At 63.2% G+C, this 57,671-nt stretch carries 45 protein-coding genes and 1 pseudogene (1 of these 46 running past the window's edge); 28 read left to right on the top strand and 18 right to left on the bottom strand.

All coding sequences use genetic code 11. The annotated features are described in order from the left end of the window. Positions 1-111: pseudogene (locus ACQ4WN_RS20565) on the top strand (IS1595 family transposase); the annotation flags it as partial. 332 nt (positions 112-443) lie between these two features. After that, the gene (locus ACQ4WN_RS20570; RefSeq protein ID WP_436553182.1) at positions 444-2,705 is read left to right on the top strand and encodes a putative bifunctional diguanylate cyclase/phosphodiesterase; all 2,262 of its coding nucleotides are present in this window, start codon (positions 444-446) and stop codon (positions 2,703-2,705) included. Between the two features lie 69 nt (positions 2,706-2,774). Here ACQ4WN_RS20570 and ACQ4WN_RS20575 read toward each other — a convergent pair whose 3' ends face one another. Beyond that, a complete protein-coding gene (locus tag ACQ4WN_RS20575) occupies positions 2,775-3,221 on the bottom strand; it encodes a CBS domain-containing protein (protein WP_436553183.1) in 447 nt (148 codons plus the stop codon). A 128-nt stretch (positions 3,222-3,349) separates the two neighbouring features. Then, positions 3,350-3,973: a 2OG-Fe(II) oxygenase gene (locus ACQ4WN_RS20580; RefSeq protein ID WP_436553184.1), complete on the bottom strand. Its 624-nt coding sequence runs from the start codon at positions 3,971-3,973 to the stop codon at positions 3,350-3,352. 281 nt (positions 3,974-4,254) lie between these two features. Between ACQ4WN_RS20580 and ACQ4WN_RS20585 the strand changes: the two genes are divergently transcribed. Genes ACQ4WN_RS20585 through ACQ4WN_RS20600 form a run of 4 tightly spaced genes read left to right on the top strand, consistent with a single transcriptional unit; the run spans position 4,255 to position 9,832 of the window. After that, a complete protein-coding gene (locus tag ACQ4WN_RS20585; protein WP_436553185.1) occupies positions 4,255-5,565 on the top strand; it encodes an O-acetylhomoserine aminocarboxypropyltransferase in 1,311 nt (436 codons plus the stop codon). Position 5,566: 1 nt separating this feature from the next. Then, positions 5,567-6,379: an alpha/beta fold hydrolase gene (locus ACQ4WN_RS20590; protein ID WP_436553186.1), complete on the top strand. Its 813-nt coding sequence runs from the start codon at positions 5,567-5,569 to the stop codon at positions 6,377-6,379. A gap of 34 nt (positions 6,380-6,413) precedes the next feature. Then, complete coding sequence (locus ACQ4WN_RS20595) at positions 6,414-7,808, top strand: PoNe immunity protein domain-containing protein (protein ID WP_436553187.1); 1,395 nt, start codon at positions 6,414-6,416, stop codon at positions 7,806-7,808. Between the two features lie 29 nt (positions 7,809-7,837). After that, entirely contained in the window at positions 7,838-9,832 is a 1,995-nt protein-coding gene (locus ACQ4WN_RS20600; protein ID WP_436553188.1) for a WG repeat-containing protein, read from the top strand. A gap of 11 nt (positions 9,833-9,843) precedes the next feature. Here ACQ4WN_RS20600 and ACQ4WN_RS20605 read toward each other — a convergent pair whose 3' ends face one another. The 3 genes from ACQ4WN_RS20605 to ACQ4WN_RS20615 form a co-directional block, all read right to left on the bottom strand. Further along, on the bottom strand, positions 9,844-11,052 hold the full coding sequence (locus ACQ4WN_RS20605; RefSeq protein ID WP_436553189.1) for a hypothetical protein: 1,209 nt from the start codon (positions 11,050-11,052) through the stop codon (positions 9,844-9,846). A 34-nt stretch (positions 11,053-11,086) separates the two neighbouring features. Then, entirely contained in the window at positions 11,087-13,828 is a 2,742-nt protein-coding gene (locus ACQ4WN_RS20610) for a DUF3857 domain-containing transglutaminase family protein (protein WP_436553190.1), read from the bottom strand. Positions 13,829-14,005: 177 nt separating this feature from the next. Further along, positions 14,006-15,328, bottom strand: coding sequence for a YihY family inner membrane protein (locus ACQ4WN_RS20615; protein WP_436553191.1), 1,323 nt, complete (start codon positions 15,326-15,328; stop codon positions 14,006-14,008). A 121-nt stretch (positions 15,329-15,449) separates the two neighbouring features. Here ACQ4WN_RS20615 and wrbA point away from each other — a divergent pair, with 121 nt between their 5' ends. Genes wrbA through ACQ4WN_RS20660 form a run of 9 tightly spaced genes read left to right on the top strand, consistent with a single transcriptional unit; the run spans position 15,450 to position 25,651 of the window. Further along, complete coding sequence (gene wrbA, locus ACQ4WN_RS20620) at positions 15,450-16,058, top strand: NAD(P)H:quinone oxidoreductase (RefSeq protein WP_436553255.1); 609 nt, start codon at positions 15,450-15,452, stop codon at positions 16,056-16,058. Then, a complete protein-coding gene (locus tag ACQ4WN_RS20625; RefSeq protein ID WP_436553256.1) occupies positions 16,058-16,468 on the top strand; it encodes a DUF2069 domain-containing protein in 411 nt (136 codons plus the stop codon). Before wrbA ends, ACQ4WN_RS20625 begins: the two co-directional genes overlap by 1 nt. After that, on the top strand, positions 16,465-17,880 hold the full coding sequence (locus ACQ4WN_RS20630) for an FAD-binding oxidoreductase (protein WP_436553192.1): 1,416 nt from the start codon (positions 16,465-16,467) through the stop codon (positions 17,878-17,880). The genes ACQ4WN_RS20625 and ACQ4WN_RS20630 overlap by 4 nt, the downstream gene beginning before the upstream one ends. Then, complete coding sequence (locus ACQ4WN_RS20635; RefSeq protein ID WP_436553193.1) at positions 17,877-18,305, top strand: DUF4124 domain-containing protein; 429 nt, start codon at positions 17,877-17,879, stop codon at positions 18,303-18,305. The genes ACQ4WN_RS20630 and ACQ4WN_RS20635 overlap by 4 nt, the downstream gene beginning before the upstream one ends. Then, entirely contained in the window at positions 18,293-20,884 is a 2,592-nt protein-coding gene (locus ACQ4WN_RS20640) for an FtsX-like permease family protein (RefSeq protein ID WP_436553194.1), read from the top strand. Before ACQ4WN_RS20635 ends, ACQ4WN_RS20640 begins: the two co-directional genes overlap by 13 nt. Then, a complete protein-coding gene (locus tag ACQ4WN_RS20645; protein ID WP_436553195.1) occupies positions 20,884-21,960 on the top strand; it encodes a lipocalin-like domain-containing protein in 1,077 nt (358 codons plus the stop codon). The genes ACQ4WN_RS20640 and ACQ4WN_RS20645 overlap by 1 nt, the downstream gene beginning before the upstream one ends. Before the next feature lie 39 nt (positions 21,961-21,999). Then, entirely contained in the window at positions 22,000-23,862 is a 1,863-nt protein-coding gene (locus ACQ4WN_RS20650; RefSeq protein ID WP_436553196.1) for an ABC transporter transmembrane domain-containing protein, read from the top strand. Positions 23,863-23,864: 2 nt separating this feature from the next. Beyond that, on the top strand, positions 23,865-24,539 hold the full coding sequence (leuE, locus tag ACQ4WN_RS20655; RefSeq protein ID WP_436553197.1) for a leucine efflux protein LeuE: 675 nt from the start codon (positions 23,865-23,867) through the stop codon (positions 24,537-24,539). 20 nt (positions 24,540-24,559) lie between these two features. Continuing rightward, positions 24,560-25,651, top strand: coding sequence for a threonine aldolase family protein (locus tag ACQ4WN_RS20660; protein ID WP_436553257.1), 1,092 nt, complete (start codon positions 24,560-24,562; stop codon positions 25,649-25,651). Between the two features lie 163 nt (positions 25,652-25,814). Here the strand turns inward: ACQ4WN_RS20660 and ACQ4WN_RS20665 are convergent, their stop codons facing one another. Continuing rightward, a complete protein-coding gene (locus tag ACQ4WN_RS20665) occupies positions 25,815-27,254 on the bottom strand; it encodes an OmpP1/FadL family transporter (protein ID WP_436553198.1) in 1,440 nt (479 codons plus the stop codon). Positions 27,255-27,411: 157 nt separating this feature from the next. Beyond that, entirely contained in the window at positions 27,412-30,153 is a 2,742-nt protein-coding gene (locus tag ACQ4WN_RS20670) for a bifunctional diguanylate cyclase/phosphodiesterase (protein WP_436553199.1), read from the bottom strand. 205 nt (positions 30,154-30,358) lie between these two features. Between ACQ4WN_RS20670 and ACQ4WN_RS20675 the strand changes: the two genes are divergently transcribed. Both ACQ4WN_RS20675 and ACQ4WN_RS20680 read left to right on the top strand, forming a co-directional pair. Next, positions 30,359-31,333, top strand: coding sequence for a thymidylate synthase (locus ACQ4WN_RS20675; protein WP_436553200.1), 975 nt, complete (start codon positions 30,359-30,361; stop codon positions 31,331-31,333). Continuing rightward, positions 31,333-32,373, top strand: coding sequence for an SMI1/KNR4 family protein (locus ACQ4WN_RS20680; RefSeq protein WP_436553201.1), 1,041 nt, complete (start codon positions 31,333-31,335; stop codon positions 32,371-32,373). The genes ACQ4WN_RS20675 and ACQ4WN_RS20680 overlap by 1 nt, the downstream gene beginning before the upstream one ends. Here the strand turns inward: ACQ4WN_RS20680 and ACQ4WN_RS20685 are convergent. The 4 genes from ACQ4WN_RS20685 to ACQ4WN_RS20700 form a co-directional block, all read right to left on the bottom strand. Beyond that, entirely contained in the window at positions 32,370-34,652 is a 2,283-nt protein-coding gene (locus ACQ4WN_RS20685) for a TonB-dependent receptor domain-containing protein (RefSeq protein WP_436553202.1), read from the bottom strand. The two genes, ACQ4WN_RS20680 and ACQ4WN_RS20685, sit on opposite strands and share 4 nt — an antisense overlap. A 185-nt stretch (positions 34,653-34,837) precedes the next feature. Further along, a complete protein-coding gene (locus ACQ4WN_RS20690; protein WP_436553203.1) occupies positions 34,838-36,181 on the bottom strand; it encodes a VWA domain-containing protein in 1,344 nt (447 codons plus the stop codon). Between the two features lie 9 nt (positions 36,182-36,190). Continuing rightward, positions 36,191-37,444, bottom strand: coding sequence for a TerD family protein (locus ACQ4WN_RS20695; RefSeq protein WP_436553204.1), 1,254 nt, complete (start codon positions 37,442-37,444; stop codon positions 36,191-36,193). A gap of 98 nt (positions 37,445-37,542) precedes the next feature. Then, on the bottom strand, positions 37,543-38,118 hold the full coding sequence (locus ACQ4WN_RS20700; protein WP_436553205.1) for a TerD family protein: 576 nt from the start codon (positions 38,116-38,118) through the stop codon (positions 37,543-37,545). Between the two features lie 220 nt (positions 38,119-38,338). On the opposite strand from ACQ4WN_RS20700, the gene ACQ4WN_RS20705 reads away from it, so the two are divergent. The 5 genes from ACQ4WN_RS20705 (at position 38,339) to ACQ4WN_RS20725 (ending at position 45,680) form a co-directional block, all read left to right on the top strand. After that, positions 38,339-39,097, top strand: a complete 759-nt coding sequence (locus tag ACQ4WN_RS20705; RefSeq protein WP_436553206.1) for an alpha/beta fold hydrolase — start codon at positions 38,339-38,341, stop codon at positions 39,095-39,097. 8 nt (positions 39,098-39,105) lie between these two features. After that, positions 39,106-39,591, top strand: a complete 486-nt coding sequence (locus ACQ4WN_RS20710) for a dihydrofolate reductase (protein WP_436553207.1) — start codon at positions 39,106-39,108, stop codon at positions 39,589-39,591. Positions 39,592-39,827: 236 nt separating this feature from the next. Continuing rightward, positions 39,828-42,092 (top strand): Orn/Lys/Arg family decarboxylase, encoded by a 2,265-nt coding sequence (locus ACQ4WN_RS20715; RefSeq protein ID WP_436553208.1) that lies wholly within the window; start codon positions 39,828-39,830, stop codon positions 42,090-42,092. A 419-nt stretch (positions 42,093-42,511) separates the two neighbouring features. Continuing rightward, a complete protein-coding gene (locus ACQ4WN_RS20720) occupies positions 42,512-44,230 on the top strand; it encodes a DUF1800 domain-containing protein (protein ID WP_436553209.1) in 1,719 nt (572 codons plus the stop codon). 10 nt (positions 44,231-44,240) lie between these two features. After that, the gene (locus tag ACQ4WN_RS20725; RefSeq protein ID WP_436553210.1) at positions 44,241-45,680 is read left to right on the top strand and encodes a DUF1501 domain-containing protein; all 1,440 of its coding nucleotides are present in this window, start codon (positions 44,241-44,243) and stop codon (positions 45,678-45,680) included. On the opposite strand, the gene ACQ4WN_RS20730 is transcribed toward ACQ4WN_RS20725, so the two are convergent. Then, positions 45,677-45,949 carry a peptidase associated/transthyretin-like domain-containing protein gene (locus tag ACQ4WN_RS20730; RefSeq protein ID WP_436553211.1) on the bottom strand — a complete coding sequence of 91 codons (273 nt, stop codon included), beginning with the start codon at positions 45,947-45,949 and terminating at the stop codon, positions 45,677-45,679. The two genes, ACQ4WN_RS20725 and ACQ4WN_RS20730, sit on opposite strands and share 4 nt — an antisense overlap. A 239-nt stretch (positions 45,950-46,188) precedes the next feature. Here ACQ4WN_RS20730 and ACQ4WN_RS20735 point away from each other — a divergent pair, with 239 nt between their 5' ends. After that, complete coding sequence (locus tag ACQ4WN_RS20735; RefSeq protein WP_436553212.1) at positions 46,189-46,878, top strand: response regulator transcription factor; 690 nt, start codon at positions 46,189-46,191, stop codon at positions 46,876-46,878. Positions 46,879-46,880: 2 nt separating this feature from the next. After that, a complete protein-coding gene (locus tag ACQ4WN_RS20740; RefSeq protein WP_436553213.1) occupies positions 46,881-48,368 on the top strand; it encodes a sensor histidine kinase in 1,488 nt (495 codons plus the stop codon). 29 nt (positions 48,369-48,397) lie between these two features. On the opposite strand, the gene ACQ4WN_RS20745 is transcribed toward ACQ4WN_RS20740, so the two are convergent. Continuing rightward, positions 48,398-48,739: a FlxA-like family protein gene (locus tag ACQ4WN_RS20745; protein ID WP_436553214.1), complete on the bottom strand. Its 342-nt coding sequence runs from the start codon at positions 48,737-48,739 to the stop codon at positions 48,398-48,400. 317 nt (positions 48,740-49,056) lie between these two features. Between ACQ4WN_RS20745 and ACQ4WN_RS20750 the strand changes: the two genes are divergently transcribed. Beyond that, complete coding sequence (locus ACQ4WN_RS20750; RefSeq protein WP_436553215.1) at positions 49,057-49,221, top strand: hypothetical protein; 165 nt, start codon at positions 49,057-49,059, stop codon at positions 49,219-49,221. A 34-nt stretch (positions 49,222-49,255) separates the two neighbouring features. Here ACQ4WN_RS20750 and dcd read toward each other — a convergent pair whose 3' ends face one another. The 4 genes from dcd to ACQ4WN_RS20770 all read right to left on the bottom strand — a co-directional run bounded on the left by dcd (position 49,256) and on the right by ACQ4WN_RS20770 (position 52,308). Beyond that, on the bottom strand, positions 49,256-49,825 hold the full coding sequence (dcd, locus tag ACQ4WN_RS20755) for a dCTP deaminase (RefSeq protein WP_035819543.1): 570 nt from the start codon (positions 49,823-49,825) through the stop codon (positions 49,256-49,258). A 134-nt stretch (positions 49,826-49,959) separates the two neighbouring features. Continuing rightward, positions 49,960-50,760, bottom strand: a complete 801-nt coding sequence (locus tag ACQ4WN_RS20760; protein ID WP_436553216.1) for an alpha/beta fold hydrolase — start codon at positions 50,758-50,760, stop codon at positions 49,960-49,962. 58 nt (positions 50,761-50,818) lie between these two features. Continuing rightward, entirely contained in the window at positions 50,819-51,526 is a 708-nt protein-coding gene (locus ACQ4WN_RS20765) for an HAD family hydrolase (protein WP_436553217.1), read from the bottom strand. Positions 51,527-51,546: 20 nt separating this feature from the next. Next, entirely contained in the window at positions 51,547-52,308 is a 762-nt protein-coding gene (locus ACQ4WN_RS20770; protein WP_436553218.1) for a sulfite exporter TauE/SafE family protein, read from the bottom strand. A gap of 150 nt (positions 52,309-52,458) precedes the next feature. Between ACQ4WN_RS20770 and ACQ4WN_RS20775 the strand changes: the two genes are divergently transcribed. Then, complete coding sequence (locus ACQ4WN_RS20775; RefSeq protein WP_436553219.1) at positions 52,459-53,382, top strand: LysR family transcriptional regulator; 924 nt, start codon at positions 52,459-52,461, stop codon at positions 53,380-53,382. A gap of 115 nt (positions 53,383-53,497) precedes the next feature. On the opposite strand, the gene ACQ4WN_RS20780 is transcribed toward ACQ4WN_RS20775, so the two are convergent. Then, on the bottom strand, positions 53,498-55,921 hold the full coding sequence (locus ACQ4WN_RS20780; protein WP_436553220.1) for a DNA internalization-related competence protein ComEC/Rec2: 2,424 nt from the start codon (positions 55,919-55,921) through the stop codon (positions 53,498-53,500). 139 nt (positions 55,922-56,060) lie between these two features. Here ACQ4WN_RS20780 and ACQ4WN_RS20785 point away from each other — a divergent pair, with 139 nt between their 5' ends. Both ACQ4WN_RS20785 and ACQ4WN_RS20790 read left to right on the top strand, forming a co-directional pair. Next, positions 56,061-56,651 (top strand): methyltransferase domain-containing protein, encoded by a 591-nt coding sequence (locus ACQ4WN_RS20785; protein ID WP_436553221.1) that lies wholly within the window; start codon positions 56,061-56,063, stop codon positions 56,649-56,651. Positions 56,652-56,684: 33 nt separating this feature from the next. Next, positions 56,685-57,671 carry the beginning of a helicase-related protein gene (locus tag ACQ4WN_RS20790; protein ID WP_436553222.1) on the top strand. Its footprint extends 999 nt past the window's final position, so only the first 987 of its 1,986 coding nucleotides appear in the window; it begins with the start codon at positions 56,685-56,687; the stop codon falls past the right edge of the window.

A 57,671-nucleotide genomic window follows, 5' to 3' on the forward strand; every position in this document is an offset into this window, starting at 1 on the left:
CTGCCGAATTATCTGGGGTGGCGCTGGATACTCGACGCCGGACGCATCCGCTCCCCAGAAACATTGTTGAAGGCAACCATGGGAGAGTTCCCACACCTTACGGTGACATAGCCTTTTAAGATACCGTGTATTTTTTCACATAAAGAATACCAAAGATGAGTTGAAATCATGCAATACAAGAAATATTGCTTCACAGAATAGACTTAAAAAAACATTTTGCTTATTAAATAGCTATATACTTGGATGATGGACCATTAGAAAATGTGCGAACCTCGGCAGCACCTGAGTGCTACATTTTCGATGCGCCCTGAGTGCATCAGAAATGGCCAAGGCTAGGCGCGGCGCCGAAGACAGTACGCAAGTACGGCGAGGCGCTGCAACAACGCCATGGACATTTCTGATGTGCTCACATTTCGTTCCGAGTCATCCTGGAGAAGCTATACATGCCCGCACCGATCATCCCCCTTGACGCCAACAAGGACGATCACGACGACCTGGTATTCCTCGATGAGCAACCAGTGCCGCCGCTGGCCGCCGCACCGCGCAGCGTCTGGCGGGTGATGATCATCGACGACGATGAAGACGTCCACTCCACCACCTCTTTTGCCCTGGGCAACCTGGAAATGCAGCACCGCCCACTGGAATTTGTGCATGCGTATTCGGCCGGCCAGGCGCGCGAACTGCTCAAGCATGAAGACGACATCGCCGTCATTTTGCTCGACGTGGTGATGGAACAGGACGACGCGGGCCTGCACCTGGTGCGCTACATCCGCGAAACCTTGAAGATGACGGATGTGCGCATCATCCTGCGCACGGGCCAGCCCGGCTATGCGCCGGAAATCGACGCCATCCGCGATTTCGACATCAACGATTACAAGACCAAGTCCGAACTGACGCGCATCAAGCTGTTTACCACGGTGACGGCAGCCATCCGCTCGTACGAACAGATACGTTCGATCAGCAACAGCCGGCGTGGCCTGGACCGTATCGTCCACGCCAGCACGCAGTTGATGGCGCTGCACGGCGTGCAAAACTTCTCGGCCGGCGTGCTGGCGCAGATCGCCGACCTGCTGGACATCCGCGCCGACGGCGTGCTGTGCGTACAAGAGATGCTGGACAGCGGCGCCAGGGAGCTGATCGTCTCGGCCTGCACGGGCAGCTTTTCCAGCCTTCCGCACAGCGCCCTGTGCGGCCTGCAAAACCCCCGCGTTATGGCGGCCATCGAGCACACGCTGGCGCAGCGGCGCAATGTGTACGCGCACGACTACGCCACCCTGTACTTCGCGGGCAAGGCCAGCCGCGACGCGGCCGCCTATCTGGTGCTGCCGCGGCCCCTCTCGGCCATCGATGAAAGCCTGCTGGAAGTATTTTGCAGCAACGTCGCCGTGGGCCTGGACAATGTCGAGCTGGTATCGCACCTGCACAATGCCGCCTTCTACGACCAGTTGTCGAAGCTGCCGAACCGCACGCGCCTGGTGGAAATCCTCGACGCTGCCCTGGCCGGCCCGGCGCGCGACGACGCCACCGTGGCGCTGGTCGACCTCGATCACTTTGCCGAGACCAACGACGCGCTGGGGCACCAGTTCGGCGACACCCTGCTGGTCGCCGTGGCGGGCCGCTTGCAAACCCAACTGGGGCCGCAGCTGACGGTGGCGCGCCTGGGCGGCGACATCTTTTGCGTGCTGGGCGACTCGTCGCAAGTCAATCCGGCCAACATCCTGGCCCTGTTCCAGGCGCCGTTCTGCATCGATGGCCAGGATGTGCAACTGTCCGCCACCCTGGGCCTGGTGCGACTGGGCGAACATGCGGGCACGGGCGCCGATGCGTTGAAGGATGCCGATATCGCCTTGAAACGGGCGAAAAGCCAGCAGCGTGCGGGCCACTTCTATTTCTCGCGCAGCATGGGCATTGAAATCCGCGAACGGGTGCGCATGATGCACGCGCTGCGCACGGCCTTCAGCCAGGACCAGCTGTTTGTCGTCTACCAGCCGCAGATTGACCTGACCACGCGCCGCCCCGTGGGTGCCGAAGCGCTGCTGCGCTGGCAAACGCCGGACGGCAAGTTCATCTCGCCCGACCGCTTCATCCCGATCGCCGAGTATTCGGGCATCATCATCGACCTGGGCGAATGGGTGCTGCGCACGGCTTGCCGCGAACTGGTACTGCTGCGCGAGCAGGGCCACCGCAACTTCGTCATGTCCGTCAACGTGTCGCAAGTGCAGTTCCGCCACCCGCTGTTTTTGGAAATGCTGCGCGCGGCACTGGAAGAGACGCAGGCGCCGCCCGAGTTCATCGAACTGGAAATCACGGAATCGATGGCCATGGAAGAACCGGACATGCTGATCAAGATGCTATGGCAGATCAAGCAGACGGGCGTCAGCATCGCCATCGACGACTTCGGCACGGGCTTCTCCTCGCTATCGTACCTGCAGCGCCTGCAGGTCGACCGCCTGAAAATCGACCGTGCCTTCGTCACCGAGATCACGGGCTCCGCGCGCGGCAGCAGCATCGCTGAAATGGTCATCCAGCTGGGCCGCAACCTGGGCCTGGCCGTGATCGCCGAAGGCGTGGAAGACGAGCGGCAAGCACAAATTTTGCAGGCGCTGGGCTGCCCGATGGCGCAAGGCTTCCTGTTTGCCCGCCCCATGACGGCCACGGCGCTGGGCACCTGGCTGAACAACGAGGCGCTGCAGGGCGCGGCATAGGCGCCACTCGCGCCTTCAATGCAAAACGCCGGCAGTTGCCGGCGTTACTTTTTATTGCATGAGTGAAGTTTAGTCGGTAGTTTCCGCCGGCCAATCGCGAATATACGCCTTGAGCATCTGGTTTTCAAAGCTTTGCGCTTCGAGCACGGCGCGTGCCACGTCGTAGAAAGAGATAACGCCCAGCAAGGTCTTGGCGTTCATGACGGGCAGGTAGCGCGCATGTTTTTCCAGCATGATGCGGCGCACCTCATTGACTTCCGTATCCGGGGTGACGGTGATCGGGTGGTCGTCCATGTGCTTGCGCACGGTGCCGGCGCCGATCTGGCCCGCGTTTTCATGCAGCGCGTTCAACACTTCGCGGAAGGTCAGCATGCCAACCAGGTCGCCAAATTCCATGACCACCAGCGAACCGATGTCTTTTTCAGCCATGGTATTGGCCGCGTCAAGCAGGGGCTGGTCAGGCGTGACCGTGTAGAGGATGTTGCCCTTGACTTGGAGAATTTCAGATACTTTCATATTGGCCGTCCTGTCCGCGTGATTGGTATTTTAATTATTCTAGCCCTTACTGCGACTGTAGCCTATGCCTGCGGAAAAATCCAGCCTTGCGCGCAATCAAATCGAGGAGGATTGCGCGCAACTTTTCATCACGCGCGGCGGCGGAACCAGCCTGCGATGGAAATGCGTTCACGCGCCGTCGGCAGCACCTCGTGCAACATCTCGCCCGAGAGGAACATGGCCATGCGCCCTGCTTCGGGCGCGATATCCACGCTGGGGCCGCCATCGGGGTGCAAACGCAGTGCGCCGCCGTGTTCGGGTAGCCAGTCGTCGTTCAGGTACAGCACGACGGACACGGTGCGCTTGTCGTCGTCGCGAAAACGGTCCAGATGGGCCCGGTAAAAGGCGCCCGGCGCGTACAGGGCGAAATGGCTTTCGTACTCGTCCAGCCCCAGGAACAGCTCACGGTTGAGTACCTGGCGCAAGGCTTCCATGTGTTCCAGATAGCGGTCGCAGACCTCTGAACGGCCCGCTTCCAGCCATGCGATATGGTCGCCGCGGATATCGGGCTGCAGCAGGGGCGCATGGCCGCTACCCAAGCCGGCGCCTTTCATCTTGCCGCAGAGCATGGATTGCACGCATTCGGCGGCCAGCTGGCGGCTGAGTTCAAGAGAGATGAAATGCTCTTGCATGAGCCAGCCTGCGCGGCACAGGCCGTCGACGATAGAGGGTCCGGGTACGGCAAGGGAGCCGTCGAACGATATTGCGGGCATAGAATCTTTCCTGGTGGACATGCATGAGAGTGCGCCTGAAGCCCAGGATTTCGTTCGTTTGCAGCTGCTTCCTGGCGGTGCGGCGCACGCGCGAAGGTCGAACAGCCCGAATATCGCTGACACGCCATCCTACCACCGCCATGCGGAGCCGGTCACTTTTTTCGACTTCAAGTGACACGCGCCGCCGGCCAGCACGGCGCCATGCGCCCTGCACGCGCGCCCTTTTACTCAGCGGCAAATCAGGTTACGATCTTGCCACTATAAAACTTGGCGGAGACACCATGAGCGGCCCGAAATACCCCGGTTTCGATACTTTATCCCTGCATGCGGGCGCGGCACCCGACCCGGCTACGGGCGCGCGCGCCACGCCCATCCATTTCACGTCCTCGTTTGCCTTCAAGAGTTCAGAGCATGCGGCCTCGCTGTTCAACATGGAACGGGCCGGCCACGTATATTCGCGCATCTCGAATCCCACCAACGCCGTGCTGGAAGAGCGCATCGCGGCGCTGGAAGGTGGCGTGGCAGGCATCGCCACGGCCAGCGGCCAGGCCGCCATGCACCTTGGTTTATGTACCATCGCCGGCGCGGGCTCGCACATCGTCGCTTCGCGCGCCCTGTATGGCGGCTCGCACAACCTGCTGGCCTACACATTAAAACGCTTCGGTATCGAGACGACGTTTGTCGACCCGCGCGACGTGGATGCCTGGCGCAGTGCGATACGCCCAAATACGAAAGTGCTGTTTGCCGAAACCCTGGGCAATCCCGGCCTCGACGTGCTCGATATCCCGACGATTTCCGCCCTGGCGCACGAACACCAGCTGCCGCTGATGCTCGATTCAACGTTTACCACGCCGTATTTGCTGCGCCCCTTCGAGCACGGCGCCGACCTGGTGTTCCACTCGGCCACCAAGTTCCTGTGCGGGCACGGCACGGCCATCGGCGGCTTGCTGGTCGATGGCGGCACCTTCGACTGGCAAGCGGCGTACGACAAAACGGGCCGTTTCGCCGAACTGTGCGAGCCGTATGACGGCTTTCACGGCATGGTCTTTGCCGAGGAATCGACGGTGGCGCCGTTCGCCCTGCGCGCGCGGCGCGAAGGCTTGCGCGATTTCGGCGCTGTCATGAGCCCGCACAACGCTTTCGCCATCCTGCAGGGCATCGAAACCCTGGGCCTGCGCATGGACCGCCACGTGGCCAACACACGTAAGGTGATCGACTTCCTGCTGGCCAATCCGGCAGTCGAATCGGTGTCCTACCCTGAACTGCCGTCGCACCCCGATTACGCACTGGCGAAAACCCTGCTGCCGAAAGGCGCGGGCGGCGTGTTCACATTTCGCCTGCGCGGCGACCGCACGGCGGGCCAGCGCTTTGTCGACAGCCTCAAGATATTCTCGCACCTGGCCAATGTGGGCGACGCCAAGTCGCTCGTCATCCACCCCGCCTCCACCACGCACTTCCGCGTGCCCGACGAGCAACTGGCGCAGGCGGGCATCACGCAGGGCACCATGCGCCTGTCGGTGGGCCTGGAAGATGCGGACGACTTGATCGAAGACCTGGCCCGTGGCCTGAAACTGTCGCAGAAAGGCGCCTGAGATGTTATTCACTATCGAGCACACCACGGCCTACTGCTACACGGGCGGCAAGCCATACCACCCGGATCAGCCCACGGCCGTCTTCATCCACGGTGCGCAGAACGACCATTCCGTGTGGGCCCTGCAAACGCGCTATTTCGCCCACCACGGCTGGAACGTGCTGGCCGTCGACTTGCCCGGCCACGGGCGCAGCCTGGGCGCGGCGAAAACCAGCGTGGAAGAGCTGGCGCGCTGGATACTGGCCGTGCTGGACGCAGCTGGCGCGACCAGGGCCATGCTGATCGGCCACAGCATGGGTTCATTGATCGCGCTGGAAGCGGCGCACCTGGCGCCCGGGAGAATCAGTCACCTGGCCATGCTGGGCTCGACCTACCCGATGAAGGTCTCGCCCGCGCTGCTGGAAATGTCGCTCAACGATGAACAGGCGGCCATCGACATGGTCAATATATGGTCGCATTCGTCGATCGCGCAAAAGCCGTCGTTTCCCGGCCCGGGCTTCTACGCCATGGGCGGCGCGCGACGCTTGAAGCAGCGCATCGCATCCCTCAATCCCGATCACGTGTTTCACACGGATTTTTTCGCCTGCAACGCCTACGCGAACGGCGAAATCGCCGCCGCTTCGGTACACTGCCCCACTTTATTCATTTTCGGCGCGCGCGACATGATGACCCCGCCCAAATCGACCCGGCTGCTGACAGCGGCCATAGGGCATGGCACCGTGGTGCAGGTCGACAGCGGGCACGAATTGATGGCTGAGCAGCCCGACGCCGTGCTCGACGCGCTGTTTGCATTTGCGCAAAGCACGCCGGCATGACGCCATGCCACGCACACTTTTTTAGGATAGATAGATGATGTTGTTGAATACCCTGCTCGATGAATTGACTGGCCGCGGCAGCGGCACGGAAGCGGAGCGGCACGAACGCTACAACTGGCTGGAGCAGCTGCGCTGCACCAATCCCCAGGCGGACGAAAATGGCCCCATGGCCGGCATACCCAGCTACCACTGGTTCCGGCTGCCGCAGGCGCTGCAGGTGGCGGGACAGGAGTCCGACCTGCTGGCCGGCACCATGAACGCCCAGTACCTGGTCTTCGAGGGCCGCCACGCGGCGGCGTTTGCAGCCGAACTGGGGCTGCAATACGACGCCAACAACCGCATCGACCGCCCCGGCGGCATCGACGAGCTGCTCGACGCCTATGAAGAGCAGGACGACGGCAGCTGGACCACCTTGCCGAATGAAGCACCTGCCCCACCGCTGGCCGGCTGGGACGACGTGTATTTCCGCGTGCGTGACCTGAGCGACGGCAAGGCCATCCAGAGCGTGACCACCATCGCCTACGAAAGCAGCCGTTTCCCCGGCTACACCCTGCTGGGCACGACCCTGGTGGGCGCGGGCGCCATCGCCCACGACGACGAAACGGCGCAATATTTGCAACAAATCTTCGCCGACTGGGCCATCCAGCGCGATTGCGCGAACGCCTGCCTGCCAGCGCAGGAACCGTGGCCCCATGCGCCGCGCCAGACGCCGCCCGCACCGTTCGATTTCGCCCGCAACCTGACTTACCTGGACGCGCTGCTCGCTGCCTACGGACGCGCGCAGGCACAGGCGGAAATCGATGGCGGCGATGATGCCTACTGGGCGTGCGCCGCCGCCAGCACGGCTTACCAGGTATTCTCGCTGCGCTACACGGCTGGCTTGCCCTTGCTTGACGTGGAAACGGCGCTGGAAACGGCGATTGCCGCCTGCGAAACGGCGCGCGCGGCCCTGGCCGCCGCCTACGATGATGATGCCCTGCCCGCTTTTGATTTCGAACAATTGACGGACTATGCGCGCACCCTGCAGCTGCTGGGCGCCGCCCTGCTGTTCGGCCGCCACGACCTCGCTGCCCGTCTGGCCGCCCTGCAAACGGCCTTCGATGACGAAGACGGCGTGTATGAGGCACTGCTGTCGACCGTCGATCCGCAGCGCCCCGCCGTCGACGAATGGTATTTCGCCGAGCCTTACTCGGCCCTGTTCGAGTGCCTGGACGCGGACGATCCCGCACAGCAGCTGGAACACTTGCGCCAGTATCTGGCCAGCTGGCATGGCGCGCTGGTGCACGAAGACTGGTTCAACGGCCATTTGCGCGCGCAAGGCCTGGGCGGCTACTACGGCCTGTGGGCCTTCGAGGCGGCCGCCGTGGCAAAGCAGTTAGGACTCGATCGCAGCGCGCTGGCGCACTGGGTCATGCCGCCAGCGCCCTGACTACCCTGTTCACTTTTAGATAAATATCCATGATCAATACCGCAGCCCTGTTCAGCACCACCTTCCTGCCTGGCCAAGCCGGCTTCGATACCGACGCCATCACGGGCCTGGCCGAATGGCGGCTGGACACGCCCATGCTGTTCAAGCTGCTCATCGGCGCCGATGCGCAAGCCGTCGCCTGGCCCATCTACGGCGATGGTGAAGACTGCCCCTGCGTGCTGGCCGCGCCGATGGCGCATGCGCAGGCCAGCTGGCAAGCCTTGTCCTCGCTCATGGACAAGCCGCGCGACGCGGCCGCCATTGTCGCGCGCAGCGCCATCAGCGCCCTGTTGGCCGGTGGCCAGGCGTGGCTGATCCTCGATTGCGTACAGCTGATCCCGCACGATATCGACACGCCGGAAACCGCCGCCGCGCTCGAGGCCCTGCGCGCCGAAGCGCAAGCCTTGCACGCTGCCCTGCAGCGCGGCGACCGGGAAGCGCTGGCGCCCCTGCTGGCCGCCGGCGCCGCGTCGCCCGCCACCGGCTACTGGTCTGCCACGGCCGACGCGCAGCTGGCCGATGTCGAGGAACTCGGCGCTGACGAACTGCCTTTCCTGCAAGACCTGGAAGTAGTGAGATGGGAGGAAGACGCGCTGTGCTATGAGGTGCGCACCGCCGGCGAACCGGCCGTCACCGGCCTGGTCACGCCCTACGGCCGCTGGATCGTGCCGCTGTCGCAGCGCTATGTCTACCTGTGTGCACACGATGCGGAAAATGGCTGGATTACCTTTGCCACGGCGGACGCCCCCGATGCGCACGGCGTGCTGGACCTCAACGGCACGGTGGTGCTGCCGCCTGCCCCCGGCGCCCTGTACGTGATCAGCCCCCACCTGGTGCAGCAGATCGATACAGACGGCGCCAGCCGCTTGTTGCGCCTGCCCGATGGCGCGCTGCTCATCGACAGGGTCGACAGAACGTGCGAGCGTAACGATGGCTTGATCGACATCGAGCTCCAGACGTTCAATGACGACGAGCGCAACGTGCACGGCGTGATCGACAAGATGGGCAAGGTCGTGGTGCCGCCGGCCTACAGCTCCGTGCATGATTTCGGCACGAAGAGAAAAATCGCCATCGTCAGCCAGCGCATCGGCGACCGCTTCCTGTTTGGCCTGATCAATAGCCAGGCCGAACTGCTGGCGCCATGCCAGTACGAAGCCATCGATTGCGCCACCACCTCGTCGCCGCCCAAAGTGCGCAAGAACCTGATCTTTGCCATCGATGCGCAGGGGCTGGCCTGCATGCTGACGCTCGATGGAAAACAGGCGTTCACGCCCCTGTATCCGCCCGCCCACCATTTGCGCGGCGTGGCCGTGCAAAGCGACTTTTTATATGTGGTCAAGGATGGCATGGCCTGGAGCATGGATTTCACGGGCCAGTTGCTGGAGCAGTTCGACACCGTGGAAAACTTCAAGGCGGCCGTCACGGCCCAGTTGAGCGAGGCCATGGGGCTGAGCAAGAAAAAACCCGTCAGGCGCCGCAGCTTTACGCCGCCGCAGATCCTGGCGCGGGCCGACCGCGAACAGTTGCGCTCAATGGCAGCCCTGCTCTTGCTGGGCGATGTAGAACTGGCCGCGCGCTGCGTGGACATCACGCTGGAAGAGCTGGCGGAGGACGACCCGGAAGAAGAATACAAAGGCGACACGCCCGAAGCGGCGTGCTTCTTCCTGCTCTGGTCCACGGCCGCCGATGTGCTGGGCCACGGCGCCACCCTGGACTGGAAATCGGTCGATGAAGTGCCGTGCATCGGCCAGCATATCGAACTGCCCGCGCTGCGGGACTTCCGCTGGGCGGAACGCGACGACGGCGACGCCTTGGCCGAGGGCCTGGCCGCCATCGCCGCCCACCTGGCGCCGCATCAGCTGCGCCTGGTGAACATGCACGGTGGCGAAGACACGTATTACCTGGGCGTAGTGCGCATGCAGGATGAGGAGGCGTTCAGCAAGTTGGCGCTGCAGGCGGCCTTGCGGCCGGTACTCATCGAATAGCCTAGCCTAGCCTAGCCTCCCAGCTTCTTCAGGCTGCGCTGCGCGGTTTGCTGTGCCTCGTCGACCAGCGCGCTCTCTTCCTCGCTCGCCTTTTTCAGCTGGGCTATCAGCGACAGGTACATTGCCTGGTCGGCCTCGTCGCGGAATGCCAGGGACTCGCCGCGCAGTTCGATGGCACCCAGGCGCGACTCGGCAAACTGCAGCACGCGGGTAAACAGGTCCATCAGGCTGCGCTGGTTTTCACCGAAACGCAGCATGAAATCGTAGCGTGCAGCCATGCCCGCCTCGATGATCTGCCTGGCATTGCTACCCGACTTGCTGGCCTGCAGGCGCCCCAAGGCACTCTGCTGCAGACGGTCGATCTGCGCCAGATACGCCTCGATCCGGTCGCCGGCCTTGGCTATCGTCGCCTTCGATGTGGCGATGCCTTGCGCGCTGACCAGCCGCTCGGGAGCGAGCACCCGGTCCAGCTGGTAGCTGTCAATGTCCGCGGCATAGGTGAGGTTGGCAGTAGTCGTGGCCAGCGTCACATCGCCAACGACAAGCAGCACTTCGTCGAGACTGGCCAAGCCGGTCGGTTGCAGCGCCAGCTTGGGAGCCGCCTGGCCCGGCTGCAGGTCCAGCGCCGCAGTGATGTAGGCGCGCACCGCCTGCATGGCCTGGGCCAGCAGCCGGTCGTGATACTCGCGGCTCCACTGCAGGTACATCGCCCTGCTGGCGCCCTGTATCTGTGCCTGGCTGCCATCCTTGCCGAACGCTGCTGGCATGGCCGTGAGACGTTGCGCTTCCTCCCGTTCGCTGGCCGTAAAATGCGGATCGGTATCTCCCTGCGTGATGCGGGCGCGCGCCAGCGTGGCAGCGACGTCGCGCTGCGCCAGGCTGCTGCGGAAATTGCGCGCCACCTGCCTGGCGTCTTCTCCCGAAATGTACGGTACATACACAGGCGCCAGCCGCGCAAGAATTTCCTCATCGCTCACATGCAGGGCCATGTGCCGCATCACCTCACCCTGCTGGTCATCCATCTCGCCCATCAGCTGGAACAGATGACGCATCATCCGCTGCAGCTGCATCGCCTCGATCATCTCGCGCACGGCGGCAACGTGAGCGGCATCGGATGCGCGGGGCGCGGCCAGCGGCACGGGCATGGCGGCATCGGACGCGTGGACGGCGCCGGTGGTGGAAAACAGGGCCAGCAACGCGGCCAGAAGGACAGGATTCAATCGTTTCATGGAGTGTAAATCAGCAAAAGGTGTATCAGAGCCGTTCCAGCTCGAGGCGGGACAGCGTGTGGAAGGGACTGTGCAGGACACCCTTGTCGAGCGCGCGCTGGAAATACACGCGGGCGCGAATTTTGTCGTCTTGCAGCAGATAATATTTGCCGGCATAGAAATACACCTCCGCGAGGCGCGGCGCCTGGCCATTGCCGCCGTCGCGGCTGGCCACGCGCAGCATCATCTCGGGACCGGTCTGTTGCTGGAACATCTTCAATGCCTCGCCCAGCCACTGCTCCGTCAGCAGCTCCGGCGGCCCGCCGGCGTCCATGGCCGCCGGCACCGCGCCCACGATGGCTTGCCATATCTGCCCACGCACGTGCGCCAGCGGATCGTCAAGCTTGCTGCCGGCCCGCGCCAGATCGGCGATCATCTCGCGCTGGTTGCCCAGATAGATATTCGCCAGGGCCTTGCGCTGGTAGGTCTCGCCATCGTTGTTGCCCAATGCGACGGCGCGCGCAAAGCTGGCGGCGCTTTCCTTGAACTTGCCAGCGGCAAAACTGATATCGGCCTGGCAGGACAGATAATCGGCCGACTGGGGCTGCTGCTGTACTGCCTGCGCGGCATCCTTGAGCGCCGCCGCGTGCTGCCCCAGCCAGCTGTAGGTGCGCGCCCGTTCGCAGAGGATGGCGCCGGTGTCCTGCCCGGTCAGCGTCGCATCGGCCAGCAGCTGGTCGCTGGCCTTCAGGCTGGCCTCCAGGCGCGCCTTGAGAGCCTGCTTGTAGTCGGGCGCTGCCGCCACCTTCAACATTCTTATCGGCAGTAACATGCTGCCTTGCAACATTTCGTTTACCTTTCGGCTGGCCTCGACAAACGCCGGCACCCCGTCCGCAGGCACGCGGTCGGCCGTCACGTCCAGGCGCAGGCTGGCCTGCGCCACGCGGCCCGTAAAGGCCAGCGCCTCGGTCAGCCTGAAGGCGCTGTTGTCGACACTGTTCTGCGCCGGCTGGTAGCGGGCATCCACCTGTTCCGGCAGCACAACCTCAAAATCATAGGTGGAGATCGACGGATACATGGGCACCATCAGCGGATGGCTGCGCTTGACGATATCCGGCACATAGAACTGCTCCGTCAGATTGACGGGTTTGTAGCGCATCAACCAGCCTTTGTCAGTCTTTTCCATGAACTTGCCGATGCGGTAGCGTAAATCGACCGTCATGCGGTTGTTCACGCGGTCATCGCTGACGAGCGGCTCGGCCAGCATGCTGAAGTCCGCGTAGCGGCGCCCCATCGAGCCTTCATAGGCCTGGCGCAACTGCTGCGCGCTCAGGCCTGCCAGCTGCACGCGCATGCGTTCGGCGCCCGTGCCCGCCATGGAAATGCGCACCTGCATGTCGGCAGGCTGATCGAAGGCGCCGACCGTCACGCGCTCGCTGCGCTTGTCCGTTATCAATGCCGGACTCGTCTGCGGCGCAATCGTGTCCAGCGCCTTGCCAGTGGCATTGACCACCAGCACTTGCGCGCCGCCATGCACCTGGCCCATGTTATCGAGCAAACCGTGCTGTCCCATGCGGGTGGGATCGAGGAAGTATGTCTTGCCATCGACGTGCACGCGCACGATGGCGTGGTCGAACAGCAAGGGACTGGGCAGCATGCGGTCCAGGCCCTTGCGCAATTCGGTCGACACCAGCACAGGCTCGGCAACGATGCCCAGTTCCCGCAGCATGGCCACCATCAGCAGCGACTTGTCCTTGCAATCGCCATAGCGGCGCTGCAGCACCTGGGCAGGTGGAAACGGCCGGTGCGAACTCTCGCCCATCGACAGCGACAGATAGCGGATCTCGTTCTGCACAAACTCCAGCACCTTGACCACCTGCTGCGAGGGCGCGCCCGTGGCACCCGCGGCGCGTAGTGCGTCCTTCACTGCGGCGCCGCCCGCTGGCGTATCGAACAGTCCCTGCGCCCACTGATTGACTTCCTTCCAGCTGCCCAGTTCGGAAAACTGGATCCAGCGGTAAGTCGACACATCGGCCGGCACATACGGCTCGGCCACCACCGCCGGCAGGTCGCGTGCCTCGAAGCGCAGGATGCGGCGGCCATTGCGTCGCTGTTCTTTGGGTGCAATGGCGAGGTTGCCACCCTGCATGCGGTAGGCGATGCCGCGCTGCTCGGGCATGTCAAGCGTGATGCGCCGCAAGCCCACGGGCACAGGACTGTCCCACGCGGCGGCGTCGAAGAACTTGCCGTCAAACACAGGATTCTGGCCCAGCACCGTGTACGCCACTTCCAATGTATCGCCCACGCGCACGTCATCGGTGACGATGGCGGCCGTGATCGCACCCGAATACACGCCTTGCGACAACCCCATTTCGCGCTGCAGGAAACGGATATCGGCCGACGCCAGCTTGTCGATCACCTGATCACCACGCACGATGCGCAGACGGTGCAGCTGCACACGCTGATAATCGGGCTGGAACGCGATTTCGTACTGACCCAGCGCCGATACGCTGGACGCCTCATTGGCGATCAATGCCCGGTGGATATAGTAGGCGCTCTGTTCGCCCACATGAAACTGCACATCGGACAGGCGGATTGCCAGCGGACTGCCCTTGGCGGCCGGGGGCAACTGGCCGATGCCGTCCACCCAGGCGGGCAGGCTGTCGCCACGCGTAAAGGCGGCCTCGGCCAGTTGCACACTGCGCATGCCGGCAACCGGCGTGAAGGGAGCCTCGGTGGCGGCGGAAGCGAAGGAAAGCGCGCCATGCGAGACAAGAATAGACAGCAACAGGACTGGCCATGCACGCGGCGTCAGCCGTGACAAATGTAAAGCACGCATTAACGATATCAATAAGGAAATTATCAATTATAGATTAATTAACTTCATTGTGTTGCCTGCGGGCAAAATTTCTTGACTAGCAAGGCATTGCGCCAAAAACTGACGTATCGGCGCCGGGCCAATCCGTCAGGCGCAGCGCACTTCGCCGAAATGCTGCGCCAAAGTCAGGCCCAGTCCCTGCTCCACGGCGTTTTCCACCTGCGCCGCCAGCGCGGCGGCTTCTTCGGCCGCCTTGATGTCGCGCTCGTTGGTGGAACCTGCCGGATAGCCGGAGTTCACGCGCATGCCGCCGAAGACGAATAAACGGTAGACATCGGCCAGGCTGATACGGTTGACATTGCCCAGCAAGACCCAGTGGTCTGAACTGTCGGCGACGCGCTTGCCCCACTGCACCCGCACGGCGCCATCCACGTTGACCCTGCCCACCCAGCCCTGCTGCACCATCTTGTCGAGCAGGGTTTCCATCTCTTCGAAACCCAGGCGCGTACTACGGCGTATCTCGGCCGCGCCCACCAGGGCCGAATCGGCGCAGTGGCAGGCCTGATGCAGCACTTTCAAGATGGCGACGGCATCGACGAATTCGCTGCCCGGCGCCGCCTCGTACCACCAGCGCTCGTATTTCACGACGGGCAAGGCGGCCACCAGCAAGGCGCCCACCAGGGTGATCATCCAGCTCAGGTAAATCCACACAAGGAACAGCGGCAGGGCGGCCAGCGCGCCGTAGATGCGCGAATACGTGGGAAATTCCTGGATGAATTCGCCGAAACCGCGCTTGGCCACCTCGAAGGCCAGCGCGGCCAGCAAGCCGCCCCAGGCCGCGTCGCGCCAGTCCACGTCGCGGTTCGGCACGGCGATGTACAGCAAGGTAAACGCCAGCATGGTCAGGCCGATCGACACCAGGGTATAAAACACGGTGCCGAGGAAGGGCACGGCCCCCACCACGCCGCTGGTGGCCATGAAGAGGCGCGACGTCACCGTCAGCGACACGCCCACCAGCAGCGGACCCAGTGTGACGATGGCCCAGTAGACGAGCAGGCGCTTGGTCCAGCGCCGTTCCTGGCGCACGCGCCAGATGCGGTTGAAGACGCGTTCGATCAAGCCCATCATGCCCACCGAGGTGACGATCAGGGCGCCCGCGCCGATGGCCGACAGGCGCGTGGCCTTCGAGGCAAACGTCGTCAGGTAGTCGAGGATGGTGTTCGAAATCCCCTTGGGCATCACGCTTTGCACGAAATAGTCTTCCAGCGCGTGGCGGAAGGTATTAAACAGGGGGAAAGTGGTGAAGATGGCCAGGGCCAGCGTGAGCAGCGGCACCAGCGCAAACACGGTGGCGAAGGTCAGGCTGCCGGCCACTTGCGGCAGGCTTTCCTCGCGCACGCGGCGGCGCGCGAACTGCAGCAGGTCGCGCGTTTCGGACCAGGTCAGGCCGCGCACGACGGCCAGTCCCATGCTCAGGGCGCGCCTCAGATATTGAAAGATCGGGAGTATATATTTTGAAAACATGTGCAAAATCAGAACGGCGCCATGACAGCAGTCGTATCAGGCTGTAAAGCGCCCTATAATACCAATGATGAAGCCAACCAATCTGATTATTCTCGTATTGTTTTATTCACGCCATGGCGCCACGCGCCAGTTGGCCGAGCTGATAGCCCAGGGAGTGGAAAGCGTGCCTGGCTGCGATGCGCGCCTGCGCACCGTGCCCTCCGTCTCCACCGTGGCCGAGGCCACGGCGCCGGAAGTCCCGCCCGATGGTGCGCCCTACGTGGAACTGGAAGACTTGCAGGAATGTGCGGGCCTGGCCCTGGGTTCGCCCACGCGCTTCGGCAACATGGCCGCCGCCATGAAGTACTTCTGGGATGGCACGGCCAGCGACTGGCTGGCCGGCAGCCTGTCCGGCAAGCCCGCCTGCGTATTCACGTCCACTGGCAGCCTGCACGGCGGCCAGGAATCGACGCTGCTGTCGATGATGATCCCCCTCTTCCACCATGGCATGCTGGTCATGGGCCTGCCCTACACGCATCCCGAGCTGATGACGACGTCCACGGGCGGCTCGCCGTATGGCGCCACGCACTGGTCGGGCATCGATGGCGACAAGGCGCTCAGCGACGATGAAAAGCGCCTGGCCATCGCCCTGGGCCGGCGCCTGGCGGAAAGCGCCGCGAAACTGGCAGGCGCATGATGCACGGCGCACTGCACAAGTATTTTCACTGGGGCGCCATCGCCAGTCTCGTCACCCTGATCATCTGGTGTCTGCTGTGGGAAACCGTCGTCGCGCCGCTGCAGCCGGGCGGCTCCTGGGTCGTGCTGAAGGCGGCGCCCCTGCTCATTCCACTGTATGGCGTCATCAAGCGCGACGTCTACACTCTGCAATGGTCATCGATGGTGATCCTGCTGTATTTTACAGAGGGCGTGGTGCGCGGCTACAGCGACACGAATCGCGTCTCCGCCATGATGGCCTGGGGCGAGGCGGCCATCGTCTGCATTTACTTCTTCTGCGCCGTGCTGTACCTGCGCCCGTATAAAAAGGCCGCCAAGCGCATGGCCAGGGAACTGCTGGAAAAAGTGAATAAAGTGAGCATCAAGAAATGACTGACCGAACCGATTTCCTCGCCGCCTGCCGCGACCTGCTGGGCGCAGCGTATGTACTGACGGACCACGCCGACACGGCGCCCTTCCTCACCGACTGGCGCGACCGGTTTACGGGCAAGGCCCTGGCCGTGCTGCGGCCCGCCACGGTAGAACAGGTCGCTGGCGTGCTGCGCGCCTGCGCGCAATGGCAAGTTCCCGTCGTGCCGCAAGGCGGCAATACGGGCGTGGTATTGGGCAGCATCCCGGACGATGCCGGCACAGCCATCGTGCTGTCGCTGGCGCGCCTGAACAGCATCCGCGCGCTCGACCCCGTCAACCGCACCATCACGGTGGACGCGGGCTGCATCCTGCAAACCATCCAGGAAGCGGCCAGCGCCGCCGGCTGTCTGTTCCCCCTGTCGCTGGCGGCCGAGGGCAGTTGCACCATCGGGGGGAATTTGGCCACCAACGCGGGCGGCACGGCCGTGCTGCGCTACGGCAATACGCGCGAGCTGTGCCTGGGCCTGGAAGTGGTCACGCCGCAAGGCGAAATCTGGAGCGGCTTGCGCGGTTTGCGCAAGGACAATACGGGCTATGATTTGCGCGACCTGTACATCGGCGCCGAAGGCACTTTGGGCGTGATCACGGGCGCGGTGATGAAACTGTATCCTCAGCCGAAAGCCTGCATCACGGCGCTGGCCGCCATGCCCTCGCCCGCCCACGCCCTGCGTTTATTAAGCCTGATGCAGGACCATTGCGGCGCCAGCCTGACGGGTTTTGAATTCATGTCGCAGTATTGCTTGCAACTGGTGGCGCAGCAGTTCCCCCAGCTGCCGCGCCCATTTACCGCCCCGCATGGCCAGTACGTGCTGCTCGAATTGTCCAGCAGCCAGTCCGAAGCGCACGCCGTGGAATTACTGGAAGCGAGCATCGGCGCGGCGCTGGAAGACGCGTTGATCGAGGATGCCGTCGTCGCCAGTTCCGTGGCGCAGTCCGAAGGCCTGTGGCAGCTGCGCGAACACATTCCGCTGGCGCAGGCGCAGGCGGGCAAGAACATCAAGCACGATATCTCGCTACCCATTTCCTGCATCGCCGATTTCATTGCCGTCACGGACGTGGCCCTGGAAACGGCCTTCCCAGGCTGTCAGCTCGTGTGCTTCGGCCATTTGGGCGATGGCAACCTGCATTACAACGTGGCGCCGCCACCGGGCATGTCGGACACGGTTTTCCTGTCCAACCAGGATGCCATCAACCGCATCGTACACGACCAGGTTCACGGCTTTGGCGGCTCGATTTCGGCCGAACACGGCATCGGCGCCCTCAAAAAGGACGACCTGGCGCGCTACAAATCGCCGCTGGAATTGCAACTGATGCGCGCCGTGAAACAGGCGCTGGACCCGCAAAACATCATGAATCCGGGAAAAATCCTGTGAAATCGCCGTCCCTACTGCTCTTCGCCATGGCCTTGCTGGCAGGTTCCGCCAGTGCGCAGGATGTCTACAAATGCGTGCAGGATGGCCAGACCAGCTATAGCGCCACGCCATGCACGGGCGGCCAGTTGCAGATCCTGGAAATCCCCTCACCCCCGCCTGCCGTAGACAAGGGAGCGGCCACGCGCCAGGAGCGGGTGGCCAGCCAGATGGAAGCGGCACGCAAGAAGCAGGAAAATCTGGCAGACCAGGCACGCGAACGGGCCGCCAAGCAGAAGGAAACGCATGACAAGCATTGCGCCCAGCTGCGCCTGGAGCAAAAATGGGCGGCGCAGGACGCCGTCGGCGCAGGCGACAGGAACCGTGACGCGGCGCAACTGAAAGCGCGGCGCGCCGGCGAACGCCTGGCCGTCGGATGTCTCAATTGAGTGCGCCGCAGGCCAGCCCGGCGACGACGCGCCTGCTGTCGCGCTGGCTGCTGCTGGGCGAATGGCGCGCGCATCCCGTGCGCGCCCTCGTCGCCATCCTCGCCATCGCCATCGGCGTGTCGCTGGGTTTTGCCATCCACCTGATCAACGCGGCCGCCTTCAATGAATTTTCCACGGCCGTCAAAAGCCTGTCCGGCCAGGCCGACGTGCAGGTGGCCGGGCGCGAAGCGTTGTTCGACGAAGCCATCTATCCATGGCTGGCGCAGCGCGACGGCGTGGCCATGGCCTCGCCCGTACTGGAATTGCAGGCCGCGGTGGCCGGCAAGACTGACGGCGGCCCGCTGCACATCCTGGCACTCGACGTCTTCCGCGCCGGCTTCATCTCGCCCGACCTGATCGGCGCGCCAGCCGAAGGCCAGCCTTTCGACACCCTGGCCGACGACGCCCTCTTTTTATCGCCGGCCGCCTTGCGCTGGCTGAACGTGGCGCAAGGCGACAAGCTTGCCCTGCAATCGGGCACGGGCACGGTATCGCTGCGCGTGGCCGGCTCGCTGCAGCGCGCACGCGCTGGCCAGCGCATCGCCGTCATGGATATCGGCGCAGCGCAGTGGCGCTTCAACAAGGTGGGCAAGCTGTCGCGCATCGACTTGAAACTGCGCCAGGGCGTCAACCGCGACACTTTCCAGGCGGGTCTCGCGCGCGCGCTGGAAGCGCAGTATCCCGGGCGTTTTCAGGTGGGCCAGCCCAATGACGAGAACCAGAATAGCCGCAACAATAACCTCAGCCGCGCCTACCGGGTCAACCTGACGGTGCTGGCCCTGGTCGCCCTGTTTACGGGCGCCTTCCTGGTATTTTCCACGCAGGCGCTGTCCGTCATCCGCCGCCGCGGGCAGTTCGCGCTGCTGCGCGTGCTGGGCATGGAACGGGGCCAGTTGCTGCGCCAGGTGCTGCTCGAAGGCGCCAGTCTGGGCGTGGTCGGTGCCGCGCTGGGCATCGCCGGAGGCTACGCCATGGCGGCCGTCGCCCTGCGTTTCTTCGGCGGCGACCTGGGCGCCGGCTATTTCGCGGGCGTGCAGCCGCAAGTGCAATTCACGCCCGTCGCTGCCTTCGTGTATTTTGCCCTTGGCCTCGGCGTGGCCTTGCTGGGCTGTGCCGCGCCCGCGCTGGAAGCGGCGCGCGCCGCCCCCGCGATCGCGCTGAAATCGGGCAGCGAAGAAGTCGTGACGACGCGCCTGGCGAAAACCTGGCCCGCGCTGGCTTGCTTGCTGCTGGCCGGCGCCCTGACGTTCTTGCCGCCCGTGTTCGAACTGCCCCTGTTCGGCTATCTGTCCATCGCCCTGCTGCTGATCGGCGCCATCGCCCTGATGCCGCAACTGGCGGCCGTGGTCTTCCGTTTCCTGCAGCGCACCTGGCTGCGCACGGAGACGAGCAAGCACGCGCCTGTGCGCAGCCTGACTTTGGCCCGCCTGGCGAATGCCTCGGGCCAGGCCGGCATCGCGCTCGGCGGCGTGCTGTCAAGCTTTAGCCTGATGGTGGCGATGGCCATCATGGTGTCGAGCTTCCGCGTCTCCGTCGATGACTGGCTGCTGCAGATTTTGCCGGCCGACCTGTATGCGCGCACGGCCGCCAGCGGTGGCACGGCGGGCCTGAATCCGCGCGAACAGGCGAGCATCACCGCCCTGCCCGGCGTGGCCAGGGTGGATTTCCAGCGCCTGCGCTCGCTGTCGCTGGCGCCCGACCGCCCGAATGTGGTGCTGCTGGCGCGCCCCGTCAACCTGGCCGATCCGGAAAAAAGCATGGTGCTGGTGGGTGATACGCTGCCCGTGCCAGATGGCGCGAAACCCGTGTGGCTGTCCGAGGCGGCGGCCGACCTGTACAACCACAAGCCGGGTGACAGCATCAAGCTGCCGCTGGCGGGCGGCCTGCACCAGTTCTTCATCGCCGGCATCTGGCGCGACTATGCGCGCTCTTCCGGCGCCATCCAGATGCCGCTGGCCGACTACCGCGCGCTGACGGGCGACCTCGATGTCAGCGATGCGGCCCTGTGGCTGGCCAAGGACGCCACGGGCGAGCAGGTGCAGCAGCGCCTGAAAGCCCTGCCGTTTGGCGCCAGCCTGGAAGTATCGAATCCATCGGCCATCCGCGCCCTGAGCCTGCAGATTTTCGACCGCAGCTTTGCCGTCACGTATCTGCTGGAAGCCATCGCCATCGTCATTGGCCTGTTCGGGGTGGCCGCCACGTTTTCCGCGCAAACCCTGGCGCGCGCGCGCGAATTTGGCATGCTGCGCCACGTGGGCGTGACGCGCGGGCAGATTTTAGCCATCCTGGCGCTGGAAGGCGGCGCGCTGACGGCGCTGGGCATCGCCACCGGCTTTGTTCTGGGTCTGTTGATCAGCTTTGTACTGGTCTTCATCGTCAATCCCCAGTCATTCCACTGGACCATGCAACTGCACTTGCCGTGGCCCTTGATCGCCACCGTGGCCGCCGCCCTGCTGACGGCAGCCGCCGCCACGGCGCTGATCGCGGGCCGCCAGGCGCTGTCCGCTGGCCCCATCCGCGCCGTCAGGGAGGACTGGTAATGCGCCGTTTGACTTATCTACTGTTGTTCTGCAGCGCCGCCGCCATCGCCGCGCCGCCAGTTTTCGCCCCCGTCACGCCGCTGCCGGCCGGGCAAAGCCTGCGCCTGCCGCACGATTTCGGCGCCCATCCCGCGTACAAGACGGAATGGTGGTACGCCACGGGCTGGGTCAAAACCGCCGGCGGCGAGCAGTTGGGCTACCAGGTGACCTTCTTTCGCAGCGCCACGGCCGCCGATGCGGACAACCCCAGCGCCTTCGCGCCGAAACAGCTGATCATCGGCCACGCGGCCCTGTCCGACCCAAAGCTGGGCAAGCTGCTGCACGACGAGAAAAGCGCGCGCGAAGGTTTCGGCCTGGCCTACGCCAAGGTGGGCAACACGGATGTCAGGCTGGACGACTGGCGCATGCAGCGGCAAGCCGACGGCAGCTACCAGGTCAGCCTGGCCGCGCGCGACTTTAGCCTGCAACTGACCCTGGCCCCCACGCAGCGTGTGCTGCTGCAGGGCGAAGGCGGCTACTCGCGCAAGGGCGCGCGGCCCGCGCAATCGAGCTACTACTACAGCGAGCCGCAGCTGCGCACCACGGGCACCATCGCCCGCGCGGGCGGCAAGGCGGAAGCGGTGACCGGCACCACCTGGCTTGATCACGAGTGGTCCAGCCAGGTGCTCGACGCGGACGCCAGCGGCTGGAACTGGATCGGCGCCAACCTCGATGATGGCGGCGCGCTGATGGCCTTCCAGATCCGCAGCAAGACAGGTGCTAAACTATGGGCGCACGCGACATGGCGCGATGCGTCCGGTAAGATGACGCAGTTCGCCCCCGGTGAAGTCGATTTCACGCCTACGCAGCTGTGGCGTTCGCCCCGCACGCAGGCCGAGTACCCTGTCGCCACCGAAATCCGCACGGGTCCCACGCGCTGGCAGATCAAGCCATTGCAGCCCGACCAGGAACTCGATTCGCGCCGCTCGACGGGCGCCGTGTACTGGGAAGGCGCCGTGACGGTCGAGCGCGATGGCCAGCCGGTAGGCCGCGCCTACCTGGAAATGACCGGCTACGTACAGCCGATGAAGTTATAAACAGTACCGCAAGCAAAAAGTAAATCAAAGCGAAAAACAATGACAACCAGCACAGAAACAGGCACCACGAGTACCACCGCAACCACACCAACTCTTGATACCGGCACCAGCCGCGAACTGAAAAAAGGCAGCCTGGCCGCCTTCAAGGGCTTGATGCCCTTTTTGACGCCGTACCGCAAGCAGTTCTTCCTGGCCGGTATCGCGCTGGTGGTCGCCGCCGCCTCCACCCTGGCCATCCCCGCCGCGTTCAAGCAGATGATCGACCTGGGTTTCGGCGGCGCGGCCGGCTCGAAAAGCATCCAGCATGTCGACCTGGTCTTCCTCGCCCTGTTCGGCGTGGCGTCCATCCTGGCGCTGGCCACGGCGGCGCGTTTTTACACAGTGTCGTGGCTGGGCGAGCGCGTCACGGCCGACATCCGCAGCGCCGTGTACCGCCACGTCGTCACGCAAAGCCCCGAATTCTTTGAAACTACGCAGACGGGCGAAGTCCTGTCGCGCATCACCACCGACACGACTTTGATACAGGCCGTGGTTGGCACCAGCATCTCCATGGCGCTGCGAAATGTGCTGCTGTTCCTGGGCGGCCTGGTAATGCTGTTCGTCACCAGCGCCAAGCTGGCCGGCATCATCATCGGCCTATTGATACTCGTCGTCGTGCCGATCATCGTGTTTGGCCGCCGCGTGCGCAAGCTGTCGCGCGATTCGCAGGACCGCATTGCCGACGCCTCGGCCATGGCTGGCGAAATCCTCAACGCCATGCCCACCGTGCAAGCGTTCACGCACGAGAAAATCGAATCGAAACGCTTTGGCGACTCCGTCGAAGGCGCTTTCATGACGGCCATGCGCCGCATCCGCGCCCGCGCCCTGCTCACCATGATCGCCATCCTGCTGGTCTTTGGCACCATCGTCTTCGTGCTGTGGCTGGGAGCGCGCGCCGTGCTGGAAGGTTCGATGACGGGCGGCGATCTGGGCCAGTTCATCCTGTACGCGTCCATCGTGGCCGGCGCCATCGGCGCTTTGTCTGAAGTCATGGGCGAAGCGCAGCGCGCCGCCGGTGCCACCGAGCGCCTGCTGGAATTGATGGCTGTCAAATCGGAAATCGAGTCCCCGGCCACGCCCCTGCCGCTGCCGGCGCGCGCCGCAAACGGCGCCTCACTGTCGCTGGACGATGTCATGTTCTCGTACCCGTCGCGTCCCGATACCCACGCGCTCGACCACGTCAGCCTCGATATCCGCGCCGGCGAAACGGTGGCCGTGGTGGGACCGTCCGGCGCCGGCAAGACCACGCTGTTCCAGCTGTTCCTGCGCTTCTATGACCCGCAAAGCGGCAGCATCCGCCTCGATGGCGTGGATATCAAGCAGCTGGACCTGCATACCCTGCGCGACGCGATTGGCATCGTGCCGCAAGATACGGTGATCTTCTCGGCCGATGCCATGGAAAACATCCGCTACGGCCGCGCCGGCGCCAGCGACGAGGAAGTCATCGCGGCGGCGAAAATGGCGGCAGCCCACGAATTCATCGAGCGCCTGCCGAATGGCTATAAATCCTTCCTCGGCGAACGGGGCGTGCGCCTGTCCGGCGGCCAGCGCCAGCGCATCGCCATCGCTCGCGCCCTGCTGAAAAACCCGCCCCTGCTGCTGCTCGATGAAGCGACCAGCGCGCTGGACGCGGAATCGGAACGCCTGGTGCAAAAGGCCCTGGAAGCGGCCATGGTGGGCCGCACCACGGTCATCATCGCGCACCGCCTTGCCACCGTGCAGCGGGCCGACCGTATCATCGTCATGGAAGACGGCAAGATTGTCGAAACGGGCACGCATGCCTCGCTGGTCGCAATGAAAGGCATTTACGCTAATTTAGCGGCCCTGCAATTCCATCACGTACAGCTCAATCCAGCAGAATAATCATGAACGCACTCTTTCACGCCAACCTGGGCATCACCGATTTCTGGACCTTTTTACTGGGGACCATCTTCATCGTCATCCTGCCCGGTCCCAATTCCATGTATGTGCTGTCGGTCGCCGCGCAACGAGGCGTGCGGCCCGCTTACCAGGGCGCCTTCGGCATCTTCGCCGGCGACCTGATATTGATGGTGCTGTCGGCCTGTGGCGTGGCCTCGCTGCTGAAAGCCAGCCCTGCCCTGTTTTATGTCGTGAAATACATCGGCGCGGCCTACCTGGGCTGGATCGGCCTGCAAATGCTGATCGGCTGCTGGCGCAAGTTGCGCGCGCCCGCGCCGGCTGAAGGCGAAGCGGCAGCGGCGCCAGCGCCCGTCAAGGAAAGCGATCCGTTCCGCAAGGCCCTGATCATCAGCCTGATGAACCCGAAGGCCATTTTGTTCTTCATTTCCTTCTTCATCCAGTTCGTCGACCCGGCCTTCCCGAATCCCGTGCTGTCCTTCATCGGCCTGGGCCTGATCTGCCAGGTGATCAGCTTTACCTACCTGACGGCCATCATCTTTGTGGGCGCGCGCCTGGCCGAGACCTTCCGCCGTCGCCGTCGCCTGTCTGCCGGCATGGGCGGCGGCGTGGGCGCCATGTTTATCGGCTTCGGCGCGAAGCTCGCCACGGCCACACTGTAAGGAAAAGCACCTTGAACGCCTTGTCCGACACTGAACTGCGCCAGCGCTGCCATACCGTCCTGCCGGGCCACCGCCAGCCCACGCCGGCGGCCACTTTCGCCGCGATGGCCGCCTGGTGCGAGGCCAATGACATCGCGCACGACACCTATGGCGAAGGCCCGCTGATCGAGCAATTCGAAAACAAGATCGCCAGCCTGCTCGGCTTCGAGGCTGCCGTGTTCTGCATCACGGGCACCATGACTCAGGTAACGGCCCTGCGCCTGGGTTGCCAGGACCGGGGTTCCTCGCTGGTGGCGCTGCATCCGACGTCGCACATCCTGCGCCACGAGCGGGGCAACCATGCATTGCTGGAGCACTTCAAGGGCTTGATGATCGGCGACCCGCACCGCCCGTGGACGGTCGATGACTTGCGCGCCGTGCCCGATGCGCTGGGCGCCGCGCAGGTCGAACTGCCAATGCGCGAAATTGGCGGCCAGTGCCCATCGTGGGATGAGTTGAGCCAGATCAAGCGGCACTGCCGCGAGCACAACATCCACCTGCACATGGATGGCGCGCGCCTGTGGGAAGCGCAAGCGGGTTTTGGCCAGCCCTTGCCCGCCATCTGCGATGGCTTTGATTCCGTGTATGTCTCGCTGTACAAGGGCATCGGCGGCCTCGGTGGCGCCATGCTGGCCGGCAGCCGCCCGTTTGTCGAACGGGCGCGCGCGTGGTTTCACCGCCAGGGCGGCAACATCGTGCACCGGACACCCTACGTGGTGGCCGCCGCCATGCAGTTCGACGCGCGCCTCGCCGCCATGCCCCGCTATTTCGAACGCACGCAGTGGCTATACGCACTGCTGCGCGACTTTCCGAGCATCGCCGTCAATCCCGCCAGCCCGCAAGCGAACATGCTGCATCTGCACCTGCCCGTCTCGCGAGAACGGGCCATCGCCATCCGCAACCAGGTGGCCGCAGACCACGGCATCTGGCTGTTTGCCCGCGCCAGCCACGCCGCCCTGCGAGGACACAGCGTGGTCGAATGGTATGTGGGGGATCAGCTACTGCAAATGCCGGACGACACCGTGCGGCTGGCCTTGACCCTGCTGGATCAGGGCATGCGCGGCAGGGAATGATCATGGTAGGTCGGGTTAGAGCGCAGCGCGTAACCCGACAACTTCCGAAAACCCATCAAAAGCCGGGGTCAGACCCGAAGGGTCTGACCCCATGCACCCAAAAAAAAGCGCCCGAAGGCGCTTTTTTCCTTTCATGGCGACCGGGTTGGTCGCCACTACCTGCTTAAAACTTGTAGTTATAAGCGAGACCGATCAGCTGCAGGCGGGTCTTGAACAGGCCCTTGGTGGTTTCACCATTGCCGGTGCAGCCGTTAGACAGCGGAGGCACGGGGCCGCAACCGTTCTTGTAGTTGACGTCAGCATCCTTGAAGTCGATATAGCTGTAGGCCAGGTCGATCGAGGAATTGGCGTTCAGCTTCCAGTTCGCGCCGATCGAGTACTGCATGCGGTCGCTGTCCGGCAAGGCAGGGTGGCGAAGTTCCGCGCTGCGTACTGGTGCCTGGTCATGGGCGATACCGGCGCGCAACAGCAGGTTTTCACTGTACTTGTAGTTGGTGCCCAGCGAGACGCGGTAAGTGTCTTTCCAGTTCTGGCGAATGCGCTCGGCGCCTTCGGCAGTCGGCGGGAACTGGATGTCCAGGTTCTGCAGGCGCGAGGTGCGGGTCCAGGTGACGTCGCCCATCAACGCCCACTTGTCATCCATCTGATGGAAGGCGTTGACCGACACGGTTTCCGGCGTGCGCAGTTCGACCAGTGCCTTGGAATTGACCTTGCCCGATGCACCGCTGATGAAGCCATTCACGGCCGCATTGTTCGACACTTGCGAGAAGTCCCAGATGGTGTCGCCTTTCAGCTTGTGCGAAATCGACGAGCGGTAGGAAATACCGAAACGCGTGCCTTCGTTCATCTGGTACAGATAGCCGAGGTTGAAGCCGAAGCCCCAGTCGTCGCCATCCATCGAGGCGTGGCCATCTTTGGCGCCTGCCAGTGCAATGCCGGCAGCATTCGCGGCAGCCGGACCTTGCGCTTGAGCAACACTTGCCAGGAAAGCCCTCGAGATGGTTGGATTCGCACTCAGAGCCTTGACCGTACCCGGCACGTCCACCGCTTGGCCCAGTTCCGCCTTCATGTATTCGGCCGTGATACCGAAGCCGAACGAGTGGTGCTGGTCCAGCTTGAACGAAACGGAAGGGTTCAGGGCGATGGCTTCGAGCTTGATGTTGGTGATCGCATAGCGGCCGCTCCAGCTGTTGCCGTAATCGAGCTTGGCGCCGTAAGGCACGAACAGGCCCATGCCGACGGTCCATTGTTCATCGATTTTTTTGCTGGCATACACGGCAGGCGCAAATACTACGTCCGGCACATAGTCCTTGGTCGTGCCACCTGTGGGCTTGCCCGTGAAATTGAAGGACCCATTATCCTGGAACGTCGAATGCGGTACTACCAAAGTGCCGCCGCCAACGAACTGCGTGCCTTCCAGGCGCGACAGGCCGGCCGGGTTGTAGAAAATGGTCGACGCATCGGCCGCTTCGGCGCCGCTGGCATCGGCCGTTCCCTGGGCGGAAACACTTTGCGAGCCAAAACGGTAGCCCGATGCTTGTGCGGTGGAAGAAATGCCGGCGAACGCGGCAACGATCAGCAGGGGCAGATATTTATGTTTCAAGTTAGTCTCTCTTTATTATACGAAGTGTCTTCGTCACATTGTCTCGGGTAGCTCAACCTCACCCGTATTGCACTGTTCTTGCCGCCGTGAACTCCCTCACTGACAGCATGAGCGAAGCATATAATATATTTTAGAAAAAAGCGAACGTTCGCTCTTTTTATGAAACAGCGTTGTTTTCCTCGTGAATCGCGGGGCTGTAGGGAGGCAGCACGGGCGCTGGAAGCGGTATCAGAAAGCGCTGCTGCATCAGCGCCAGCATCTGTTCGGCCGGTACGGGGCGCGAAATGAAATAGCCTTGCACCTCGTTGCATTGCAGCGCGCGCAGGATGTCGAGCTGCTCGCGCGTCTCCACCCCTTCGGCCACGACACTCATCCCCAGCGCATGCGCCATCGACAGGATGGCGCGCACGAACACCTCGCCCTGCTCCGAACGGCCCAGCTCCATGGTGAAGGCGCGGTCGATCTTCAAGCCATCCATGGCGAACTTCTGCAGCTGCGACAGCGAAGAATAGCCGGTACCGAAATCGTCGACCAGCAAGCGCACGCCCAGCGCGCGGATGGCCGACAGTTGCTCCACGGCGCGGTTCTGTTCGTCCATCATGGCCGATTCCGTAATTTCCACCTCGATCAGCCGCGCATCGATGCGGTGGCGCGCCAGCGCGGATGCCAGCACCTGGTGCACATCTCCACGGCCGAACTGGCGCGCCGACACGTTGATGGAGACGGGCACCAGTTCCAGCCCGCTGGCCTGCCAGCGCGCCATTTGCAGGCACACCTTCTCGATGACGACTTCGCCCAGCTGCGAAATCAGGCCGCTGCTCTCGGCCACGGGGATGAATTCCAGCGGCGGCACCATGCCATGCTGCGGGTGCTGCCAGCGCACCAGCGCCTCCATGCTGCACAGCTGCCCGTTCATGGCGTCGACGCGAGGCTGATAGACGACAAGAAACTGGTCCTGCTCCAGCGCCGCCACCAGGCTTTGTTCCAGTTCGCGGCGGTTGCGGATGGTTTCAAACAATTCTGGCTGGAAGAAACGGTGATGGCCCTTGCCTGCCACTTTCACAGCGTACATGGCGATATCGGCGTTCTTCAGCAGCACTTCCGTTTCGGCACCATCGCGCGGATACAGGCTGATGCCGATCGAGGCGCCCATCTTGTGGCGTTCGCTGCCCAGGTAAAACGGTTCGTCGAAGGCGCTGGCGATGCGCTGCGCCACCTGTTCGGCGCGGCTGTCGTCTTCCACCGGGTCGAGCACGACGACGAATTCATCGCCGCCCAGGCGCACCACGTGGTCGCCGGGCCGCAGCACGGCCTTCAGGCGCAGGGACGCGGCGCGCAACACCTTGTCGCCCTCCGCGTGGCCCTGCGTGTCGTTGATATCCTTGAAGCCGTCGAGGTCGATGAACAGCAGCCCCAGCATCTGCCCCGCGATGGCGGCGCGGCCCAGGGCGCCGGGCAGGAATTGCTGCAGCCAGTAGCGGTTGGGCAAGCCCGTCAAGCCATCTTCATTGGCCAGGCGGCGCAAATCGCGTTCGTGCTCCTTGGCCGTGCCGATGTCTTGCAGGGTCACGGCCAGGCGGTCGCCGCTGCGCACAAGGCGCCGGCGTATCCAGCGCAACTTGAACGGGTTACCTTCCGGCAACTCGATCTCTTCCTCGGAAAAACCGGACTGCATGGCGGCCCGGTAATGATGGATCAGGTCGCGGAAATACGGTTCGTGGGCACGCGACTGCAAGCGCATGCCCAGCAACTGCTCGCGGCGCACGCCGAAGTAGCCGGCACCCGGCTCGTTACAGTCGACGATCTCAAAGTCGAGGATGCTGCCATCCTCGCCGCGCAGGGCGGCAATGATGTAAAAGCCGTCGCTGGTGCCTTCAGTCGCCATGCGGTAGGCATTGCGCACCCCTTCGGACTGGTGGTGGCGCCACGCCAGGCGCAGCGACAGCACGGTGGCGACGGCGGCAAAGGCCAGCAGCAGCGCGGTGACGGCCAGGGCGATGCCGATATAAATGGTGCGCGTTTCCTCGTAAGGATGCAGCATTTCGCCGTCCGACAGTCCGACCACGGCCGTAAACGGATAGGCTTTCAACGCCTGCCAGCCTACATAGCGGCTTTGCTTGTCGGAAAAAGCGATCCTGCCGCCAGAATGCATGGCGCCGCTGTCCGTTTCCAGGAAGCTGGTGTCGAGAAACGGCGTGCCCTGGCCGCTCTGCATGGGCAGGACGCGCGAACCGAGGCGCGTGCTGAACAGCTGGCCCTCTTCGCCCACCATGGCGGACATGCCGAACTTGCCGAAATTGACGCTGTTGTAGAATTCGGAAAAATAGCTCGAATGAATGGAAATGAGCAGCACGCCATCAAAATTGCCATCCTCGTCTTCCAGCCGGCGCGTGAAATGCACGAGGCTTTCGTCCGCGCCCGGGGTTGCGGGGGCCGCCTCAGTGGCCCGTCCCAGCGCGATGCGCAGCGCGCTGGAATTGCTGCGCCAGTGGCGCAGCAGAAAATCGCTGCGCTCGTTGACCCGCAGGCGCTGCAGCGGCGCCGTGGCCGTCACGGGGTGTCCCTTGCGGTCGAGGATGGCGACGATGGCAAATTGCGGCAAGGCATACATGCCCTGCGTCTTCAATTGATCGAGGCGCAAACGTCCGCGCGAATTTTCCCACTCATACTTGAGCTGCAAAGTCAGCTGGTCCATCTGTTCCAGGGTGCGCAGCAAGTACTGGCCATATGCTTTCGACAGCGAAGACACGCTGTCGAGCGCCTGCTGTTGCGCCACCTTCTTTTCCGCCTCCAGCTGCAGCAAGGTGGCCGTCCACAGCATCGCGCACAGGACCAGCCCCAGCAAGGGCCAGGCCAGCATCAGGCGCAGGTTGGCCTTCAGAAAATCGGCCCTGCTCATCTCCACCACAGCGGCGTTATTATTATTTACAAATTGTCGCAAGAACATGGTGCAGCATCTACCGTTTCTGTGTATTTCTTTAAGGACACACAAATTACCACAGAGTCATGTTTACAGGTGAAACGGCAGCGCATTTATGTGTGCGGACGGCAGCCCGCCTGTCGCGCCTGCGTTACAATCACCATCCTTACCGTTGGAGAAATACATGCAGCAATATCAAGATTTGATCAAGACCGTGCTCGATACGGGCAGCTGGCAAGACAACCGCACGGGCATCCGCACCCTGAGCGTGCCAGGTGCCATGATGCGTTTCGACTTGGCCAACGGCAACTTCCCCGCCGTGACAACCAAGAAACTGGCTTTCAAATCCGTGATCGGCGAATTGTGCGCCTTCCTGCGCGCCTCGCGCAACGCGGCCGAGTTCCGCGCGCTGGGCTGCAAGGTGTGGGACCAGAACGCCAATGAAAATGCGCAATGGCTGGCCAATCCCTACCGCGAAGGCGAGGATGACCTCGGTCCCGTGTATGGCGTGCAATGGCGGCAATGGCCTGCCTACAAGCTGCTCGATGCCGACAAGCCGGCGCAGATTGCCGACGCGCAAGCAAACGGTTTCACGCTGGTTGCCCCCATCGTCGAAGACGGCGTGCAAAAAGTCTTGCTGTACAAGGCCGTGGACCAGTTGCGCGAGTGCCTCGATACCATCATGAATAACCCGGGCAGCCGGCGCATCCTGTTCCATGGCTGGAACCCGGCCGTGCTGGACGCCGTCGCCCTGCCCGCCTGCCATTTGCTGTACCAGTTCATCCCGAACGCCAGCACGCGCGAAATTTCCCTGTGTTTATATGTGCGCAGCAACGATATCGGCCTGGGCACACCGTTCAACATCGCCGAAGGCGCGGCCCTGCTGCACCTGGTGGCGCGCCTGACGGGCTACACGCCGCGCTGGTTCACTTACTTCATCGGCGACGCGCACATCTATGAAAACCACCTCGACATGGTGGAAGAGCAACTCAAGCGCACGCCCTTCCCCGCGCCGCGTTTCGTCATTTCAGACCGCGTGCCCGACTATGCGAAGACGGGTAAGTACGAGCCGGAATGGCTGGAAAAGATCGAACCGTCGGATTTCTCGCTGGAAGGCTATGAACACCATGCGCCCATCAAGGCGGCGATGGCCGTCTGATGGCGGTCGCACCGCTGGCCGCCCTGCACCGCAAGCTGTTTGACGAAACGGACGGCAGCAAGTTCGCCCGGCTGAAGGAGCGGCTGCTGAAAAAGCATGCCGCGCACGACCGCCTGGCCGTGCTGGACATTTTGACGGCGTATGCGCGCGATGGACAACTGCTGCACTGGCGCGCCTTTTTGATGAGCGATATCGTACAGTTGGCGGAAGCGAATGAACATTCCGCATTTTTCGCCTGGGCGTTGGTGCAGCCAGAGCTGGCCTACCGGGCCGTCGATGGCATGCTGAAAAGCATCGGCAAGGACGCTTATGCGCCCCTGGTGGCGCTGGCCGCGTCCAGCATCGCCAGCCTGGAAGTGCGGGCCAAGGCCGTGAAAAGCCTGGCCATCTTCAGCCGCCAGCCTTTCGATGCAGGTTTGCCGACAGACCCTGGCCACTGGAAGGCAGAGCAGCTGCAACTGGACGCCGTGCTGGCCTGGCAGCGCGATGGCACCCCGGATGGCGCAGGCCATGCGCTGCCCGTCACGCATGCGGCACTGGAGGATCCCCGCTCGCCGCTGGAAAAAGCCGCGGCCAGGCTGGAGAAAAAGCTGGCGGCCATACGCAGGAAGGAGCAGGACCTGGCGCAGCCATCGAACTGGCTGACCATCGCCAGCGCCGCCGACATGGCCGGCATCGCGCAACGCTGGGCCTTGCCGGAGCACTACCGGCGCTTCCTGGCTTGCCATTCACCGCTGCGGGTGTTTATCAACAGCCCACAGTATTTCCAGGGTTTGAGCCTGTACGGCGCGGCAGAACTGATCAAGGCGCAACACGGTTACGCCTGGAATCCCGTCAGCGGTGAAGCCATCGCCGGCTGGCCGGAACAGTACCTGGTGATTGCCGACGCGGGTGCCGATCCGTATTGCCTGGACCTGGGTGCGATTGCCGACGGCGACGCGCCCGTGTACACGGCCGAGCATGGCATGGGCGCATGGCGCTTCGAGCGCCATGCGGATAGTTTCATCGACTTCCTGAACGAAATCGCGGCAGCGGCCTAGCCTGGTTCGCCTCCCGCCCCGCCCGGGCCGGGGCCGCCCGGCCCACCGGGTCCCCGTCCACCCGGCGGACCGAAGCGCGGTTCCCGTTCGCCCTCTCTCGCCGCCGTGGTGGCCCCGCCCAGACGGTAAGACAGCCCCACATAAATCATGCGCCCATCGAAGCGCCGCGTGCTCGTCTCGCGCAACGATGCACTGTTGATGACGGTTTCCATCTTGTTGCTGCTGAACACATCGGTCACATTCATGACCAGGCTCAGCTGCGGCGTCAGCGTGTGGCGAAGACTGAGGTTCAAGGTGTTGTTCGGCGAGCGGTAGCCCTGCCCCGACAGCATCTTGCCTTGCATTTGCAGGGCCAGTTGCAGCTGGTTAGCGGGATTGATCTGGTAATTGAGGCGCGCGCGGCCGCTCAGCGCATTCGCCGTGCGCGTGCTGCGGTTGCCCAGGTCGTCCAAACTCGTTTGCTGGCTGCGCGCCAGGTTGCCGCTCGTGTTCAGGGTCAGCGACGGCGTCAGCTTGCCGCTGACGCTGAACTCCAGGCCGCTCGAATGGCTGCCCTCACCATTTTCCCGCGTGGTCAGCAGCACATTATCGCCAATAAAATAGCGGTAATCGACGATGGCGTCCGTGTCGCGCCGGTGGTAGGCACGCAAGCTGCTTTCCAGCCCGGCGATTTTCGTTTCATAGCCGATCTCGAACGAGTCCGTCTGCGTGGGTTTCAGCTTGGGATTGCCGGCCGACACATTGAATTCATCGCGATACACCACGTAAGGATTCAGGTCGCCCGCGCTCGGACGGCGCAGGCGGTGCGCATAGCTGAAGCGCAGATTGCTCTCGTCGCTGACCTTATACGTGGCGAACAGGCTGGGAATGTAGTTGATGTAGTTATTGCCAGCCTCGACGCCGCCCGTGATCTGGCGCACGTTCAAGTCCGTGTATTCGGCGCGCAGGCCGGCCAGTGCGCCCCAGCGCTCGGTCAGGCGCATCTGGTAGGAACCGTACAGTGCGACGGTGCGCTCATCGAGCTCGAAACGGTTGCTGCGCATGGGATTCACGGTTTCCGCCAGGCTGGCCGGGTTGATGTCCGTATATAAAGTGTCGAAGCTGCTCTTGTTGTCGGCCACCTTGTAGCCGAGCTTGGCCGTGCCGCCCGCCAGCGGACGCTCGTAGTCGCCGCTGAAGTCGATGATGCGGTTGCCCGTCTCGCTGTGCTGGCGCGCGCGGCTGTCGAAGGCATTCACTGGTGCGACCGTGTAGCTGTTGGCGTAATCGCTGTCGCTCTCGTTGGTCGACGAGGACACGCGCAAGTCGATCTTCAACGATTCGCCCGGCAACTCTCCCTTGTGGTCGTAGCGCGCCCCCCAACTGTAATTGCGGCTGTCGCCGTTGCGCACGGTGCTGCGCACATAGTCGCCGACGGTGCTGCCCGTGCTGTCGCCGTTGATGTAGCGGTCGAGCGAGCGCTGGTCGTTGCTGCGCCCGTTATACGACACGCTGGCGGCCAGCGTGTCGTTGGCGTTCAGGTTGTAATTGACGGTGCCGTGCAAGCCCAGCGAGTCATTCAAGCCATTGCTGGTGGAGCTTTGGCTGCTGGGGGCGAATGCCCCCGTGTCGCGTTCCAGGCGCTCGCGGCTGACCTCGCCGACGGAATTGCGGCCGTCATGGCGCACATTGATGCCGCCCTGATAGCCCCACGGCCCTTCGTTGTAGCTGCCGGACACGGCACTGTTGTAGCGCCCGGCGATGCCCGCATTCGCATTCACGGTGGCAAAGCCGCCCGGCTTGCGGTTGCGCCGCATCACCAGGTTCAAAATCGGGCCACCACCGGCCTCGTTGCCAAACTGGGCGCCGGGATTATTGATCACTTCCACCGATTCGATATCGTCGGCCGCCATGGCATTGAGCGTGGCGCCGCGCGAGTCGCCCTGCAGCATGGCCGACGGCTTGCCATCGATCAATATCTGCACATTGCTGCTGCCGCGCAAGGACACGGAGCCATCGGGATCCACGGCCACCGACGGCACATTGTTCAAGGCGTCGGCCGCCGTGCCATTGGTGCTGCCCACGTCGGACTTGACGTCGTAGACTTGCCGGTCGATGCGGCCCGTGGGACGTTCGGCCGTCACGCTGACGGAAGGAGTATCGGCGGCCGGCGCCTTGGCCGATACTGGTGCTGGTGCTGGCTTGACGACGTCGCCGCCAGTGACAGTTTGCGCCTGGGCAGCGGTGCCGGCGACCAGCAGGCTGCTACCCGCCAGGCAATGAAAAAAAAGTTTATGCATTTGGCTAAAAAATAATGGGGACACTACGGATGAGGCACTACGCCGCAGCGTGAGGGCATAGTTAAAGCATGCCACGACTCCATTGATCAAAGCAAATGCGAACCATTGTTATTTACTTCAATTTACAAATCTCTTCCACTTGTGGTCGTACAGCCTCATCCGAAGAACTTTGCGCTACCTTTACGCTACCTCAGCAAGCCATTGCCACGCGCCAGTGTCAGCCAGCCCGGATATTCCGTCATCAATAAATCATACAGTTCCGCATCGCTGTGCTCGTCGGGCGAGCTGACGGAAAAGTAATTGGCGTTGTCGACCAGACGCCCCTGCAATTCGTCGAGCTTTTCCAGGAAGGGAAAGTCGGAATCGGCAAAGGCGGCGAGGAATTTGCTTGTCGACTTGCGCCCCTTGCCGATGCCCATGAATTGCCAGAAGATCGGTTCATTGCTGGCCCAGCGCAATTGTTTCTCTGTCGTCGCCTGGTCGCTGGTGCCGCCATCGGTGACGAACATCACGTACACGGGCAATTCCGCCACGACGGGCCGCGTGCGCTCGCCGCCAGCCGCGTCGGGGAAATAAAACGCGCGGATCGCTTGCATGGCGGCACCATAGCGCGTGTCGCCTTCCAACGGGTGACGGGTGATCGCCTGCCCCACGTAAGCGTTACAATTACTCAATGCCATGGGCGTCGGATGGTGGACGTTCTTGCCGAACAGGAAAACATCGATCTCGCCATCGTCATCGAACTTGCAGCCCAACGCCAGGATGCGCTCGGCAAAGCGCTGCACCAGCCCCTCTTTATATAGCCGTCCCATGGAACCGGAAATATCCAGGCATAAACACACCTTGGCCCGATGCTCGGACAGGCCCACTTTTTGCAGCGACACGCCGGCCTGTTTGACCAGACTGACCAGTTGCGGCGCCTCGCGTTCGACGCGCTTTTCCAGGTTGATCTTTGCCTGCTGAATTGCCGAAGCCGCGGCAGCAGCAACAGGAACTGCAGGCGCGGCCTGGTCGACTTCGCCGCCGAAGTGGCGCACCAGCGCGTCCAGTCCCCCATTGAAACCCTGGCCCACGGCCATGCAGCGCCAGCCGCCATCCTTGCGGTAGAGTTCCAGCAGCATGACGGCTTTTTCTTGCGCAAAATCAGGCCCGGCAAAGGGAAAACGGGCCAGTTCGCGCGTCCCCGCCTGCAGGCGCACATGGCCGGATTGCAGCTGCGACATCACGCCGCCCCCATCGATCGAAGCCGTGACGACGAGACGGTCTATGCCGGCCGGCAAGCGCACCAGTTGCAAGGCAAACGCGGCCATGTCGCCACCGCTGCCGGCGCGCGCTTCCACGCCGCCGCACGGCGTGCGCGGCTGGTTGAAAAACGTCATGTAGCGCTCGTCGGACAGTTTGCCGCTCGCGTCGAGCCCGAAGCACGCCACATCGAGCGCCAGTCCCTGCGCGGCGACGCCGATTTCCAGCACGCCATCGGGAACGAGATTGGCCAGCGGCAAGCGCTGACCCTTGGCCAGAGTTTCCATCAGTGCCTCCTATGCAATGTAGCGGCGCGGATTGTCCGCATTGAAATCATCTTCATCTTCCTTGTCCTTGCCCTTGAAGACGACGGGACCGTTGAAGGCCAGCTGCAGGTTCTCGCCCTGCCAACTCAACCACGGCGTCGCTTCGCTGCCGGGCTCCGAGGTCTTGCCCGACGGTTCGAGAATGATGCTGTCGGGCGTAATGCGCGCCATGCCGATCACATAGGTGTAGACCGTATCGTCTTCGGCCGCCTTGGACAGGCGGAAGTCGAACGCGCATTCGACGATCTGCTCGCCGTATTGCATGACCATTTTCGGGCGCATGGACGCCACCGGGACGGCGCCGTTGGCCAGCGCCGAATACACGCTGAAGACCAGGCCCACCGTGCCGCCGTAATGTTGCGCCAGCGCAGGATTGACTTCCACCGTTTCCGTGGCAGGCTCCTTGCCTGACGCGCCCGCCACATCGCCCAGGTGGCGCACATAGGGCATGGCGTCAAAACTGCCGGGCATGTCCGGCGCCTGGATGAAGCGCATCTGGCCGTTCGGCAAGAGGATGCCGACCCGCAAATCAAGATCGTCGTTATCGTCTTCGCCATCGCCGTTATCGACCCAGGTGGCCTTCACGGTCAGTTTTTTCGGCGCGCCCGCGCCCTTTTCCAGCGAGACCTTGTGCGTCTGGCCCGCCTTCGTCAGCGAGATTTTCGACAGGGAAATCTTGGGTGACGGCACCGGTTCCGCGACGGCCTGCGCCACTTCGCCGCCGAAATGGGCGACCAGCGCGTCCAGCCCGCCGTTGAAACCCTGCCCCACGGCCATGAAGCGCCAGCCGCCATCCTTGCGGTAGAACTCGCCCAGCATGACGGCTTTTTCTTGCGCAAAATCAACGCCAGCATACGTGTAACGGGCCAATTCTCGCCCGCCATCGAGCAAGCGCAGGTAGCCGCTGCCCAGCTGCGCCATGGTGGCCGCGCCATCGATGGCGGCCGTGACGACCAGGCGTTCGATGGACCCAGGCAAGCGCTCCAGCTGGTAGCTGAAGCCGGCCGCATCGCCCGATGGCGCAGACACTTCCACGCCGCCGCAAGGCGTGCGCGGCTGGTTGAAGAAGGTCATGTAGCGCTCGTCGGACAATTTGCCGGCGGCATCGAGGCCGAAACAGGCAAAGTCCAGCGCCACGCCGGCGCTGGCGAGGCCCAGTTGCACGACGTTGCCCGTGACGAGGCCGGACAGCGCCAGGCGCTGCCCCTTGATCAGGTTTTCCATGGAATCAGGTAAATAAGAAGGGAGATACAAAGGATAAGCAAAACCGGGCAGCGTGGCCGCCCGGCAAAGGTACGCCCTTTCAGGCGTCAACATGCTTTTTAAGCATTAATGCCAAAGGAACGCGCCAGAGGGCCCAGGCCGCCCTTAAAGCCTTGGCCGATCGCCTTGAATTTCCATTCGCTGCCGGCGCGGTAGATTTCGCCGAAGATCATGGCCGCTTCCGTCGAACCGTCTTCCGACAGGTCGTAGCGGGCGATTTCCGTGCCGTTGTCGCCGTTCAGGCAACGGATGTAGGCCTTGCCCACCATGCCGAAGTTCTGCTTGCGGTTTTCCGCGTCGTGAATCGTGACGGCCACGGCGATCTTGTCGATGTCGGCCGGCACGTTGGCCAGGTCGACGGCGATTTTCTCGTCATCGCCATCGCCGCCGCCCGTGGTGTTATCGCCAGCGTGGACGATGGAGCCGTCCACCGACTTCAGGTTGTTGTAAAAAATGAAGTCGGCGTCGGAGCGGGCCTTGCCGTCGGTTTTCAGCAGGAAGGCGCTGCCGTCCAGGTCGAAAGCGGCACCATCGGTGGCGCGCGGGTCCCAGCCCAGGCCAATCACGATTTTCTTCAAGCCGGGAGCTTCCTTGCTCAGGTTAACATTACCGCCTTTTTGCAAACTGATCGCCATGGTGTTTCCTTTTTAATGTGGGGGTTGCATTCGGTGTTTCAGGTCTCGTCGCCGGTACCCCGGCTTGATGAGCCATGAGCCTACCATAAAGTCCCGGCTTGCCAGCCGCGCACTATTGAAAATAATGCCATATGGAAAAGGCTGCGCGCTACCCGGAGGCGCAAAATGACGGATAATGCCGCTCGACAAAAATTTTCACCATCCTGTACCAGGCTTGTCCTTGAACAATACAAAGATACGACTCGACTGCATCCCCGGCACCTTGTGCGACGAGCGCCTGTGGTCGCGCCTGGCGCCTGCCCTGGGCGATGCCTTTCATGTGCAGCACATGCCCTTGCATCAGGCGCGCACGCGCGCGCAGATGCAATCGATGATTGCCAGCCAGAGTGCGCCGCAAGCCCATCTGGTGGGCTTTTCGCTGGGCGCCTACCTGGCGCTCGAACATGCGCTGGCCCACCCGCAGCGCGTGCAGTCGTTGACTCTGATCGCCAATTCGGCCCAAGGCTTGCTGCCTGCGGAAATTGAAGCGCGCCAGCGCATCGTCGCCATGCTCGAACGCAATGCCTATGCGGGCATCACGCGCCAGCGCCTGCGCGAACTGCTGCACCCATCGCACCTGGACGATGTCGCCATCACCGGACTGATCCAGCAGATGGGGCTGGACCTGGGCAAGGAGGTGCTGCTGGCGCAATTTCTCACCACCATAGCCCGGCCCGACCTGATGGCGCGCTTGCCGGAACTCGATTTCCCCGTGCTGATCGTGGGCGCCGAAGACGACAAGCTCGTCAACCCTGACGACCTGCGCGCCATGGCGGCCCGCCTGCCACAGGCCACCTTGCATTTACTAAAAGACAACACGGGCCACATGATTCCGCTGGAAGCACCAGGCGCGCTGGCGCAAGCCATGCGCGCGCATCTGGAGGCGCCAGGCAATTTCAACGATAATGACGGGCATCGGGCCATGCCCCCACCACTTTGACAGAACCCATGAGCCATTTGACCATCATCGTCGCCACCGACCAGCAAGGCGGCATCGGCATCAACAACACCCTGCCGTGGAAATTGCCGGAAGACCTTGCGCATTTCAAGCGTTTGACGACGGGCCACCCCATCCTCATGGGCCGCAAGACCTTCGATTCCATCGGCCGCCCGCTGCCGAACCGCCGCAACATCGTCATCACGCGCAATGCAGACTGGCGCCATGAAGGCGTGGAAGCGGTGTCGTCGGTGGAAGCGGCCATCGCGCTGCTGGACGGCGCCGAAGGCTATGTCATCGGCGGCGCCGAAATCTACCAGCAGTCGCTGGCCCTGGCGCAGCGTTTGATCATCACGGAAATCGGCCAGACATTTGACTGCGACGCGTTTTTCCCCGCAGTGGATCATGCTGTATGGCAAGAAACCGCGCGCGAAGCGCATGTCTCGGAGAAATCCGGCCTGCTTTACGCCTTTGTCACGCTGCAACGCAAAGCCTGATAAGGTGATATAGATAGCCAGAATACTGCTGTAATACCCCTGTCACACCGTTGCGTCACGCTAGCGCAAGCGTGTGACGCTTTACTACGATATTTTTTTCCCGCAGACGCCGCATTTCTGCGAGAATCCCGTTCTTATTTTTTTTCTGCGGCTGCCGGGTTGTACTACCGCCTGAAGTCGCGCCCTAGTCCGCCCCTCCATTACGTCAGGGGCGGCTTGCTTTTTTGGAGACATGCATGAAATTTCGTTTCCCCATCGTCATCATTGACGAGGATTTCCGTTCTGAAAATACGTCCGGCCTGGGCATTCGCGCCCTTGCCGCCGCAATGGAAAAAGAAGGCATGGAAGTGCTGGGCGTGACCAGCTACGGCGATTTGTCGCAATTTGCCCAGCAACAATCGCGCGCGTCGGCCTTCGTGCTGTCGATCGACGATGAAGAATTCGGTGCCGGTTCCATCGAGGAAACGGACCACGCGCTCAAGTCCCTGCGCGCCTTCGTCGAAGAAATCCGCTACAAGAACGCCGACATCCCTATTTATCTGTATGGCGAAACGCGCACCTCGCGCCACATTCCCAACGATATCCTGCGCGAACTGCATGGCTTCATCCATATGTTTGAAGATACGCCGGAATTCGTCGCGCGCCACATCATCCGCGAAGCGAAATCCTACCTGGACGGCCTGTCGCCACCGTTCTTCCGCGCGCTGGTGCACTACGCCAACGACGGTTCCTATTCGTGGCACTGCCCCGGCCACTCGGGCGGCGTGGCTTTCCTGAAGTCGCCGATCGGCCAGATGTTCCACCAATTCTTCGGTGAAAACATGCTGCGCGCCGACGTCTGCAACGCCGTCGAGGAGCTGGGACAGCTGCTCGACCATACTGGCCCGGTCGCCGCGTCGGAGCGCAATGCGGCGCGCATCTTCAATGCCGATCATTGCTATTTCGTCACCAACGGCACCTCGACCTCGAACAAGATGGTGTGGCACTCGACCGTGGCGCCAGGCGACATCGTCGTCGTTGACCGCAACTGCCACAAGTCGATCTTGCATTCGATCATCATGTGCGGCGCCATTCCCGTGTTCCTGATGCCGACGCGCAATCACCTGGGCATCATCGGCCCCATCCCGCTGCACGAGTTCACACCGGAAAGCATTGCCCGCAAGATCGAGGCGAACCCATTCGCGCGCGAAGCGAAGAACAAGAAGCCGCGCATTTTGACCATCACGCAATCGACCTACGACGGCGTAATCTACAACGTGGAAACCCTGCGCGAAATGCTCGATGGCAAGATCGACACCCTGCACTTCGATGAAGCATGGCTGCCGCACGCGACCTTCCACGATTTCTACAAGAATATGCACGCCATCGGCAAGGACCGTCCGCGCGCCAAGGAATCGATGATCTTCTCGACCCAGTCCACGCACAAATTGCTGGCCGGCCTGTCGCAGGCGTCGCAAATCCTCGTGCGCGAATCGGACACGGTCAAGCTGGACCAGGACGCCTTCAACGAGGCTTACCTGATGCACACCTCCACTTCGCCGCAATACTCGATCATCGCCTCGTGCGACGTGGCCGCGGCCATGATGGAAGCGCCGGGCGGCACCGCCCTGGTGGAAGAATCGATCATGGAAGCGCTCGATTTCCGCCGCGCCATGAAAAAGATCGACCAGGAATGGGGCCAGGACTGGTGGTTCCAGGTGTGGGGTCCGTCCACCTTCAACGACGAAGGCATGGGCCAGCAGGAAGACTGGATGATACGCGCCGAGGATGACTGGCACGGCTTCGGCGACCTCGCCCCCGGCTTCAACATGCTCGACCCGATCAAGGCGACCATCGTCAACCCGGGCCTGTCGCTGGACGGCCAGTTCGGCGAGACGGGCATTCCCGCGTCCATCGTCACCAAATACCTGGCCGAGCATGGCGTCATCATTGAAAAATGCGGCCTGTACTCGTTCTTCATCATGTTTACCATCGGCATCACCAAGGGCCGCTGGAATACCCTGTTGACGGCCTTGCAGCAATTCAAGGATGACTACGACAAGAACCAGCCGATGTGGCGCATCCTGCCGGAATTTGCGGCCGCCAACCCACGCTACGAAAAAATGGGCTTGCGCGACCTGTGCCAGCAAATCCACGATTTCTACAAGGCTTACGACGTGGCGCGTTTGACGACGGAAATGTATCTGTCGGACATGATCCCGGCCATGAAGCCATCGGACGCGTTCGCCAAAATGGCGCACCGCGAAATCGAGCGCGTGGCCATCGACGAACTGGAAGGCCGCATCACGTCCATCCTGCTGACGCCGTATCCACCGGGCATTCCGCTCTTGATCCCGGGCGAGCGCTTCAACAAGACCATCGTCGACTACCTGCGCTTCGCGCGCGACTTCAACGAGCGCTTCCCAGGCTTTGAGACGGATGTGCATGGTCTCGTAAAACGCGAAGTCGATGGCAAGCGCGGTTACTTCGTGGACTGCGTGAAGTTGGACGAGAACGTCTAAAAACATCGCCGTTCCTTGAGCCGCGGTCATGAACGCCGCCTGATGCAAATCAGGCGGCGTTTCTCATTTCAGGCCAGCGCGCGCTCCGGTGAAAGACAGGCGAACGGCATTTCGCCGATGACGTAAAAACCATCGTTTCCGGCGAAGTCAGTTTCGTTGTCAAGATGAGCGTTCAGAAAAAATTGATTGAAAGGAATGATTACGTCGCTTATACGCCACAGTGCACGTGCTCGATAAAAAGTAATTTCCATTTTCAAAAAACAAACTTCGCGCTAGTTCGGCAAAAACATCCTCAATGATACGCCAACGCCCATTAAAAATAAACCTGACCAATATGTGGCGAGTGAATTGGAAACAAGATTTTGGTCAACAAGCCCTACACTGAGCGGGCTAGATTTTGATTGCCTGAAAGAAACCAAATGACTCACCCTACTTTACGCCGTGTGCTAGCCATCACCCTACTCAGCCTGCTTGCCGCCTGCGGTGGAGGCGGCGACAGTAAGACCAGCGCCGCCCAGAACCCGGACGTCCCGGTTGCGCCACCGGCCAAGCAGACAGCCACCTTTACGCGCCAGGAAGCGTCGCGCTTCCTGGGTCGCGCCACGTTCGGACCGGACATGGCGGCCATCGATGCGCTGACTGCCAGCGATAGCGATGCCTGGTTCCGCGCGCAGTTTTCCATGCCGCAAACCTTGCACCGGAAATATATTGACGCCATGCTGGCAGCGCAGGACGCCGGCGGGAAAAAAGTGAGTTTTACGGGGGTGTATGAAACCTTCTGGCAACAGGGCATCCGTGGCGAGGACCAATTGCGCCAACGCATGGCCTTTGCCCTGTCCGAGATTTTCGTTATTTCCATGCAGAATGATTCCGTACGGCCGCAGGTGCGGGGCGTGGCCAGTTACTACGACATGCTGGGCCAGCATGCTTTTGGCAACTTCCGCGACCTGCTGGAAGGCGTGGCCCTGCATCCGATGATGGGGCTATACCTGTCCCACCTGCGCAACCAGAAGGAATCGGCCACCCGCACGGCCGATGAAAACTTCGCCCGCGAAGTGATGCAACTGTTTACCATCGGCCTGTACCAACTGAATGCGGATGGCAGCCTGAAACTGTCCGGTGGCAAACCCATCGACACCTACACGCACGACGACGTGGCGGGCCTGGCTCGCGTGTTTACGGGCTGGAGCTGGGCCGGTCCGGACCAGAGCGCCACGCGCTTCTCTGGCGGCACGGCCGATCCCGACCGCGACTGGAAGCCGATGCAGAACTACGCGGCCTATCATTCCAGCGGCGACAAGCGTTTCCTGGGCCAAAGCATCTCCGGTGCCAGCAGCGGCCAGGACGACCTGAAACTGGCGCTCGATACCCTGTTCAATCATCCCAATGCGGGACCGTTCTTTGCCCGCCAGCTGATCCAGCGCCTGGTCAGCAGCAATCCCAGCCCCGCCTACGTGGGCCGCGTGGCCGCCGCGTTTGCAAACAACGGCAGCGGCGTGCGCGGCGACATGCAAGCCGTCATCCGTGCCGTGCTGCTCGACCCGGAGGCGCTGGCGCCAAGCGGCAGCACCTTGCGCACAGGCAAGCTGCGCGAGCCACTGCTGCGCCTGGCTGGCTGGATGCGCGCCTTCGATGCCAAGCCAGCTGGCGGCCGCTACAGCCTGTATTTCCTCGATGATCCTTTGAACGGGCTGGCCCAGAGTCCCTTGAATCCGCCTTCCGTATTCAGTTTTTTCCGCCCCGCCTATACGCCGCCCAATTCCGCCCTTGCCAGCGCGGGCCTGGTGGCGCCGGAACTGCAAATCACGGCGGAGCCGTCGGTGACGGGCTACCTGAACTTCATGCAAGATGCCATCAATAGCGGTGTGGGCGAGAGCCGTGAAGTCAAGCCCGACTACACGCGTGAACTGGCGCTGGCCAGCGACACGGGTGCCCTGCTCGACCGCATCGACCTGCTCCTGATGCATGGCAGCATGCCAGCCAGGCTGCGCGGACAGATCCTGACCGCCGTCAATGGCATCAACATCCCCACAGCGACGGCAAGCAATGCCACGCAAGTTGCCGCCGCCAAGGCCAACCGCGTCAAACTGGCCATTTTCCTGACCATGGCCTCGCCCGCCTACCTGGTGCAAAAGTAAGAGCAATCACATGCAAAATTTCCCATTTTCCCGCCGCCGCTTCCTCGGTTCCATGCTGAGCCTGGCCGGTACCACGGCCGCCCCCTTCGCCATGAACCTGGCCGCCATGGGCAACGCCGCCGCGCAATCGGCCGACGACTACAAGGCCATGGTCTGCCTGTTCATGGCAGGCGGCAACGACGCCTTCAACACGGTGCTGGCCACCGATCCGACCTCATGGAATGAATACTCGCGCCTGCGCAACACGGGCGGCGCCGATTCTATCCATCTGCCCGGCGTGGGCCAGACGGGCGGCGTCTTGCCGGTCGTGCCCGCTACCGCGCAAACGGGCCGCGCCTTCGCCCTGCATCCCCAACTGGCGCCGCTGAAAGACCTGTTCGACAATGGCCGCGCCGCCATCGTGGCCAATGTAGGCACCTTGATCCAGCCCGCCACCCTGGCGCAGTACAAGGCGCGCAGCGTAGCCTTGCCACCCAAGCTGTTCTCGCACAACGACCAGCAATCGACGTGGCAATCGGGTTCTCCGGAAGGCGCCAGCGTGGGCTGGGGCGGCCGGATGGCCGACGTGACAGGCTCGCTCAATACGAATGCCATGTTCACGGCCATTTCCGCCGCGGGCAACACCGTCTTCCTCAGCGGGCGCCAGGTGCGCCAGTTCCAGGTGGGCCAGGCAGGTGCCGTGTCCGTCCGCGGCCTGGGCGGCAGCCTGTATGGCAGCACGGGCGGCGCGGGCGCGCTGCAAGCCATCATCAACGATGCGGGCAGCGACCTGATCGAACAGGAACACGTGGCCGTCGTGCAACGCGCCATTTCCAGCCAGAGCACCCTCAGCGGCGCCATGCTGGCAGCCGGCGCGGGCGGCGTGCCCAATCCCCCACCCTATGTCAACCCGAACACGGGCGCGTCCGGCGTCAACCAGCTGGCCGTGCAATTGCAGACCGTGGCGCGCATCATCGGCGGGCGCGGCGCCCTGGGGGCGAAACGGCAAGTGTTTTATGTGACCTTGGGCAGTTTCGACACGCATGACCGCCAAAAGGAGCTGCACGGCGACTTGATGGCGCGCCTGGCGCACGCGCTCGCGTATTTCGACGCGACCCTGGCGGCCCTGCAGGGCGCCGACCTGCGGCGCCAGGTGACGACATTTACGGCATCGGACTTCGGCCGTACCTTCAGCAGCAACGGCGACGGCACGGATCACGGCTGGGGTGCACACCACTTTGTCGTGGGCGGCGCCGTGAAAGGCCGCGACATCTATGGCACTTTCCCCGTCACGGGCCTGGGCCATGCGCTGGACGTGGGTTCCGGCTCCCTGCTGCCGACCACCTCCGTCGACCAGTACGGCGCCACCCTGGCCAAGTGGTTCGGCGTGACAGACAGCCAGATGGCCGAGGTGTTCCCGAACATCGGCAACTTCAGCCTGCGCGACCTGGGTTTCATGACAGCAACTTAACCGTTGACGTCGATCGTCAGGGTGACGACATCGCCATCGCCGGCATTGCCCGTCGCCGTGGCCATCTGCAGGCTGGTGCCGTCGCTGAAGACGTTGTCGGTGGCATAGCTGATTTGTGCCCGGTTGCGCACGCTGGCCGTGTAGCCGCTGGCCGCGTCGACCTCGTTTAATGTTGCTATCGGGAACGTCAATTGCGAGGCCTTGATGCGTTTCGCGGGGCTTGCTGCCTTGGCCAGGCTGGGGTAGACCTCGACATGCACGTGCGGCATGCGCCACGCGTAGCAGCCGGGAGAGATCGTCGTGAAAGCAAGGTTGCCAGCGCTGTCCGTTTCCTGCACGCCGCGCGGGGCGCGGGGTCAGCTCCGTCTTTCGTACACGGTCTCAACCTTTGCCGTCTCGAGGAAGGGGCGCGATTGTAAGCAGACGTATGTAAAAGGGGGTAAAACCGCGCTGCGCAGCCCCTGTTGACTGCTATCATCGGGTGATATTCACCCGAAAAAAGCACAGCATGAGCAAGGTTTTGTTAATCGATGACGACGTGGAACTGGTCGGCATGTTCCAGGAATACCTGACGCAGGAAGGTTTTGACGCCCGCGCCGTGCATGACGGCGAAAGCGGCGCGGCCGAAGCGCTGACGGGCCTGTATGCCATCGCCGTCCTCGACGTCATGATGCCGCGCATGAATGGCCTGGAAACCCTGCGCCGCATCCGCGCTGGCAGCAACCTGCCCATCCTGATGCTGACGGCGCGCGGCGACGACACGGACCGCATCGTGGGCCTGGAACTGGGCGCCGACGATTACGTGACCAAGCCATGCACGCCGCGCGAGCTGACGGCGCGCATCCGCGCCATCCTGCGCCGTTCGCAAGCGGTGCCGCACGACAGCTCGGGCCTGGCGCCGCTGGCCGTGGGCCAGTTGACGATGTGGCCGGAACAGCGCCGCGCCGCCTGGGCAGGCGCGCACCTGGAGCTGACGAGCACGGAATTCAACCTGCTGGAAGTGCTGGTGCGCCATGCGGGCAAGCCCGTGAGCAAGAATCAGTTGTCCGAACTGGGTCTGGGCCGCCCCATGGCCCGCTTCGACCGCAATATCGACGTGCACTTGAGCAGCCTGCGCCGCAAGCTGGGCAGCCTGGCCGACGGCCGTTCCTGCCTGCAAACCGTGTACCGTCTCGGCTACCAGCTAATCAAGGAGTAAGCGTGGGCCGTCTGTTCTGGAAGTTTTTTCTGTGCATCATGCTGGCGCAAGTGACGGCCACCATCGGCATCGGCGGCACCTTCTGGCTGAAAAACCGGGCGGCGCAACAGGAGCGGGCCCTCGACATCGACACCAGCCCGCCCGCACAGATGGCCATCGAAGCGGCCAGCGCCACGCTGGAAGCGGGCGGCAGCAAGGCTTTGCAGCAATTTCTCGGCAAGATGGAGCGCCTGCGCGTGTTTGCCGTCGATGCCCAAGGGCAAGAATTGATGGGCCGCAAGGTCCATCCGGCCATACTCGGCAAGGCGCGCGCGCTGCTGGCGCAGGGCTCGCCCCATGCCGTGGTGCGCGAAGTCAGCGGCAGCGACGGCGCGCACTACCTGCTCTTCCTGCCCTCGTCCGTACGCTTTCGCACTGCTGAGGCGGGCGCCGCGCGCGACACGCTCAACGCCTTCACCCTGAGCGGCCCGCGCGCCATGAGCGGCCCCCGCGCCGATGCGCCCGGCATGTTGCCGCCGCACCCCGACTACCAGCGCGGCCCGCCGCCCGGACCGCGCATGGACAGCCCCTACCGCACCTTCATTCCCCTGGCCGCCGCCATCGCCGCCAGCCTGCTGTTCTCGTTCTTGCTGGCCTGGTATTTTGCGCGTCCCATCCGCGACCTGCGACAAGCGTTTGAGGCCGCCTCGCACGGCGACCTGGCGCCCCGCTTTCATGCAAGTAGCAAGCGCGCCGATGAATTGACGGACCTGGGCCGCGATTTCGACCGCATGACGGGCCGTTTGCGCAGCCTCATGGATAGCCAGACGCGCTTGCTGCATGATGTCTCGCACGAGCTGCGCTCGCCGCTGGCGCGCTTGCAAGCAGCCATCGGCCTGGCGCACCAGCAGCCGGAAAAGATGGACGCCTCGATGCAGCGCATCGAGCGCGAAAGCGAACGCATGGATAAGCTGATCGGCGAACTGCTGACCCTGTCGCGGCTGGAAGCGGGCGCCGCTTCGCCCCTCAGCGAAGACGTCGGCATCGCCGACCTGTTGCACGACGTTATGGAAGACGCCCGTTACGAAGCGAAGGCGCGCCAGGTGGGCATCGCCCTGGCGGGCGACGCGGCCATCGCCGACGCCGCTGTCACGGGCCGGCCGGAACTGCTGGCGCGCGCCGTGGAAAACGTAGTGCGCAATGCCGTCAAGCACAGCCCCGATGGCGGCACGGTGGAAATGAATTTGTCGCGCCTGCATGACGGCAAGCAGGATCTGCTGCGCATCGCCGTGCAGGACCGGGGGCCAGGCGTGGCCAGCGCCGACCTGGCCAGCATTTTCCAGCCATTCTTCCGCGCCAGCCATACCCAGCACAGCACGGACGGCCATGGCCTGGGCCTGGCCATCGCCCAGCACGTCATCAGTGCCCATGGCGGGCGCATCGGGGCCAGCTTGCGCAGCGGTGGCGGGCTGTGCGTGGAAATGCTGTTGCCCGTCAAAACGCCAGGCTGACCTGTCGGCGGGTATTGCCGGGGACCTGGTTACGCCTGCGTATCGACGATGCTGCCCAGGGTGGACGAGCTTGATTTGGCCGGACTCGTCACGGTATCGGCGCTGCTGGCCGTCTGCGTATCTTGTTGCGCAGCCTGTTGCGCGGCCGCCGCCTGTAACTGGGCAATTTGCGCCTGCAAGGCCTGGATTTGCTGCGCCAGTTGCTGCTGCAGCTTTTGCGACGCATCCGTCTGCGCGCCTTTCTGCGATTCCGTCAACTGCTTTTGCGCCGCCGTGATCTGCTTTTGCAGCGCCGCGATTTGCGAACTGCTGCCCGAAGTGGCGCGACCAGCCGCGCTGACCGCGCTGCCTGAACCGATTGCCGCTACCATGATGCCTCCCGAATGTTGCGATACCAAGGTTAACGGCAGGCATGGGCGCGGATGTAGCGCTGTGGGTGTAAAGGCAGGTAAAGACCACGGCCGGCACACACTCAGGCTTCTCGGCACAAAAAACTGGCACACTGACGCTACTCCAGCCAGACCCTGATCGGATCGCCATGCCCCTGCTGCCCGCGCTGCCCGACCTCATGCCCCGCCAGCGCTGCGGCGTGATCGAGTCGAGGCGCTGGCCATCGGCGCGCACGATATCGATCTCCGCAACACCAACACGGGCGTCATCACCACCTCGCGCATGACGCGCGAACTCGATGGCAGCTTTACGGCCACCGACATTCCCGGCGCGCCCGGCAAGAGACGCCATCGCCGGCGCCAGCGCGGCCTACCGGCGCAGCACGCAAAACCTGCTGCGCGGCCACGTTCCCCTGTACCAACCGTCAGCGGCGCTGAAAGCGTGGCTGCTGAAACAAAGATAGAGCAGGACTGGCGCCCTGCCCGCTCAACAAGTCATCAGGTTTTTGGCAAGGTCACGCCAACCTGGCCCTGGTATTTGCCGCCACGGTCCTTGTACGACGTTTCGCACACTTCATCGGACTCGAAGAACAACACTTGCGCCACGCCTTCATTGGCGTAGATTTTCGCCGGCAACGGTGTCGTATTCGAAAACTCCAGGGTCACAAAGCCTTCCCATTCCGGTTCGAACGGGGTGACGTTGACGATGATGCCGCAGCGCGCATAGGTGCTCTTGCCCAGGCAAATCGTCAACACATTGCGGGGAATGCGGAAATACTCGACCGTGCGGGCCAGCGCGAACGAGTTCGGCGGGATGATGCAATAGCCCTTGCCCGACACATCGACGAAGTTGTTCGCGTCAAAATCCTTGGGATCGACGATGGTGGTGTTGATGTTGGTAAACAACTTGAACTCGTCGGCGCAGCGGATGTCATAGCCATAGCTGGAGGTACCGTAGGATACGATGCGGTTGCCGTCGCGTTCCTTGACCTGGCCCGGTTCGAACGGCTCGATCATGCCCGTTGTTTCCGCCATGCGGCGTATCCATTTATCGCTTTTAATCGTCATCGCAGGGGGTTCTTTCTAGAATATCGGAATGGCGGGGGGCCGCACGCCTGCTGCAGGCACGGCCCGAATGGCAGGATTTTACGCGAAAACCCGCCACTTTTGGCCCTTGCAAGATGAAAATCGTTGGCGTCAGGCTACTGTTTCGCCAGCAAGGAAGTGATCATCTCGCGCACCACTTGCGCCGTCAGTTCAGGGTTTTCCATGGGAAACAGATGGCCGCCCGGCACCTGGCGGAAAAACTTGCCGACCAGCTTGCGCGTGGCTTTCAAGCCCGCCTGGCGGCATTCCACCGATTCCGTGCCGCCAATAAAACCGATGGGCACGGGAAAGCCATCCTTGACGAGGCTGCCGATGTGATGCGGCAGGCTGCGGTAGACATCCGTTTCCACTTCGCGCGTAAAGCGCAGCTGCACGCCTTCCGGATGAGGGACCAGTCCGCTGTCGATGTAGTCGCGCAAGACTTGCGGCGCCCAGATGGCGAACATATCCTTGGCGGCAAAGTGTGCATACGCGGCTTGCGCGTCGGGCCACAGCTTGCGCCGTCGGGCGGAAAACCGCGACGGAGAAAACCGTTCGCCCAGCGCCGTATTGCGCGCCAGGCGCACCAGCAAGGCGCGCCAGCCCGCCACCACGGGCGAATCGAGCAAGACCACGCAGCGCACCAGATCGGGCCGCTGCTTGGCCACCATCACGCTGAGCATGCCGCCGAGCGAATGGCCGACGAGGATCACGGGCGCGCTGTAACGGCGCTCCAGCTCATCGATATACTCGCGCACCAGTTCGGGCCAGCCCGTGCTGACGGGGTAAGCAGGATCGTGCGCGTGCATGTCGAGCGCCTGCACATCGTAGTGCTGGCCCAGCAAGCCGAACAACTTGCGGTAGGTGCCGGCAGGATAGCTGTTGGCGTGGGCAAAGTGCAGTTGCGGGAGTGTCATCGTGGGATGGTGCCGGTGAATGCGATAGGCAATTGTAATGGCATGCCGGCAAGCCGTATCAGAGGAAGGCCTCTAATTTGCGCGGTAGCAGCGGCGGTTCTTGCACCATGCCGGGCACGAAGGAGGCGAGCACCACGCCCAGCTCGGCGCTGGATTCCACCACGCAAAAGGCATCGTCAAACGCGTAATGACGGTTCATGGGATTGCGCACGATGATGCATTCCAGACCGGCCGCGTTGGCGGCGCGCAAGCCGCGCGGCGAGTCTTCCACGGCCATGCAGTCGGCAGCGGCCAGGCCCAGGCGCTGCAAACCCAACTGATAGCCGTCGGGCGCCGGCTTGCTTTCCCCATACATTTCACGCGTCAGCACGAAGTCAAAGTGCGGCAACATGCCCGTGGTCGCATGGCTGATCTGGAAGTGTTGTGCATAAGCGCTCGTCACGACGCCCATGGCCACATGCGGGCTCAGCGCCGCCAGCACTTGCCCGATGCCGGGCATCGCCAGCCGGCGCGCCTGGCGCAAGCGTTGCGCAAACAGCACGGTGCGCTCGGCGCGCAGGCGTTCGACCAGCTCAATGGCGTGGCCCTGTCCCAGCAGCACATGCCAGGCGCCGTAGTTATTGTCCAGGAACCAGTCAAAGAATTGCTTCGGCGTCAGGTCTATGCCGTAGGGCAAGAGCAAGTCACGGTTGCTTTCGTAAAACAGCTGTTCGGTGTTGACCAGCACGCCATCGTTGTCCCACAGCACGCCCTGGATGGTTTTCATGGGTATTGTCGTTTGAAAACTTACTTGAAGAAGATGTCGTAAGACAATTTCACGATCAGCAGCACCAGCAGCACGAGGAACAGGATGCGCACGAAGGCGGCGCCGCGGCGCACGGCGATCCAGGTGCCCGTCAGGGCGCCCAGGATATTGCACACCGCCATCGGTGCTGCCACCGCGTACACCACGTGGCCGGCGGGAATGAAGAAAGCCAGCGCGGCCACGTTGGTGGCGATATTCACCAGTTTCGAGCAGGCCGAAGCGAGGATGAAATCAAAGCCGAAGACGCGGATGAAGAGGAAAATCAAAAAACTGCCCGTGCCCGGCCCGAACAGGCCGTCATAAAAGCCGATGGCGCCGCCGATGACGATGGCGAGGATGCGTTCGCGCCCACCGACGGGGCGCGCTTCGCGCGTCGTGCCGAAATCCTTCTTGATGAAGGTGTAGATGGCCATGATGATGATCAATACCAGCACCATGGGGCGCACCACCTGCTGCGGCACATACGACACGGCGGCCGCGCCGATGAAGGACATGACGAAGGCGCTGGCCACGGCGGGCAGCACCAGCAGCCAGGGGATGTGCACCTTGCCGACAAACGAGCGGGCGGCAAACGTGGTGCCGCAGGCGGACGCCAGTTTATTCGTCCCCAGCAAGGACGTGGAAGCCATGTTCGGCATCAGGTTGAACAGGGCCGGCAGCTGGATCAGCCCGCCCCCGCCCACGGCGGCATCGATCAGGCCGGCAAAGAAGGCAAATAAACACAGCAGCGAGATGGTCAGCATGATAGGCGGTGGAGAATGGACGACAGCGGCAGTATAGGCGCCGTGGATTTTTCCGGATGCAACTTCATATTGCGGAAAACGCAATCCGGCGTAACGCTTGACGGAATGCGCCCCGTGCGGTCTACTGGCCTCTTTTGCCGGAGTCACGCGATGTCGATGAAACTGATGTGGGAAATCCGCGCCTTCTGCACCGTGGTCGAAAAGCGCAGTTTCATCCATGCGGCGCGCATGCTGGGACGCTCGCCATCGGCCGTCACGCGCGCCATCCAGTTCCTCGAAGACGCCATCGGCGCCGAGCTGATCCTGCGCACGCAAAAGCAGTTCACGCTGACGACGGCCGGCGAAACCTATTACGCGTCGGCCAAGCACTTGCTGGAAACGCAGGCCGAGGCGGAAGACCAATTGGCCGAGCTGAGCAACTCTCCGCAAGGCTGGGTACGCCTCTCGGCGCCGGAAATCCTCTCGCTGGGCTTCTTGCCGAAGGTGGTGGCGCAATTTTCGCGCGATTACCCGAACGTCTCCGTGGACATCCATTTCTCCGACAAATCGATCGACCCCATCCAGGAAAAGCTGGACTTTGCCATCCGCGGCGCCTTCCCCCAGTCGAGCGAGCTGATCGGCTATCCCCTGTGGAATTACCGCCGCTACATGTACGCTTCGCCCGGCTATATAGAACGCATGGGCGCACCGGACGAACCGGAAGAGCTGGCCGGCCACGACATCATCATGCACTCGGCCCCGCGCATCCTGCGCGACTGGCATTTCGTTTCTGCTACGCGCAACGTGCGCTACCAGGTGCAACCGCGTTTCCGCTTCACTTCCGGCATCGCCACTTTCCAGGCGGCGCTGGAAGGCGCGGGCATCGTGCGCCTGGCCAGCTGGCTGGCCGAGCCTGCCGTCGCCGCCGGCAGCTTGCGCCGGGTCTGCACGGCCTACCGCTTGACGTCATCGAAGGAGCTCGATCCCAGCATCCATGCCGTCTACGGCACCTCGCGCATGGCCAAGGGCGCGCGGCTGTTTCTCGAGTATGTGCGGCAGCGGGGGCTGGAGATACCCGATGAACGCGTAATTTAGCGCCTATTGCGCCACGATAGCCTCGCCATACACGGCGAACCATGCGCATGAATAAGCCCTGCTGGAATGACTCACTCCGGACTCTTCCGACGATCATTTCCCGAGCCTGGCAGCGCTAGCGCCCGTGCCAGTAGCGCGGCCGGATGGCCCTATACAGCGTTACGTCGATATCTTCGCCAAACGCCAGCACCACCGCCCCTTCCACATCCGTGCGCAGCCGCGCAATGCCCATGTCGCCATAGCGCGCATACACCTGCGCCTTCGGATGTTTATAGCGATTGCGGTGCCCGACCTGGAAGATCGCCAGGGTCGGATGGACGGCGTTCAAAAACGCCGGCGTAGACGAGGTACCACTGCCGTGGTGCGGTGCCAGCAGCACGTCGGCCGCCAGTTCGCCCTCCGCCGAGCGCGCCAGCAGTTGCGCTTCCTGCGCCGCTTCGATATCGCCGGCCAGCAATATCGAGTGCTTGCCTGCCGTGATTTTCACGGTGCAACTGCGGGCGTTCGGCTTCAGTGCAATGTCCGTGTGGCTGGCGGGCAATGGATGCAGCATGGCGAACTGCACGCCTTCCCACGTCCAGCTCTGGCCCGCCATGCAGTGTAAATACGGGCGCCGGGCTTGCCGCCGGGCCTCGACGGCCGGGTGGCCATCGAACAGCGACGAGGCCAGCCAGCCCACTGGCACATTTTCCAGCAGCGACACGGCGCCACCCGCGTGATCGAGGTCGCTGTGGGAAATGATCACGCCGTCGAGCTTGCCTATGCCGCGTGCACGCAAGTAAGGCACGATGACCCTGCTGGCGCCATCGGAATCGAGGCTGTAGGCGGGACCCGTGTCGTACAGCAGGCGGTGGCCATGCGTTTCCACCAGCACGGCCATGCCTTGTCCCACGTCAAAGGCCGTGATCCACATCTGGCCAGGTGGCGGGCTGGACGGCAAGGCCGTCAGCAGGGGCAGCCAGCTCAGCATGCCGGCCCAGCGATGCGGCCATCCGCGTGGCGCCAGCAGCCATGCTGTGCCGAACAAGGCCCAGCAAAAACTCCACATAGGCGGCGCGGGCGCCGTCCACACGGCAAAGCGGCGCGCACCCAGCCAGTCCAGCACCTGTGCCAGCATTTGCACGATGGCGTGCGCCAGCAGCAGCAACCAGTCACACAAGGGCGCTGGCAGCAGACTGCCTGCCAGCGACAAGGGCGTGACGACCAGACTGATGACGGGAATGGCCAGCGCATTGGCGACAGGCGACACGAGCGAGACTTGCGAGAACAGCAGCATCGTCAAGGGCACCAGCCCCACCGTCACCACATATTGCGTATGCGCGCCCAGCGCCACGGCGGCGCGCAGGCGGCGCCAGCGTCCAGCCTGCAACGGCAGGGCCGCCGTGGTGCGGCCCGCCGTGGCGTACAGCATGGTGGCGACGGCGCCGAACGAGAGCCAGAAACCGGGCCACAGCACGGCCCACGGATCGAGCAGCACGACGACGCCCAGCGCCAGGCACAGCACGTGGCCTATGCTGGTGATGCGTCCCAGCCACAAGGCCAGCGCCACCACCAGCAACATATATAAGGTGCGCTGCGCGGGCACGCCGAAGCCGGCCAGCAGCACATAGACAAATGCCGCCAGCGCGCCCGCTATGGCCGCCACCTTTTGCGCCGGCATCAGCAAAGGCAGTTGCCGCTCCGTGAAAAACGAGCGCCGCCACAGCGCGCCCGCGCCCAGGGCGAACAGGCCCGCGATCATGGTGATGTGCAGACCCGATATCGAGATCAAGTGGCTCACCCCCGTGCGGTTGAACACTTGCCAGTCCGACTGGGGGATGGCGCGCTGGTCGCCCACCACCAGCGCCACGATCACGCCGGCATACTGTTTGCCGTCCAGGCTACGCAGTATGCGCGCACGCAACACCGCTCGGCTGGCCTCCACCACATTGCCGAAACTGGGCACGAAGGCCGCCAGGCGCACGTTCGGCGTGTCGGCGCGCGGCTGCGGCCGCACATAGCCCGTGGCGCGCACGCCCTGCTCCAGCAACCACGCCTCGTAGTCGAAACCCATGGGATTCGCGTTGCCATGCGGGCGCTGCAGCCGTACCGTCAGGCGCCAGCGCTCGCCCGGCTGCACGTCGCCCACCTCGTGGCTCACCTCATCGCGAAAACCCGCGTACCAGGACAGGGCGATCAGGGGCGGCACCTTCGTCCCGACCGTCTTTTCCACGGCAAAATTGAAACGCACGCCCTGCTCGAAGCGGTACGGCAGGCTGGCCACCGTGCCGACTACGATGAAGTCCTGGCCTTCATCGGCGAGCGCCAGCTGGGGCGCCAGGGCCGCGTGGGCCAGCCAGGCCGCCCAATAAAAGCCCAGTCCCACGCCGGCGGCAAGCGCGACAACAGAGCGCCAGAGCGCGTGATGGCGCAGCACCAGACTAACCGTCAACCCTGCACCAGCAATCAACCACAGCAGCGCGCCCGCGTGCGGCGGCGAGCTGGCCTGCGTCTGCAGCCAGGCGGCGCCGGCGGCGAAACCGAGTATCAGGGTGCGCATGGGGGCGTTGTGTTCGCTCGATGCGGAAGGGGGATGAGCACTATGCGCGTTTCACCGCCTTGCCGCCTGATCTGGCGCAACGGCACCGTGAATAAGGACACTCATGCACTCACGCTGTCGAAACTTTCCCCCGGCTAAGATGGCCATCCGGCGCCAAGGCGCCACGACTTTGCGGCTGCAGTGTGGCCGCGCCCAGGCAATCGACCTGCCATCGGCCAGCGTGGATTATCTCGTCTCGCACATGGCGCTGATGCTGATGGACAATATCGAACAAGTCGTCAGCGAAATGCGCCGCGTGCTGCGGCCCGGTGGCCAGTTCGCGGCCATCGTCGGCCGGACTTTTTTGCCGGGCGAAGTCAACGACGTTTTCATGCGCGTCTTCAAACCCATCGCCAGCGCCGCGCTGCCGCCGCTGCGCTTCGGCGACCGGCGCACGGGGGCCGAAGCGGGCTGGCGCGAGCTGCTCAATGGCAGTTTCGAACACGTCGCGTCTGACGATATCGACGTGCCCTGGTCGCCCCCGCCGGACGAACTATGGGCCACCCTGACAGACACCTACGACATCGACCGCCTGGACGATGACGCCAGGCAGCGCCTGCGTAGCGCGTACATGGATACCGTGGCGCATCTGCTAACCGGTGACGGAGTGATCGTCACCGGCTGGGGGCTGCGCCTGGTACGCGCGCGTGCCAATGCCGCTCACCACCGCACGCCCCCATCGACGGTATAATCGGCCTCGCTTACTTCAACACCCGGGCACGACATGACTTCCTCCGCACTTCCTTCCGATACTTCCACCGACATTTCCGACAGCACCGAAGACAATAACGACGCCACGCTGGTCGCGGAACTGGGGGAACTGGCCGAACATATCCGCCTCGTCAAGATGGAAGGCCGCGTCTTCGTGCGCTTTTCCGGCGTGGTCAAGGCGGGTGGCTTGCACGTGCCGTATGCGCTGGTACCGGCACAGGGTGTGCTGGCGCGGCCGGCCAAGTGGCGCAAGATGGACCGCGAGGCCAAGCTGGCCCTGGTGCGCGAACGGGCCAGCGCCGCCGTCTTCGAGGAATTGCGCCAGCATGTGATGGATTTCGTCGCCGATATCGCGGGCCTGAGCGAAGACGTGGACACGGACCCGATGGTCTTCCTGCACACCTTGGCCGACATGCAGACGTCGGAACCGGCCGGCATGGTCTTCGACCGCATCCGCCAGCGCTTCAACCACGCCATCGAGCGCCAACAGGAAGAGCAGCACGCGGCGCGCACGCGCCAGAGCATCAACCTGGCCGAGTATCCGGCCTCGTTCGAGATGGCCCGGCGCCTGCCGCGCCGCTTCATCGCCCTGCTGGGACCAACGAACTCCGGCAAGACGCACCGCGCCATGGAAGCGCTGGTGAAAGCGAAGAGCGGCATTTATCTGGCGCCCCTGCGCCTGCTGGCCCTGGAAAACTACGAACGCCTGCAGGAAGCGGCACCGCATGGCAAGCCGCTGGCCGTGAGCCTGATCACGGGCGAGGAACGCCGCGTGGTCGACGGCGCCACGCACGTGGCCAGCACGGTGGAAATGCTGGACACGAAAACCGTCGTCGAAGTGGCCGTCATCGATGAAATCCAGATGCTGGCCGACCCGGACCGGGGCGCTGCGTGGACGGCGGCCGTCTGCGGCGCGCCCGCCCACACCGTGTACCTGGTGGGCGCGCCGGAAGCGCGGCGCGCCATCGAAGCGCTGGCCGAGCGCCTGGACTGCCCGCTG

Origin of the sequence: Janthinobacterium pasteuri (genome assembly GCF_051380775.1) — a bacterium.
Taxonomy (GTDB): domain Bacteria; phylum Pseudomonadota; class Gammaproteobacteria; order Burkholderiales; family Burkholderiaceae_D; genus Janthinobacterium.

What these genes read in the sequence shown, in the direction of transcription:
- ACQ4WN_RS20580 (WP_436553184.1), bottom strand. Translation starts at nt 3,973, where the DNA reads ATGCCCGCAATATCGTTCGACGGCTCCCTTGCCGTACCCGGACCCTCT.
- ACQ4WN_RS20595 (WP_436553187.1), top strand. Translation starts at nt 6,414, where the DNA reads ATGATGTTGTTGAATACCCTGCTCGATGAATTGACTGGCCGCGGCAGC.
- wrbA (WP_436553255.1), top strand. Translation starts at nt 15,450, where the DNA reads ATGAAGCCAACCAATCTGATTATTCTCGTATTGTTTTATTCACGCCAT.
- ACQ4WN_RS20685 (WP_436553202.1), bottom strand. Translation starts at nt 34,652, where the DNA reads ATGCATAAACTTTTTTTTCATTGCCTGGCGGGTAGCAGCCTGCTGGTC.
- ACQ4WN_RS20650 (WP_436553196.1), top strand. Translation starts at nt 22,000, where the DNA reads ATGACAACCAGCACAGAAACAGGCACCACGAGTACCACCGCAACCACA.
- ACQ4WN_RS20645 (WP_436553195.1), top strand. Translation starts at nt 20,884, where the DNA reads ATGCGCCGTTTGACTTATCTACTGTTGTTCTGCAGCGCCGCCGCCATC.
- ACQ4WN_RS20680 (WP_436553201.1), top strand. Translation starts at nt 31,333, where the DNA reads ATGGCGGTCGCACCGCTGGCCGCCCTGCACCGCAAGCTGTTTGACGAA.
- ACQ4WN_RS20715 (WP_436553208.1), top strand. Translation starts at nt 39,828, where the DNA reads ATGAAATTTCGTTTCCCCATCGTCATCATTGACGAGGATTTCCGTTCT.
- ACQ4WN_RS20700 (WP_436553205.1), bottom strand. Translation starts at nt 38,118, where the DNA reads ATGGCGATCAGTTTGCAAAAAGGCGGTAATGTTAACCTGAGCAAGGAA.
- ACQ4WN_RS20785 (WP_436553221.1), top strand. Translation starts at nt 56,061, where the DNA reads ATGGCCATCCGGCGCCAAGGCGCCACGACTTTGCGGCTGCAGTGTGGC.
- dcd (WP_035819543.1), bottom strand. Translation starts at nt 49,825, where the DNA reads ATGACGATTAAAAGCGATAAATGGATACGCCGCATGGCGGAAACAACG.
- ACQ4WN_RS20735 (WP_436553212.1), top strand. Translation starts at nt 46,189, where the DNA reads ATGAGCAAGGTTTTGTTAATCGATGACGACGTGGAACTGGTCGGCATG.
- ACQ4WN_RS20725 (WP_436553210.1), top strand. Translation starts at nt 44,241, where the DNA reads ATGCAAAATTTCCCATTTTCCCGCCGCCGCTTCCTCGGTTCCATGCTG.
- ACQ4WN_RS20600 (WP_436553188.1), top strand. Translation starts at nt 7,838, where the DNA reads ATGATCAATACCGCAGCCCTGTTCAGCACCACCTTCCTGCCTGGCCAA.
- ACQ4WN_RS20730 (WP_436553211.1), bottom strand. Translation starts at nt 45,949, where the DNA reads ATGCCGCACGTGCATGTCGAGGTCTACCCCAGCCTGGCCAAGGCAGCA.
- ACQ4WN_RS20640 (WP_436553194.1), top strand. Translation starts at nt 18,293, where the DNA reads ATGTCTCAATTGAGTGCGCCGCAGGCCAGCCCGGCGACGACGCGCCTG.
- ACQ4WN_RS20570 (WP_436553182.1), top strand. Translation starts at nt 444, where the DNA reads ATGCCCGCACCGATCATCCCCCTTGACGCCAACAAGGACGATCACGAC.
- ACQ4WN_RS20710 (WP_436553207.1), top strand. Translation starts at nt 39,106, where the DNA reads ATGAGCCATTTGACCATCATCGTCGCCACCGACCAGCAAGGCGGCATC.
- ACQ4WN_RS20630 (WP_436553192.1), top strand. Translation starts at nt 16,465, where the DNA reads ATGACTGACCGAACCGATTTCCTCGCCGCCTGCCGCGACCTGCTGGGC.
- ACQ4WN_RS20720 (WP_436553209.1), top strand. Translation starts at nt 42,512, where the DNA reads ATGACTCACCCTACTTTACGCCGTGTGCTAGCCATCACCCTACTCAGC.
- ACQ4WN_RS20590 (WP_436553186.1), top strand. Translation starts at nt 5,567, where the DNA reads ATGTTATTCACTATCGAGCACACCACGGCCTACTGCTACACGGGCGGC.
- ACQ4WN_RS20745 (WP_436553214.1), bottom strand. Translation starts at nt 48,739, where the DNA reads ATGGTAGCGGCAATCGGTTCAGGCAGCGCGGTCAGCGCGGCTGGTCGC.
- ACQ4WN_RS20675 (WP_436553200.1), top strand. Translation starts at nt 30,359, where the DNA reads ATGCAGCAATATCAAGATTTGATCAAGACCGTGCTCGATACGGGCAGC.
- ACQ4WN_RS20695 (WP_436553204.1), bottom strand. Translation starts at nt 37,444, where the DNA reads ATGGAAAACCTGATCAAGGGGCAGCGCCTGGCGCTGTCCGGCCTCGTC.
- ACQ4WN_RS20765 (WP_436553217.1), bottom strand. Translation starts at nt 51,526, where the DNA reads ATGAAAACCATCCAGGGCGTGCTGTGGGACAACGATGGCGTGCTGGTC.
- ACQ4WN_RS20585 (WP_436553185.1), top strand. Translation starts at nt 4,255, where the DNA reads ATGAGCGGCCCGAAATACCCCGGTTTCGATACTTTATCCCTGCATGCG.
- ACQ4WN_RS20670 (WP_436553199.1), bottom strand. Translation starts at nt 30,153, where the DNA reads ATGAGCAGGGCCGATTTTCTGAAGGCCAACCTGCGCCTGATGCTGGCC.
- ACQ4WN_RS20770 (WP_436553218.1), bottom strand. Translation starts at nt 52,308, where the DNA reads ATGCTGACCATCTCGCTGCTGTGTTTATTTGCCTTCTTTGCCGGCCTG.
- ACQ4WN_RS20690 (WP_436553203.1), bottom strand. Translation starts at nt 36,181, where the DNA reads ATGGAAACTCTGGCCAAGGGTCAGCGCTTGCCGCTGGCCAATCTCGTT.
- ACQ4WN_RS20750 (WP_436553215.1), top strand. Translation starts at nt 49,057, where the DNA reads ATGGCAGCTTTACGGCCACCGACATTCCCGGCGCGCCCGGCAAGAGAC.
- ACQ4WN_RS20775 (WP_436553219.1), top strand. Translation starts at nt 52,459, where the DNA reads ATGTCGATGAAACTGATGTGGGAAATCCGCGCCTTCTGCACCGTGGTC.
- ACQ4WN_RS20780 (WP_436553220.1), bottom strand. Translation starts at nt 55,921, where the DNA reads ATGCGCACCCTGATACTCGGTTTCGCCGCCGGCGCCGCCTGGCTGCAG.
- ACQ4WN_RS20615 (WP_436553191.1), bottom strand. Translation starts at nt 15,328, where the DNA reads ATGGGACTGGCCGTCGTGCGCGGCCTGACCTGGTCCGAAACGCGCGAC.
- ACQ4WN_RS20625 (WP_436553256.1), top strand. Translation starts at nt 16,058, where the DNA reads ATGCACGGCGCACTGCACAAGTATTTTCACTGGGGCGCCATCGCCAGT.
- ACQ4WN_RS20575 (WP_436553183.1), bottom strand. Translation starts at nt 3,221, where the DNA reads ATGAAAGTATCTGAAATTCTCCAAGTCAAGGGCAACATCCTCTACACG.
- leuE (WP_436553197.1), top strand. Translation starts at nt 23,865, where the DNA reads ATGAACGCACTCTTTCACGCCAACCTGGGCATCACCGATTTCTGGACC.
- ACQ4WN_RS20760 (WP_436553216.1), bottom strand. Translation starts at nt 50,760, where the DNA reads ATGACACTCCCGCAACTGCACTTTGCCCACGCCAACAGCTATCCTGCC.